This window comes from Streptomyces sp. NPDC102360, from assembly GCF_044766085.1.
Taxonomy (GTDB): Bacteria; Actinomycetota; Actinomycetes; order Streptomycetales; family Streptomycetaceae; genus Streptomyces.
Genome location: NZ_JBIWLG010000002.1, coordinates 976,846 through 1,034,516 on the forward strand (window position 1 = coordinate 976,846; position 57,671 = coordinate 1,034,516).

Genomic DNA, 57,671 nt, shown 5'->3' on the forward strand with positions numbered 1-57,671 from the left:
CGCACGTGACGTCGGCAGGCACCACCCGGGAGGTCCCCATGCCCGAACTGCGTGTCGTGGCCGTCTCTAACGACGGCACACGGCTGGTGCTGAAGGCTGCGGACAGCACGGAGTACACGCTGCCGATCGACGAGCGCCTCCGGGCCGCCGTACGTGGCGACCGTCCGCGCCTCGGCCAGATCGAGATCGAGGTGGAGAGCCACCTCCGCCCGCGCGACATTCAGGCGCGTATACGGGCAGGCGCGACCGCTGAAGAGGTCGCGCAGTTCGCCGGCATCCCGGTCGACCGGGTGCGCCGTTTCGAGGGCCCCGTGCTCGCGGAGCGCGCGTTCATGGCCGAGCGCGCCAGAAAGACCCCCGTGCGCCGCCCCGGCGAGAACGCCGGACCCCAACTGGGCGAGGCGGTGCAGGAGCGGCTCGTGCTGCGCGGCGCCGACAAGGACTCGGTCCAGTGGGACTCCTGGCGCCGGGACGACGGCACCTGGGAGGTCCTGCTCGTCTACCGGGTCGCGGCCGAACCGCACTCGGCGAGCTGGACGTACGACCCGCCCCGCAGGCTGGTCCAGGCCGTGGACGACGAGGCGCGCTCACTGATCGGCGAGTCCGACGACATCGGCACGCCCGAACCCACGTTCCCGTTCGTGCCGCGCATCGCCCGGCTGCCCAGGGACCGCCCCCTCGACCGCGCCCTGGACCGGCAGCTCGAGCGGCCCGCGCCGCCCATGGAGCCGGAGCCCGAGGAGACCGAGCTGCCGGCGATCACCTCGTCCGCCCCAGCGGAGCGCGACTCGCTGACCAGCCTCCTGGAGGCCGTGCCCAGCTACCGCGGCGACCTCGCGGTGCCCGAGCGTCCCGCCGTGGCCCCCGAGCCGCCGCAGGAGGAGTCCGAGCCGCCCGCGGCCGCCGAGGTGGAGGAGCCGGCGGCGCCCGCGGCGTCCGCCGGGGCCGGATCGGCGTACGCGGACATCCTGATGCCTCGCGCCGTCGCCGGCCATCGTGACCGCCTCACCGGCACCACCGACCGCCAGGCGGAGGCCGACGGCGTACGCCCCGGCCGCCGCGCAGCAGTGCCGAGTTGGGACGAGATCGTCTTCGGTACGCGCCGCAAGAAGCAGGAGTAGCCACTTCTTGCATCACGGGCTCTTGCACCACGAGTAGCAAGCTCTTGTACGTAGAGGGGGCCCGCGCCGTTCAGTCGGCGCGGGCCCCCTCTACGTAGGTACGGCTACTGCGGATCCGGTCCCGTAGCCACCGGGCGCGCCTCGTCGGCGGACCACTGGGACCAGGAGCCGACGTACAGCTGGGCGTCGATGCCCGCCACGGCGAGCGCCAGGATCTCGTGCGCGGCCGAGACACCTGAGCCGCAGTAGACGCCGACCTGGCCCGGATCACCGTTCGCGCCAAGGGACTTGAAGCGCTCCGCGAGCTCGGCGGCCGGACGGAAGCGCCCGTCGTCACCGACGTTCTCCGTGGTCGGGGCGGACACGGCGCCGGGGATGTGGCCGCCCACGCGGTCGATGGGCTCCACGTCACCGCGGTAGCGCTCGGCGGCGCGAGCGTCCAGAAGCAGGCCGGAGCGGGCCAGGGCCGCGGCTGCGTCCGCGTCGAGCAGTCCGGTGGCACCGGGTGCAGGCTCGAAGCTGCCCGGCTGCGGCGCTGGAGCCTTGGTCTCCAGAGGCCCGTCCCAGGCGTCAAGCCCGCCGTCGAGTACCCGCACGGACGGGTGACCCGTCCAGCGCAACAGCCACCAGGCGCGCGCAGCGGCCCAGCCCTGACCGCCGTCGTATACAACGACATCGCGGTCCGCGGAGACGCCGGCCGCGCGCATCGCCGCGCCGAATACGGACACCTCGGGCAAGGGGTGCCGACCGTCGCCGGGGTCCGCGTGACCAGCGAGTTCCGTGTCGAGATCGACGTAGACCGCGCCCGGGACATGGCCCGCCGCGTACTCGGCACGGCCGTCGAACGCGGGCGCCCCCGCGGACGTGGCGAGGCTGAGCCGCCAGCGGACGTCGAGCAGCACAGGGGGCCGTTCACCCGTCAACTCGCTCGCGAGTTCGGATGCGGAGATGATGGCATTCATGGGTCCATCCTTGCTCACGCTCTGGCCTGCGCGCTCCTGGTCGTATAGCGTGCTCGATCGACTACCGAGCGTATTTTGACCGGACGTGGCTGGGCCGTGGCACCGAAACGTATGCGAAACACCGTTTCTGGCATCCTCCACGGGGAGTCCGATGGTTTCGGCGCGGCCGAAGAGCGTCGCACGGCACCGAGTGCCACTATCGGCACGGGCGCCACCTGGCATACGGGCGCCGCCTGACACTGGGATCCGAGCCGCGGGCCCCGAGGGTTCCGTTCCGAGGAGAGAGTGACGATGACCGAGGCAGCAGCCCGGCGCGCACCGGGCACCCCTTGCTGGGTGAGCCTGATGGTGCACGGCATGGCCGCGACCCAGGAGTTCTACGGGGCGCTGTTCGGCTGGGAGTTCAGGCCCGGCCCACAACAGCTCGGCCCGTACGCGAGGGCGCTCCTCAACGGCAAGGAGGTCGCCGGGATCGGCCAGCTGCCGCCCGACCGCCAGCTGCCGATCGCCTGGACCCCCTACATGGCCTCGGACGACGTGGACGCGACGGCCGAGACCGTACGGCACTGCGGCGGCACGGTGGGCGTGGGCCCGCTGGACGCCGGGGAAGCCGGCCGGATGGCGATCGGCTCCGACCCCGCGGGCGCGGTGTTCGGGATCTGGCAGGCCGCTGAGCACGGGGGGTCGGCGGTGACCGGGGTGCCGGGCGCGATGGCGTGGAACGAGCTGGTGACGCGGGAGACCGCGAGCGTCGCGAAGTTCTACCAGGCGGTCTTCGGATACACCGAAGAGGCCGTCGTCTCCGCCGACTTCGACTTCCTGACGCTGCACCTGGCGGACCGCCCCGTGGCCTCCGTGCACGGCGTCGGCCACGCCCTGCCCCGCGACCAGGGTCCGCATTGGATGACGTACTTCACGGTCGACGATGTGGACGAGGCCGTGGAACGCGTCGCCGACCTGGGTGGCCACGTGGTGTCCGCCGCCCGCGAGGGCTCGCACGGGCGGGTGGCCACGGTGGCGGATCCGGAGGGCGCGGAGTTCTCGGTCGTGGCGTCGCCGACCGCCTAGGCGGGGCGTTTCCCGGGACGTGCGTCCCCCGGGGCGTGAACTATCCCAGGGCCTGCGCTTCCCGGGCGTGAGCTTCCCAGGGCCTACGCTTCCCGGGGCCCGCGTTTCGCTCAGGCCGACCCGACCGGCAGCACGTCCGGGGAGAGCGCCGCCGCGTGCGCCGTGGCGCTCGTCATCCGCCGCCGATGGTGCCGTCGGCACAGCACCTCGTAGCCGATCTCGTCCGCCATGTGGTTCACGTCGCCGACGACGACCTGGGCGCCTTCGACGACCATCGCGCCGTTGACCGTGCGGGCGTTGTGCGTGGCGCGGGCGCCGCACCAGCACAGCGCCTCCACCTGCAACACCTCTACGCGGTCGGCCAGTTCGACCAGACGTTGCGAGCCGGGGAACAACTTGGAGCGGAAGTCGGTCGTGATGCCGAAGGCGAAGACGTCCAGTTCCAGCTCGTCGACGACGCGGGCGAGCTGGTCGATCTGCTCCGGCGCGAGGAACTGCGCCTCGTCCGCGATCAGGTAGTCCACCCTGCCGCCGTGCGAGAGATGGTCGACCACGTACGCGTAGACATCCAGGTCGTCCGCGACCTCCACGGCGTCCGTGACCAGCCCGAGGCGCGAGGAGAGCTTGCCCTCCCCCGCCCGGTCGTCGCGGGTGAAGATGAGGCCCTGGAGGCCGCGCGCCGAGCGGTTGTGCTCGATCTGCAGAGCGAGGGTCGACTTCCCACAGTCCATCGTTCCGGAGAAGAACACCAGCTCGGACATGGGGAGTTGAGCACCTTTCGCGTGACGTGAGGGGGTTGCCGAAGTGGCCGGTGAGGCCAGTGTGCCCGGTGTGGTCAGGACCGCACTTCCAACAGCGGTACGAGCTGCTCCGCCGGCGTCATCGAGCCGTGGTTGCCGACCATCAGGGATTCCTTCGGCTCGCTTCTCGAGGCGATGAGGAGCACGTCGTCACGGGCCGCGGCGATGACGTCGCCGAGTCGGTCGTACACACGTTGATCAACCTGTGGACCGAACCAGCCGGCCGCGATGGCCTCGTCGCGCGAGGCGATCCAGAACTGCTCGCCGAGCACCTCGCGCCACACCGTGAGCACGTCGCCCGCAGCGCCCGGCACCGCGTACACATGGCGGGCGCGGCCCTCGCCGCCCAACAGGGCGACGCCCGCGCCCAGTTCCCAGTCGTCGTCGAAGTCGATGCGGGACTGCTCGTCGAAGGCGATGTCGACCATGCCGTGGTCCGCGGTGACGTACAGGGCGCTGCGCGGCGGCAGTTGCTCGGCGAGGCGCTGCGCGAGGCGGTCGACGTACATGAGCTGGCCGCGCCAGGGGTCGGAGTCCACGCCGAAGCGGTGCCCCTTGCCGTCGACCTCGCTGTAGTACGTGTAGACGAGCGACCGGTCCCCCGCGGCCAGTTGCTCGGCGGCCAGGTCCATGCGGTCCTCGCCGGAGAGGCGGCCGTGGAACGTGCCGCCGCTGAGGGCGATCTTGGTGAGGGGAGTCGACTCGAAGTGCGGCGCGGATACCTGTGCCGTGTGAACGCCCGACTCGTGGGCGCGCTGGAAGATCGTGGGGTACGGCTGCCAGGTCCTCGGCTTCGTCCAGGGGTTCCAGCGGAGCTGGTTCATCAGCTCGCCGGTGTCCGGGTTGCGCACGGTGTAACCGGGCAGGCCGTGCGCGCCGGGAGGAAGGCCGGTGCCCACGGAAGCGAGAGAGGTCGCGGTGGTCGCCGGGTAGCCCGCGGTGATGGGGCGGCCGGTGCCGCCGCGCGAGGACGATATGAGCGAACTGAGGAACGGGGCCTCGTCCGGGTGCGCCCTGAGCTGCTCCCATCCCAGGCCGTCGATCAGGAACACGCAGGCGCGGTCGACCGGCTGCAGCTCGGGGATGCCGACGGTACAGCCGGGCACGCCCAGGTGGGCGCCGATGGTGGGCAGCAGATCCGCGAGGGATCCGGTGCCGTACGCCGGGACGGGAGCGGAGTGGACGGGCAGCGGCTCTACATCGTCCCAGGCGGCCTGCGTCATCGGCGGCCCGCGTCCGCGATGGCCTCGGAGAGGGACTGGGCGAAGGTGAGTGCCTGGCGCACGGTCTCCGGGCCGTCCCCGGCCTCGCTGACGCGCAGGCTCAGGTCGTCCGCGGTCGTACTGCCCGTGTATCCGTGGTCCGCCTCGCAGTTGGGGTCGCCGCAGGTCGCCAGCTCCATGTCGATGCGGGACACGGCGCCCCAGCCGATGGTGAGGACGACCTCGCGGGGCAGCGACCCAGGGACGTACTTCTCCGGATTGGCGACGACGCGGCTGAGCACGACCGACGAGATCCGGCCGATCTGCACGGACTCCGTCGACGTCGTCGCGTACGACGTCGGGGACGTGCTGTCGGCCGCCTGCTCGTCGGTGTGGCTGACGATGAAGCGGCTGTCGGTCAGGACCAGGACGGTGACATGACGGCGGACCTCGTTCGCATCGAACGTGGTCTCCTGGTGCACCAGATACGACGAGATCGGCTCGCCGCCGACCGAGGCCTCCACCGCCTCGGCCACAAGAGCCGGGTAGTAGCCGCTGCGCTCGATCGCCGCTCGCAGCCCTTGGGTCGTCGTACTGGTCTTGGCCATGGGGTCCATCCTAAGGCCCGTGAAGAGACTGCCGATGCCCCTGTGGATAACTCTCCGTGAGGGCTCCGTGCGGGGTGGCTGCGAGGTGGTTCAGTACGCGGCGGGCAGGGTGCGCGGGCCGAGGTCGTCGCGGGCGGGCGGCGGCGCGAGCCGGACGGAGGCGCCGAGGACCGTCAGGCCGCGCTCCGCCACGACGACGGGTTCGAGGGCGACGCCGACGACTTCGGGGTGGTCGTCGACGAGGCGCGACACCCGCTGCAGCAGCTCTTCGAGCGCGGGCGTGTCGACCGGTGCCGCGCCGCGCCAGCCGAACAGGATCGGGGATGTCTTGATGGACCGCACGATCGCCTGCGCGTCCTTGTCGGTCACCGGGATCAAGCGGTGCGCGGTGTCACCGAGCAGCTCGGAGGCGGCTCCGGCGAGCCCGAAGGAGAGCACGGCGCCCGCGGCCGGGTCTATGACGGCGCGTACGACGGTGTCGACTCCGCGCGGTGCCATCGCCTGCACGACCGGCCGCAGTTCGGCGGGCTTGCCGAGCCGCTGGGTCAGGTCCTCGTAGGCGCGCCGCAGCTCTCCCTCACCGGCCAGGTCCAGGCGTACGCCGCCGAGGTCGGGGCGGTGCCGCAGGTGCGGGGCCGTCGTCTTCAGGGCCACCGGGTAGCCGAGCGCGCGTGCCGCCGCCGCGGCCTCGTCCGGGCCGGGCGCGGGCAGCGTGCCGCGTACGTCGATGCCGTAGCGGGACAGCAGGGCGCGGGCGTCCTCCGGGGCGAGGTCGGAGCCTCGCGGGTCGCCCTCCTCGGCGAGCAGTTCCGTGATGAGCTCGGCGGCCCCCTGCTCGTCGACGGCGTCGTACTCGGGCACCTTGCCGGGTGCGGCCGCGTCGCGTCGCCACTGGGCGTACTTGGCCACTTGGGAGAGCGCGCGGACGGCGCGCTCGGCGGCCGGGTAGGCGGGGATGAGGCGCGGGGCGGTCGCCGCCTCCGCGGGAGGCGGCGGCTCCTCCGAGGCCGTTTCGTGGGTGGCTCGCTGCGGTGGCGTGTCGGGCGCGTTGGGCCCTGTACTGGCCGCGGCGGAGAGTGCTTCCGCGAGGCCACCGAGCTCGACGTGGACGACGAGTACCGGCTTCGTGGGCCCGGTGGCGGCGGCCGCACTCAGCGCGGCCGCGAGTTCCGCGTCCTCCGAGGGGCCCTCCCCCACAGCGGGGATCGCGGTGACCACGACGGCGTCCGTCTTCTCGTCGGCCAATGCCTGCTCCAGAGCGGCCCGGAAGTCGGCGGCGGACGCGGCCGTCGTCAGGTCCAGCGGCGGCTTGGGGCGCAGCCCTTCGGAGAGGCACACGTCGTACGTCAGGAGGCCGAGCGACTCCGAGTTGCCCAGGATGGCGACGCGTGGCCCCTCGGGCAGCGGCTGGCGGGCCAGCAGGAGGCCGGTGTCCACGAGTTCCGTGATCGTGTCGACCCGGATGACCCCCGCCTGGCGCAGCAGTGCGGACACGGTGGCGTACGGGAGGCGGGTGGCCCGCACCGCGTGTCCCGTCGGAGCGATGCCGCTGTGCCTGGCGCCCTGCACGACCACCAGGGGCTTGGCGGCGGCGGTGCGGCGGGCGAGGCGGGTGAACTTGCGGGGATTGCCGATCGATTCGAGGTACATCAGGGCGACGTCGGTGTCCGCGTCGTCGTACCAGTACTGCAGGACATCGTTCCCGGAGACGTCCGCGCGGTTGCCCGCTGAGACGAACGTGGAGACCCCGCTGGCCCCGGTGACGCCCCCGCCCCTGCGGTGCAGGCGGGACAGGAGCGCGATGCCGATGGCGCCGGACTGGGCGAACAGGCCGATGTGTCCGGGGCGCGGCATCTCGGGGGCGAGCGAGGCGTTGAGCCGTACCTCCGGTGAGGTGTTGACGATTCCGAAGGCGTTCGGACCGACGATGCGCATCCCGTAGCTGCGGGCCTGGCGGACCAGGGCACGCTGGCGCTCGCGGCCCTCCTCCCCGCTCTCGGCGTAGCCGGCGGAGACCACGACGAGGCCCTGCACGCCGCGCTCTCCGCACTCGGCGACGACCTCGGGGACGTCCGGGGCGGGCACGGCGACGACGGCCAGGTCGACCGGGGCGGCCGGGTCGATGTCGCGTACGGAGCGGTGGGCGGGCACGCCGTCGATCTCGGTGACGTCATGTTCGAACGCCTGGTTCACCGCGTACAGGCGCCCCGTGAAACCCGCGTCCTTCAGGTTGTCGAGAACGCTGCGGCCCACTCCTCCGGCCGCACGCCCCACGCCGATCACGGCGACTGAGCCGGGCGCGAGCAGGCGATGCACCGAGCGGGCCTCGGCGCGCTGCTCGCGCGCGTGCTGCACAGCGAGCGACGCCTCCGTGGGCTCGATATCGAACTCCAGGCGGACGACGCCGTCCTCGAAGCTGCGCTTCTGCGTGTATCCGGCGTCCCGGAACACCTTGATCATCTTGCTGTTGGCGGGCAGTACCTCGGCGGCGAACCGGCGGATGCCGCGCTCGCGGGCGACGGCCGCGATGTGCTCCAGGAGCGCCGATGCGACGCCTCGGCCCTGGTGGGCGTCCTGCACGAGGAAGGCGACCTCCGCCTCGTCGGCCGGGGAGGTCGCCGGCAGGCCCTGCGCGTTGATCCGGTCGTAGCGCACCGTGGCGATGAACTCGCCGCCCACCGTGACCGCGAGACCGACCCGGTCCACGTAGTCGTGATGGGTGAAGCGGTGCACGTCCTTGGCGGACAGTCGTGGGTAGGGCGCGAAGAAGCGGTAGTACTTCGACTCGTCCGAGACCTGCTCGTAGAAGCTGGTCAGATGCTCGGCGTCCGCGGTCGTGATGGGCCTGATCCGCGCGGTGCCGCCGTCGCGCAGCACTACGTCGGCCTCCCAGTGGGCGGGATACTCATGCCGGTCCGACGGGGTCTCCATGCCGCAAGAGTAGGGCCGGGCACTGACAGATGACGGCCTGTCGTACGGGTCGCGGCCCGTGCGTACGGAAGGCACCCTATGGAGGACCGAAGGGCCGTGCCGGCGAGGACCTGGGTCCGCGTCACGCACGCCTTACGATATGGAACACTGGTCTAGACAACCGTGAGACACCTGAAGGGCAGCATCACATGGCTGAGCGCCGCGTCAACGTCGGCTGGGCCGAGGGCCTCCACGCCCGCCCCGCTTCCATCTTCGTCCGCGCTGCCACGGCGGCCGGCGTTCCCGTGACGATCGCCAAGGCCGACGGCAACCCCGTCAACGCCGCCTCCATGCTGGCCGTGCTCGGCCTGGGCGCGCAGGGCGGCGAGGAGATCGTGCTGGCCTCCGACGCCGAGGGCGCGGACGCCGCGCTCGACCGTCTGGCGAAGCTGGTCGCCGAGGGGCTCGAGGAGCTTCCCGAGACCGTCTGACACAAAGGCAAAAGCAGTACGGCTGAGCCGCGCGCCCCGAAGAGGGACGCGCGGCTTTTTCGTTCACCATTGCGACACGAATTGGGCAACAGAGAATAGGAGGAACCAGGCAGCTGGAATTGATCCGCACCTCATTCGATTCATTCGCCGAATAGTGCACTTCTTTGTATACGGCGCTTTTGTTAAAGCTGGCGACCCACCGTGTTGACTGCATGTTGCGAAGTCCTCACGCGCTCGCCCGCGCGGGGCACGCGCAGCCTGTGGGCGGCCGCCGCCCGCTCCGCATGCAGGACGGTCAGGGCGCGGGAACGCTCCGCGTCACCCCGCGCCACGGCGTCGACGATGGCGCCGTGCTCGGCCCAGGACTCGGCCGGCCGGGCCGGGCTCTCCACGGCGTACATCCAGGCAATCTTGTGGCGAAGCTGGGTGAGCAGGGTGATCAGGCCGGGGCTGCCGGAAGCCTGAGTAAGCGTCTCGTGGAACCAACTGCCGAGAGAGCGCAGATCCTCGCTCTGACCTCGCCTGGAGCGCTCCTGCCCCAGCCTGACCAGGCCGCGCAGCACCTTGAGGTGCGCCTCCGTGCGGCGCTGCGCGGCGCGGGCGGCCGCCATGGGTTCGAGCAGCGTGCGGATCTCCAGGAGATCGGCCGCCTCCCGCTCGGTGGGTTCGGCCACGCACGCGCCCGCGTGCCTGCGCGTGACGACGAACCCCTCCGCCTCCAGGGTGCGCAGCGCCTCACGGACGGGCACACGCGAGACCCCGTAGCGACGCGCGAGCAGTTCCTCGGTGAGCCTGCCACCGCGCTCGTACACGCCGGCGACGATGTCGTCGCGGATCGCTGTGCATACCGACTGTGCGGGAATGCGCATGACTCGACCTCCGCCTCAATGCCCGCGACACGCGGTCTATTGACGCCCGGTCGGGCGCGAATGACACGCGGCCGGAACGTTTACCCCGTGACTCTATTCCACCGGACTTGAATTTCCGACGAGAGAACTGAATCCGGGGATATTTTTTGGACACCGCGGACCCGCGCACACGAAAGCCCCGGCTCGATGAGCCGGGGCTTTCGTGGAGTGTGCCTGGCGGGTCAGACGTTCACACCGTGCTGTCGCAGGTACGCGACGGGGTCGATGTCCGAGCCGTAGTCGGGGCCGGTACGGGCCTCGAAGTGGAGGTGCGGGCCCGTGACGTTGCCGGTGGCTCCGGAGAGGCCGATCTGCTGACCGGGGGTGACGTCCTGGCCGACGGAGACGCCGATCGAGGACATGTGACCGTACTGGGTGTACGTACCGTCCTTCATCTTGATCACGACGTTGTTGCCGTACGCGCCACCCCAGCCGGCCTCGACGACGGTACCCATGCCGACCGCGTGCACCGAAGTGCCGCTGGAGGCGTGGAAGTCGATGCCGGTGTGGCTGCCGGAGGACCACAGTCCGCTGCCGGCCTGGTAGGCGGTGGAGACGTACGAGCCGGATATCGGCGACACGAAGCTGTTCAGGCGCTTGCGCTCGGCCTCGCGGGCGGCGCGCTCCTTGGCCTCGCGCTCCTTCTCGGCCTTCTCGGCGGCCCGCTTCTTGGCCTCCGCCTCGGCCTTGCGCTTGGCCTCCTCGGCCTTCTTCTTGGCCTCGGCCTCGGCCTTCGCCTTGGCGGCCGCCTTCTGCTGCGCGGTGGCCTGCGCGTCGATCTGCTCGGCCAGGGAGTCGCCGATGGCGACGGCCTGCGTGAGGCCGTCGTGCGGGACTGTCGCGGTGTCGGCGGCGAGCGCGGGGGCGGCGAGGCCACCCACCACGCCCGTCGTGGTGATGGCGGCGACGCCCGCGAACTGAGCGGTGGTACGCGTCAGGCGGCTGGGACGGCGGTGCTTCCCGGTGGCACGGGTGAACCCCATGAAGTGGCTGGTCCTTTCCTTCCTTCTCGCCTACCGGGTTAGCTGACGGGTTCGGAGCAGGAAGGTCTCCTACAGACTCCCTCCCCTACGGGAAGAGCGCCCGATTCACCCCAGGGACTTCGGTGGGTCCCCGGCTCCCCTGGCTCGCACCATGGGGACTCGGCGATGACTGTCCGGTGTCGCGGGCGCGACGTACGTCTGGCGAACAGCCGGACCGAACGCTAAGCGGGGCGTCTTTGAATCAACAAACAGAACCCGCCTTTTGTAGCGCACGCCACAGGGCAGACAGGCAACCTCTACGCCAATACGGACATTTGGGAACGTGTGGTGATTATGGATGATCGTGACCGACGCCACGAAGCCCCGGCGGCCAGTGACGGCGCCGGGGCTTCGTGGGGTGCCGCGGGAGACGAGCTCAGCCGGCGACCACAGTGACTTCGCCAATACCGAGCGCCTTCACCGGCTCCTCGATCTGCGCGGCGTCGCCCACCAGGATCGTGACCAGACGGTCCGCGGGGAACGCGCTCACGACGGCGGCCGTGGCCTCCACGGTGCCCGTAGCGGCCAACTGCCGGTACACCTGCGCCTGGAAGTCGTCCGGCAGGTGCTGCTCGACCTGGTCGGCGAGGGTGCTCGCGACGGCCCCCGCGGTCTCGAACTTCAGCGGGGCGACACCCACCAAGTTCTGTACGGCGGTGTCCCGTTCGGCATCCGTGAGCCCCTCGGCCGCCAGCGTGCGCAGGACCTTCCACAGGTCGTCGAGCGCGGGCCCGGTGTTCGGCGTGTCCACCGAGCCGCTGATGGCGAGCATCGCGGCGCCGCTGCCGTCGGGCGCGGAGCGCAGCACCTGGGCGAAGGACCGCACACCGTAGGTGTAGCCCTTCTCCTCGCGCAGGACGCGGTCCAGGCGCGACGTGAGGGTGCCGCCCAGGCAGTACGTGCCGAGGACCTGCGCGGCCCACACACGGTCGTGCTTGTCCGGTCCGACCCGGCCCATGAGCAACTGCGTCTGCACGGCGCCCGGGCGGTCCACGATGATCACGCGACCGGTGTCGTCGGCGACGACCGGCGGCACGGGGCGCGGCTCGGCGGTGTCACCCGTCCAGGCGCCGAGCGTGTCGGCGAGGAGGGCGTCCAGGTCGATGCCCGTCAGGTCGCCCACGACGACGGCCGTCGCGGTGGCGGGGCGTACGTGCCGGTCGTAGAAGGCGCGCACTGCCGCGGCGTCGATGGCCGAGACGGTCTCCTCGGTGCCCTGGCGCGGGCGCGACACGCGCGCGTCGGCCGGGAAGAGCTGCCTGGAGAGCTCCTTGGCGGCGCGCCGGGCCGGGTTGGCGCTCTCGTGCGGGATCTCGTCCAGGCGATTGCGGACGAGGCGCTCGATCTCGCTGTCGGTGAAGGCGGGGGCCCGCAGGGCGTCGGCCAGGAGGGCGAGCCCCTTGGACAGGCGGGAGGCCGGCACTTCGAGGGAGGCACGGACGCCGGGGTGGTCGGCGTGCGCGTCCATCGTGGCGCCGCAGCGCTCCAGCTCGGCGGCGAACTCCTCGGCGGAGTGCTTGTCGGTGCCTTCGTTGAAGGCCCGCGCCATGATCGTCGCGACGCCGTCGAGGCCCTTCGGTTCGGCGTCCAGCGGCGCGTCCAGGTGCACCTCCACGGCGATGACCTGCTGGCCGGGCCGGTGGCAGCGCAGCACCGTCAGTCCGTTGGGGAGCGCGCCGCGCTCCGGGGCCGGGAACGCCCAGGGCTTGGGCTCGCCCGCCTGCGGCCGGGGATGGAAGTCCATGTTCGCGAGCTGCTCGGTCACTGGCCCGCCTCCTCAGCGTTCTCGGCGTTCTCGGCGTTCTCGGCGTTCTCGGTGTCGGCGGGCGCGGTCGGCTCGTACACGAGGGACGCGCGGTTGTCGGGGCGCAGCCGCGCCTTGGCGATCTCCTGGACGTCCTCGGCGGTCACGTCCAGGACGCGCCCCACGGCGGTCAGGGCGAGCTGCGGGTCGCCGAACAGGACGGCGTAGCGGCACAGCTCGTCCGCGCGCCCCGCGACCGTGCCCAGGCGGTCCAGCCACTCGCGCTCCAACTGGGCCTGGGCGCGCTCCATTTCCTCGGGACTCGGGCCCTCTTCGGCGAACCGGGCGAGCTCCTCGTCGACGGCGGCCTCGATGACCGGCACCTCGACGTCTCCGGAGGTCTTCACGTCCAGCCAGCCCAGGGAGGGCGCTCCGGCGAGGCGCAGCAGACCGAAACCGGCCGCCACGGCGGTGCGGTCACGGCGTACGAGCCGGTTGTACAGCCGCGAGGACTCGCCGCCACCCAGAACGGTGAGGGCGAGGTCGGCGGCGTCGCACGCGCGCGTGCCGTCCTGCGGGAGCCGGTACGCCGACATCAGGGCGCGTGCCGGGACCTCCTCCTCGACGACCTCGCGCTGCTGCTCGCCGATGACCTCCGGGAGCGCGCCGTCGCGCGGGGCAGGCTTGCCGTCGTGGCCCGGGATGGAGCCGAAGTACCGCTCGACCCAGGCCAGCGTCCGCTCGGGGTCGATGTCGCCGACGATCGACAGCACCGCGTTGTTGGGCGCGTAGTAGGTGCGGAAGAAGTTCCGCGCGTCTTCAAGGGTGGCCGCGTCCAGGTCGGCCATGGAGCCGATGGGCGTGTGGTGGTAGGGGTGCCCCTCGGGGTACATGAGGGCGGTCAGCTTCTCGAACGCGGTGCCGTAGGGCACGTTGTCGTAGCGCTGGCGCCGCTCGTTCTTCACTACGTCCCGCTGGTTCTCCATCGACTCGTCGTCAAGGGCCGTCAGGAGCGAGCCCATGCGGTCGGCCTCCAGCCACAGCGCGAGCTCCAGCTGGTGGGCGGGCATGGTCTCGAAGTAGTTGGTGCGCTCGAAGCTCGTCGTACCGTTGAGCGAGCCGCCCGCGCCCTGGACGAACTCGAAGTGCCCGTTGCCGTGCACCTGCTTCGAGCCCTGGAACATCAGGTGCTCGAAGAGGTGAGCCAGGCCCGTACGGCCCTTGACCTCGTGGCGCGAGCCGACGTCGTACCAGAGGCAGACCGCCGCGACCGGGGTCAGATGATCCTCGGAGAGCACCACACGCAGGCCATTGGCCAGCCGGTGCTCGGTCGCTGTCAGGCCGCCGGAGCCGGCCTCGGCGGTGGCCGTGTGACCCATGGGCATGTACGTCCCTTCGATCGCGGTGCAACGCGAATACGCGGTGAGCTCTGGACTGCGGCAAGTCCTGGAACACTGAACTGCTGCAAGTGCTGCCACTGTATGCAAGCGTGCTGGCACCTGGCGAAGTTCCCGCCGGGGCTACGCCGTGAGCGAGCAGACGGCCCTCTCGGGGCCGCGCGACACCCGGTACTGAAGGGCCGCGAGCGGCGTTGTCAGTGCGGCGGTCCACAATGGTCCGCGACAGTTCCCGTTCATGTAACCGTTCTTGTAGGTGAAGGAGCCGCAGCCGCGATGGCCCGCCGCAGCACGAAGACCCCGCCGCCCGACGACTTCGAGGAGAAGATCCTCGACGTCGACGTGGTCGACGAAATGCAGGGCTCCTACCTGGAGTACGCGTACTCGGTCATCTACTCACGCGCCCTGCCCGACGCCCGGGACGGGATGAAGCCCGTCCACCGTCGGATCGTCTACCAGATGAACGAGATGGGCCTGCGCCCCGAGCGCGGCTACGTGAAGTGCGCCCGCGTCGTCGGCGAGGTCATGGGTAAGTTGCACCCCCATGGCGACTCGTCGATCTACGACGCACTGGTGCGCCTCGCCCAGCCGTTCTCCATGCGCGTCCCGCTGGTGGACGGGCACGGGAACTTCGGCTCCCTGGGCAATGACGACCGCCCGGCCGCCATGCGGTACACGGAGTGCCGTCCGGACGCCGCCGCGAGCCTGATGACGGAGTCGATCGACGAGAACACGGTCGACTTCATCTCGAACTACGACGGCCAGGAGCAGGAGCCGCTCGTCCTCCCGGCCGCGTACCCGAACCTGCTGGTGAACGGCGCGTCGGGCATCGCGGTCGGCATGGCGACGAACATGGCGCCGCACAACCTGGGTGAAGTGATCGCCGCCGCGCGGCACTTGATCCGGCACCCGGGCGCCGACCTCGACACACTCATGAAGTTCGTTCCCGGGCCCGACCTGCCGACGGGCGGCCGGATCGTCGGCCTGTCCGGCATCAGGGACGCGTACGAGACCGGCCGCGGCACGTTCAAGATCCGCTCGACGGTCTCCGTGGAGAACGTGACGGCGCGCCGCAAGGGCCTCGTCGTCACCGAGCTGCCCTTCGCGGTCGGCCCCGAGAAGGTCATCACGAAGATCAAGGAACTGGTCGGTTCCAAGAAGCTCCAGGGCATCGCCGACGTGAAGGACCTCACGGACCGCGAGCACGGCCTGCGCCTGGTCATCGAGATCAAGAACGGCTTCGTGCCGGAGGCCGTCCTGGAGCAGCTCTTCAAGCTGACGGCCATGGAGGAATCCTTCGGCATCAACAACGTGGCGCTGGTGGACGGCCAGCCGCTCACCCTCGGCCTCAAGGAACTCCTCGAGGTCTACCTGGACCACCGCTTCGACGTGGTGCGCCGCCGCAGCGAGTTCCGCCGCAGCAAGAAGCAGGACCGGCTCCACCTGGTGGAGGGTCTCCTCGTCGCCCTGGTGGACATCGACGAGGTCATCCGCATCATCCGGGACAGCGACAACAGCGCGCAGGCCAAGGAACGCCTGATCGAGCGCTTCTCGCTGAGCGAGATCCAGACGCAGTACATCCTGGACACGCCGCTGCGCCGCCTCACCAAGTTCGACCGCATCGAGCTGGACGCGGAGCGCGACAAGCTCAACGGCGAGATCGACGAGCTGACCGGCATCCTCGAGTCCGACTCCGAGCTGCGCAAGCTGGTCTCTTCCGAACTGGCCGCCGTGGCGAAGAAGTTCGGTGACGACCGGCGCACGGTGCTCCTGGAGTCGGCCGGCGCCCCGGTGTCGGCGGTTCCGCTCCAAGTCGCCGACGACCCGTGCCGCGTGCTGCTCTCCTCGACCGGGCTGCTTGCCCGTACGGCGAACGGCGATCCCTTCACCGAAGGTGAAGGCACCAAGCGTACGAAGCACGACGTGATCGTCTCCTCGATCCCCGCGACGGCTCGCGGCGAGATCGGCGTCGTCACGTCCGAAGGGCGCCTGCTGCGCCTGAACGTGGTCGACCTGCCGCAGCTCCCGGACTCGGCCGCCGCGCCGAACCTCTCCGGAGGCGCCCCGGTCGCCGAGTTCCTCTCCTCCCTGGAGGCGGACGAGACGGTCGTGTGTCTCATGACCCTTGACGAGTCCTCGCCCGGCCTGGCGATCGGCACCGAACAGGGAATCGTGAAACGCGTGGTTCCCGACTATCCGTCCCACAAGGAGGAGCTGGAGGTCATCACCCTCAAGGAGGGTGACCGCATCGTCGGCGCCGCGGAGCTGCGCACCGGTGAGGAAGACCTGGTCTTCATCACGGACGACGCACAGCTGCTGCGCTTCCAGGCCTCCATCGTGCGCCCGCAGGGCCGCGCGGCGGGCGGCATGTCCGGCGTGAAGCTGGCGACGGGCGCGAAGGTCATCTCGTTCACCGCGATCGACCCTGCCGTCGACGCGGTGGTGTTCACCGTGGCCGGATCGCGCGGCACGCTGGACGACTCGGTACAGACGACGGCCAAGCTCACGCCGTTCGACCAGTACCCGAGGAAGGGGCGTGCCACGGGCGGCGTGCGCTGCCAGCGCTTCCTGAAGGGCGAGGACTGCCTGAGCCTGGCCTGGGCCGGCCCGGCACCCGCGCGTGCGGCGCAGAAGAACGGCACGCCGGCCGAGCTGCCCGAGATGGACCCGCGCCGCGACGGTTCGGGCTTGTCCCTGCCGAAGACGGTGGCGGCGACGGCGGGACCGGTCTAGGGCGCGTAGTCCGCGACTTCCTCCGCCTCGCCCTTGTCCTGCACGTAGCGGAGAACGCCCCACATGGCCTGCTCGTCGGCGGCATGTGGGGCGTCGCTCGTGGCGACGCTCTTTGCGGCATCCAGCTGCTTACCGAGGGCGCTCGCGTCGATGCCGGATCCGATCAGTACGAGTTGCGTGAGGCGCTCCTCGCCGCTCGGCCACGGCTCCGGGTAGAACCTCAGAAAGCGCCCCACGGCGTGCACGGCGTACCGGTTGCCCGGGTCGCCCGCACCGAAGTCGACATATCCCTTGATTCGGTAGAGCCCCTCGGGCCGACCGTCGAGGAACGCGATCAGCCGGCGGGGGTCCATGGGCACGTCGGAGCTGAACGCGACGCTGTCGTAGGCGGCGTGCAGATGCCCGTCGTGCGCCGCGTGGTCGTCATGGCCGGCGTGCTCGTCACGCCTGTGCAGATCATCGAAGGACAGTTGCCCGATCCGCTCCTCGGTGGGGCGGCAGTCGAAGAGCAGCGCCGGGTCGATGCGCCCGTACGACGCGGACACCACGGCGGCCCGGCCGGCCGAGGCCCGCACGGCGCCCAGGACCCGCTCACGCTCGTCCGGGCCGACACGGTCACCCTTGTTCACCACGACCAGGTCCGCGATCCCCAGGTGCCGGTCCACTTCAGGGTGCTTCTCGCGGGTGGCGTCGAACTCGGCGGTGTCGACGACCTCGATCAACCCTCCGTACACGATCCGCGGGTTGTCACTGGCCAGCACCATACGTACGAGTTCTTGAGGCTCCGCGATGCCACTCGCCTCGATCACGATGACGTCAATGGCATGCACGTCATTGACGGGCCGAGTCAACTTATCGAGATACACGTCAAGTTCGCTGGCATCCACCGCGCAGCACAGGCAGCCGTTGCCGAGCGCGACCGTCGAGTCGCCCAACTGTCCGGCGACCGCCATCGCGTCGATCTCGATCGACCCGAAGTCATTGACGATCGCCCCGATCCGGGTGCCCCCGCTGCGGTGCAGCAGATGATTGAGCAACGTGGTCTTCCCCGACCCCAGAAAGCCGGCAAGGACGACGACGGGGATCTGCTGCGGGCTGGCCTTGCTCAACTCGACCTCTCTCACACCGACCCGCACGGCGCGGCATGCGCCGCAGCGCACGCCGGTTCAGGGGCCGGCTCTCGTACGAAGAATGAATGCCACCCCAGGATACGAGCGGGTAGAAAGGCCGCGAAGTGAACGATTGCTAACGGCGCCCGCTGGGCACACGTTGGACATGGCGCCGGTTTTCGCGAACTGAGCATCCACCCGTGCGCCTCCTCTCCGCCTCCCGCCGATCAGAGCCGCTCGGCACCCTGGGAGTCGGCAAGCGCGCCGCCCACCGCCGCCGGTCTCCGTCTCCGTCGCCCCGCATCCGACGACCGGCGCACGGTCGCCTGAATCGGGGGTTGACATGACCACACAGAGTCAAGGGATATGCCGGACGGTAGTCGCCGCTGCCGTGGGCGGACTCGCGGGTGGCACCGCGACACATCTGTGGCATCGCTTCGGCCCGGATACGAAGTGGGCCTCGCAGGAGCGCCGCCGGCTGGCCCGCGCACATCAGCAGCGCATGCACTGGGAGTTGCTGAGCAAGGCGATCGATGACCCGGCCCTGGCGGTCGTGATCGACAACTACGGCCTGGATCTCACCCCGCAGAAGCGGCGCCAGTTCATGTACGCCAACCTCTGGTACGTCAACGCCTTCCACAACTACGAGTCCGGCCTGCACGACCAGCGCGAACTGTTCGGCATCCTTCGGGAGCTGTTCCAGAGCCCATACATGCGCGAATACTGGGAGGCCACGCGCCCCCACCGCGCTTCCCTGGACCCCTCGTCCAGCGAGGCAGAGATCGGCCGCATGGCAGAGGCGCTGTTCCACGAGATCGAGGCCGCCGCGGACACGGACGAGTGGTGGGTCGTCGGCGAGCCACCGTTGGACTGACGGGATTCCCCCGAAGCGGTGAAGTTGCGCAATAACTCCCCGTGGTGGGCGGCGAATCGGTATTCTGACGCCTCATTGCGCGCACTAGCGCCGCGACGCCACATCGGCCCGAGAAGAAACCCGGTTCCCTTGAAGATCGAACGCCGCATCGGGGTGCCCCCGAGCGCACGCGGAAGCAGTTCCGGCGCCACCTGCCCCGACGTCTTCGAACTCAGCGATGGGAACTTCGCCGTGATCGGGACCGAGGCCACCGCGGACCTCAGGCACGAACTCCCCTCGGACGCCGGGGTCGCCGACTACGAGCGCATCGTCATCGTGAACCGGGAGACACTCGTGCGCGCCAAGGGAGACATCCCGGACAACTGACGGCCGTCGGCGGCTTCCGCCACGGCCGCGCCTGAGGCCCGGCAGCAGCGTCCGCCGGGCCTTTGTCACACCCCTCACACGACAAGCGGCACCGCCACCGGCGCCCCCACCCCCACATACCGCGCCGCCGGCCGGATGATTTTCGAGTCTTCCGCCTGTTCAAGGATGTTGGCGCTCCAGCCGACGACCCGGGCCGCCGCGAACGTCGGTGTGAACATGGTGCGCGGCAGTCCGCACAGCTCCATGACCACGCCCGCGTAGAACTCCACGTTCGTGTGCAGTTCACGGCCCGGCTTCAGCTCCGCGAGGATCGCCTCCACCTGCCGCTCGACCTGGACCGCGAAATCCACCAGCGGGCCGCCGAACCGCTCCGCGATTCCGCGCAGCATGCGCGAGCGCGGATCCTCCGTACGGTAGACGGGGTGACCGAAGCCCATGATCCGCTCACCCGCGAGCACCCGCTCCCGGATCCAGGAGTCGATGCGGTCCGGTGTACCGATCGCGTCCAGGGTGTCGAGCGCGCGGCTGGGCGCCCCGCCGTGCAGCGGCCCGGACAATGCCCCGACCGCCCCGACCAGAGAGGCCGCGACATCGGCCCCGGTCGACGCGATGACACGGCCCGTGAACGTTGACGCATTGAATCCGTGATCAATGGTTGAGATCAGGTATTGCTCGATGGCTCGCGCATGTGCGGGGTCGGGCTCCGAACCCGTCAACATGTACAGGTAGTTGGCCGCGTACGAGAGATCCTCGCGCGGCTCCACGGGCTCGAGCCCCTCACCGAGCCGGTGCAGTGCGGTGAGCATCGTGGGGACCACGGCCGTGGCCGCCACCGCATCCGCGCGGCGCCGGTCCGGGGCGATGTCGTACACGGGCCGAAGGCCCCGGGAGGCACCGAACAGCGAGAGCGCCGTCCGCAGCCCGGCGAGCGGCCCCGAGACCGCACCGGCCCGGGCGATCGCCGGCAACGCGGCCCGCACGTCCTCCGGCAGCCCACGCTGCCCGGCGGTCTCCTGCGCGAAGGCCGCGGACCGCTCGGCGTCGGGCAATTCCCCGTGGAGCATCAGATGCCACACGTCCTCGAAGCCGCGGGTCTCCGCGAGCTCGACGGCGGAGTACTGGCGGTAGTGGTAAAAGCCCTCACGCCCCCTGACGTCCCCGAGTTCGGTGTCGGTGACGACAACACCGGCGAGCCCGCGCGGTACCTCGACGGCCGTGGCGGCCGTACTCCCGTTGATCGGCATGTTTCCTCCCTGGACTTGATTTGACTGTCCATGCTTGACTCAATAACTGTCAATATTGATTGAATCAATGCAAGGCGATCCGGATACGGTGACGCGCATGAGGGATCAAGAACCTGCACCGATGCAGCAGGCCCGCCGTCTGACCACCAAGGAGACCGCCGAACTGCTCGGCGTGAAGCCCGAGACGGTGTACGCGTACGTGAGCCGCGGGCAGCTCAGCAGCAGACGCGGGGAGAGCACACGCGGCAGCACCTTCGACGCCGCCGAGGTCGAGGCGCTCGCCCGCCGCAACAGGCGGGACACCACCGCTGGTTCGAGCCCCGGCGAGCTGTCGGTGCGCACGCGGATCACCCTCATCGACGACGACCGGTACTTCTTCCGAGGGGTCGACGCGGTACAGCTCGCGGCCCGCCACTCGTACGAGGAGGTCGCGGAGTGGCTGTGGACGGGCACGCTGCGCCCCGGCGCCCGGTTCACCGCCCCCAAGGAATCGTTCTCCGCGGCCCGCAAGGCCATGGCCGCGCTGCCCGAACTCAGCAGCCCCATCGACCGGTTGCGAGTGGCGGCCGTCGCCGCGGCGACGGCGGATCCGCTGCGCTACGACCTGTCCGAGGCCTCCGTGCTCGGCGCCGCCCGGTCCCTCATCCCCACCCTCGCAGCCGCGCTGCCCCTCGTACGGACGACGTACGTGGACGGCGCTCCGATCGCCCAGCGCCTGTGGGGGCGGTTGACCTACAGGGAGCCCGACGAGGCGTCGCTGCGCGTCCTGGACATGGCTCTCGCCCTGTTGGTCGACCACGACTTGGCGGCCTCGACGCTCGCCGTACGCGTCGCCGCGTCCGCGCGGGCGCACACCTACGCCGCTGTCTCGGCGGGCCTGGGCGTCCTGGAGGGACCGCTGCACGGGGCGGCGAGCGGCATCGCCCACCGGATGCTGCTGGACGTCCTCGACCGGGGCAGCGCGGGCTCCGTGGTCGCCGACGAGCTGCGTTCGGGCCGCCGTGTGCCGGGCCTCGGCCACCGCCTTTACCAGGGAGAGGACCCACGCGCACAGGCGTTGTTCGCGGCGCTGGAGGAACTGCCCGAGGCGCGCCCCGCGCTCGCCGCTGCCCGCGACGTCGTGGCGACCAGCGCCCGCCACACGGACCTGCACGCCAATGTGGACCTGGCCCTCGCCGCCTTCACCTCCTCGTTCGGGATGCCGGCGGAAGCAGGCGAGACGATCTTCGCCGTCGCACGCACGGCGGGCTGGATCGCTCATGCCTTGGAGGAGTACGGCGAGCGGCCTCTCCGTATGCGGCCGACGGGACACTACGTAGGCATGCGCCCGCCGCAGCCCCTGCCATCCGCTTCCGCGGCGGAGTGACCGGGCGGGCAAGGTCGGGATCGCCGCTGTGCAGACGTGCTCAGGCCGGAAGCGGCGGGGGAGATCCGCGCCACAAGGTCTTCGACCAGGGCCGACGGGCCCGTACCGTTCTGAGCCATGAGCTCGACTTCCCCTGCCCGCCGCCTGCGCTTCGGCCTCCCCAAACGGGTGTTCGCCCAGGTGCTGCTGATGCAGGTGGCGATCGCCGCGGGAGTGGCGGTGCTGGCGACGGGGCTCTTCCTGGCGCCGCTGAGCGACCAGCTCGACGACCAGGCGATGCGCCGGGCCCTGGCCATCGCGCAGACTACAGCGGCGGAGCCTCGGATCGCCGAGGAACTGCGTTCCTCACGGCCGAGCCCGGACGGTCCCGTGCAGGCCGCGGCGGAGCGGATCCGCCGGGCCAGCGGCGCCGAGTACGTCGTGATTCTGAACCGGGAGGGCGTCCGCTGGTCGCACACCGATCGCGCCCGGATCGGGCACGTCGTGTCGACGGACCCCAGCGCGGCGCTGGCGGGCCGCGCGGTCATGGAGATCGACGACGGGACGCTCGGCCGCTCCGCGCGCGGCAAAGTCCCCCTCAGGGCCCCGGACGGGGCCATCGTGGGCGCCGTCTCGGTCGGCATCGAGTACGACAGCGTCCGCGCGCGGCTCATCCACGCCATCCCGGGCCTGTTCGCGTACGCGGGAGGGGCCCTGGCCGTCGGAGCGCTCGCCGCGTACCTGATCTCGCGGAGGGTCCAGCGGCAGACCCGGGACCTGGCCTTCTCGGACATCTCTGCGCTCCTGGCCGAGCGCGAGGCCATGCTGCACGGCATTCGGGAGGGCGTCGTGGCGCTGGACCGCGGCGGGCGGATACGCCTGCTCAACGACGAGGCGCAGCGGCTGCTCGGAGTGGACGCGAAGGTGATCGGACAGCCGCTGGACGAGGCGCTCGGGGCGGGGCGTACGACGGATGTGCTCGCGGGGCACGTCTCCGGTACCGACCTGCTCACCGTCCGCGGACAGCGCGTCCTGGTCGCGAACCGGATGCCCACCGATGACGGGGGCGCGGTCGCCACACTGCGCGACCGCACCGAGCTGGAGCAGCTGGGCCGCGAACTCGACTCCACACGCGGCCTGATCGACGCCCTGCGCGCGCAGGACCACGAACACGCGAACCGCATGCATACGTTGTTGGGCCTTCTGGAACTGGAGATGTACGAGGAGGCCGTGGACTTCGTCGGCGAGGTGGCGGGGGCGCGCCGGGTGACCGCGGAGCAGATCACCGAGCGGATCGAGGACCCGCTGCTCTCGGCCCTGATGGTGGGCAAGGCGACCGTGGCAGCGGAGCGCGGTGTCGCGTTCGGCATCTCCGGGGACACCTGGCTGCCGGACCGCCTCGTCGACCCGCGCGGCCTCGTCACGATCGTCGGCAACCTGGTGGACAACGCCCTGGACGCGGCCGCCGGTTCGGGGCAGCACGCGCGCGTGGAGGTGGTTCTGCGAGCCGAAGGCCGTAGTGCGGTCCTACGGGTGCGCGATTCGGGGCCGGGCGTCCCCGCCGACCAGCGGGAGACCGTCTTCGTGGAAGGCTGGTCCACCAAGGAGCCACCAGCGCACGGCAAGCGCGGCATCGGGCTCGCCCTGGTGCGCAGATTCGCCGAGCGGCAGGGCGGCGCCGCCGAGGTGACCCGGTCGCCGCTCGGGGGCGCCGAATTCGTCGTCGTCCTGCCGGAGGCCCTCACCGTGGACGTGCCGGACGTGACCGAGGAGGCCCGATGATCGACGTACTGGTCGTGGACGACGACGTCCGCGTGGCCGACGTCAACGCCGCCTACGTGGCGAAGGTTCCCGGCTTCCGTGTCGCGGCGACCGCGCACAACGCGGCGGAGGCACTCGAGCGGATCGAGGAGCTCCATGTCGATCTGGTGCTGCTCGACCACTACCTGCCGGACCGGACGGGCCTGGCGCTCGCCCGGACGATCCGCGAACGCGGCCACCAGATCGACGTGATCATGGTGACCGCGGCGCGCGACGTGGGGACCGTACAGGCCGCGATGCGCCACGGGGCGCTGCAGTACCTGGTCAAGCCGTTCTCGTTCGCGGGTCTGCGGGGCAAGTTGGAGGCGTACGCGACCCTGCGGCGCACCCTCGATGGCGGCGGCGAGGCGGAGCAGGCGGAGGTCGACCAGATCTTCGGCGCGCTCTCCGCCGGGCCCGCGCCCGAGCTGCCCAAGGGGCACTCGACCACCACCGCCGAGCTGGTCCGCCGGGCGATGATGACCGCCGAAGGCCCGCTCTCGGCACAGGAATTGGCCGACGTCACCGGGCTGAGCCGGCAGACCGCCCAGCGCTACCTCAAACTCCTGGAGCGGACCGGGCGGGTACGGCTGAGCCTCAAGTACGGCGACACGGGGCGGCCCGAGCACCGCTACGAGTGGGCCGCCAGCCGCTGACCGCCTCGGCGGCCTCTCCGCAGGGGCGTGTCAGACCGCCCCTGCGCCCGTGAGCGCCCGCACTTCGGTCTCCGCGTGCTTGGCCTCGTCCGGCTCATCGGGAGAGGTCACGGTGCCCAGCCAGCCCGCGAGGAAGCCGAGCGGAATCGAGACGAGCCCGGGGTTCTCCAAGGGGAAGTACTGGAAGTCCACACCGGGGAACAACGACGTGGGGCTCCCGGAGACCACCGGGGACAGCAGTACGAGCACCAGCGCGGGCACCAGGCCGCCGTACACCGACCACACAGCGCCCCGCGTGGTGAAGCCACGCCAGAACAGCGAGTAGAGCAGTACGGGCAGATTGGCCGACGCGGCGACCGCGAACGCGAGCCCGACCAGGAACGCCACGTTCAGGTCCCGCGCGAGCAGCCCGAGGCCGATCGCGAGCACGCCGACACCGGCCGCGGCGATCCGCGCCACCGCGACCTCACTCCACTGCCTGCCGCCGGGCCTTCCGTCGGGGCCGCCTCTACGGAGCGAGGCGTACAGGTCGTGCGCCACGGAGGCCGAGGACGCCAGCGTGATCCCGGCGACGACGGCGAGGATCGTGGCGAAGGCGACCGCGGCCACGATCGCGAACAGCACCGTGCCACCCGTGGAGTCCGCGCCGCCTCCCAGGTCGAGGGCGAGCAGCGGTACCGCCGTGTTCCCCGCGGCATTCGAGCCCCGTACGGCATCGGGGCCCACAAGGGCCGCGGCGCCGAACCCGAGCACGATCGTCATCAGATAGAAGCTGCCGATGAGCCCGATGGACCACACGACCGAGCGGCGCGCGGCCCGCGCGGTCGGCACGGTGTAGAAGCGCGACAGGATGTGCGGAAGGCCCGCTGTGCCGAGCACCAGCGCGAGGCCCAGGCTGATGAAGTCGAAGCGAGCGGTCCAGCTTCCTCCGTACTTCAGACCGGGCACGAGGAAGTCCGAGCCGTGCCCGCTGCGTGCGGCGGCGGTGCGCAGGAGCTGGTCGAAGTCACCGTGGAAGCGCGCCAGTACGAGCACCGTCAGCACGATCGCCCCGCCCATGAGCAGGACGGCCTTCACGATCTGGATCCACGTGGTGGCCCGCATCCCTCCCAGCGACACATAGATGACCATGAGCGCGCCCACGCCGACGACGGTCCAGGCCTGCGCGGCGCCACTCGCCTTCCCCAGCAGCAGCGCGACCAGACTTCCCGCACCCACCATCTGCGCCACCAGATACAGAACGGACACGGTGACCGAGGAAGTTCCCGCGGCGATGCGCACCGGCCGCTCCCGCATCCGGGCCGCGACGACGTCGGCGAGCGTGAACCGGCCGCAGTTGCGCACCAGTTCGGCCACGAGGAAGAGGACCACGAGCCAGGCCACGAGGAAGCCGACCGAGTAGAGCAGCCCGTCGTAGCCGAACAGCGCGATCAGTCCGGAGATACCGAGGAAGGACGCGGCCGACATGTAGTCGCCCGCGATGGCGAATCCGTTCTCCATGGGCGAGAACAGCCGGCCGCCCGCGTAGAACTCCTCCGCCGAACCGTGTCGCTTGCGGCTCGCCCAGGTCGTGATGGCGAGCGTGACCGCCACGAACGCGCTGAACAGGACCAACGCCAGAGTCTGGTGCGCCCCGGTCACAGCCGGCCGCCCTCGCCAAGCGCGGAACCGTCCACGCGCGCGTGCTCGACGATGCCGCGCGTCATTTCCTGTGTGTCCCAGCGCAGTTCGAGCGCCGCGCGATCGCGGCGCAGCCGCGCGTGGCGCGCGTACAGCCACGTCAGCAGGAACGTGCTGGCGAACTGGCCGAGGCCCGCCACCATCGCCACGTTCACGGCGCCCGCGACCGGTTGGGCCATCAGGCCGGGCGCCGTCGTGGCGGCCACGACGTACGCGACGTACCAGGCGAGGAAGAGCGCGACGGCCGGAACGACGAACCGCCGGTAGCGCCTGCGCACTTCCTGGAACGCCGCGCTGCGCTGCACCTCCAGGTAAACCCCTGCCGCGCTCCGCTCGGACGGCGCGGACTGGGCAGGCACGGCGGCCGACATCGCGCCCGGACCGCGCCACTCACCCCAATCCGAGTCCGGCTCGTCGTACCAGGGATCGCCGCTGCCTCTCGTGGCAACGGCCCTGGGCCGCGCGGCCGCGCGCCCGTCGTGCTTGTCCACCGAACTCTCCTTGTCCGCGGCCTACTGCGGCCGCGGACCAAGGATGGACAGACCGGGAAGATCCCGGACGCTCTCCGCAGACCCTTCACCCCATTAGGTGATGGACGTTCCCGGCGGCTTCGCGAGTCCGTGGCGATACGCGTAACGGACGGCCTGGGCACGGTCCTTGAGCCCGGTCTTCGCGAACAGGTTGTTGATGTGGGTCTTCACCGTCGCCGTGGAGACATGCAGCGCCCGGGCGATCTCCTGGTTCGTCAGACCGTCGGCGATCAGCACCAGGACCTCGGCCTCCCGCGAAGTGAGGCCGTCGGGCGGCTCGATGGGATCAGGCACGGTGACCTCGGGCTGCGACAATCTCTCCAGGAGCCGCCGCTGAATCCTCGGCGAGAGACCCGCGTCACCGGACAGCACGTCCTCCACCGCTCTGACGATCTCGTCCCCGTCGGCATCCTTCGTGAGATAGCCGCGCGCTCCCGCCCTGAGCGCCGGGAAGAGCGACTCGTCGTCGGCGTACGTGGTCAGGATGACGACCTGGGTGCCCGGGTACTCCTGCCGGATCCGTCTGGTCGCCTCCGCTCCGTCGCAGCGCGGCATGCGCAGGTCCATCAGGACGACGTCCGGCGACAGTTCGGCCACGAGCGCGACCGCCTCGTCACCGTCTCCCCCGGAGCCGACGACCTCAATCCCGGGCAGCAGCCCGAGCAGCATCACGATGCCTTCGCGCACCACCGTCTGGTCATCGACCACCACCACGCGGGCCGGCGGCCTCCCCGCGCGAGCCCCCGCCTCGGTCCCGCTCATACGGGAACCTTCAACTTGACCATGAAACCCTCCTCGTACGGCCCCACCTCGAGCGTGCCGCCCATCAACTCGGCGCGCTCCTTCATCCCCAACAGACCGTAACCGCCACCACTGACAGTGAGCTCCTCGTGCGGCCGGGACGCTCCCGAGTCCCGTACTTCCAGGGCCACTTCGCCCGGCCAGTACTCCAAGCGGATGTCCGTCCTCGCACCCGGCGCGTGTTTGCGGACGTTCGTCAGCGCCTCCTGCGCGACCCTGCGTACGGTCTGGGACGCCTCGACGGGCAAGGGCCTGCGCCCGCCTTCCACCGTGAGTGTCGCCCCGTCCGATGCCGCGACCAGTTCCCGCAGGAAGTCCTCCAGCGGTGTCATCTCGCCCCGCAGCGCAGACAGGGCCTGCCGGGTCTCGTCGAGCCCGTCGCGGGCCATGCCGCGCGCCGCCACGACACGCTCGAGGATCTGGTCCCGGTCCGCCCCGCGCTCGATGAGGAGCCTGGCCGCCTCCAGATGCACGAGTTGCGCGGAGAGGCTGTGTGCGAGGACGTCGTGGATCTCGCGCGCGATGCGCGACCGCTCGGCGAGCGCCGCCGACTCGGCCTCGGCGGTACGCGCGGCACGCTCCTGCTCCAGAGCCCGCTGCGCGCTCCCCCGCGCCTCGGCGTCCAGGCGCAGCACGTACCCGGAGAGGCAGAGGCCGATGGCGACGACGGCGGTGGTCAGCCAGGCGTCGTTGTTGACCACCGCGAACCCGGTGAGTGCCACCGCGGTGGCGGGCACGCACGCGCCGAGGGGCAGCCGCTCCAGCGCCGAGACCGCGCAGCCGCACCACAGCACGATGGCCGGCCCGACGAATCCGGCCCACTGAGCCAGGACAGCGACCGCCACCAGAAACGCGAGCAGTCCGAGCGAGGGCCACAGTCGGTGGTCGAGGGTGGTGCGGAAAAAGGCCCAGGCTGCCGCCGCGCAAGTGATCAGCAGCACGGGGGCGAGGATCAGTGCCCAGCCGCTGACGTCGCGCTGCGTGACGGCGGTCCACACCAGGACCGCGACCACGACCAGCCGCACCGCGCGGGCAAGCATGAGCCGGGCGCGGGTGACGCCCTCGCGGGAGAGCGCCTCCCGGGAGGGCCATTCCGTCCAGTTTCCGCCGATCACCTACGGTCCTCCCACGCCGGCCGGGCGACAGGGCCAACGTACGCCGAGCGCTCCCGATCGGCCCGCAGCATCAGCAGGCCGGAACGGACCAGGAGTGAGACGGCGAAGCCGAGCATCAGGCCGGAGCTGCCGAGGTGGATGCCCAGCGCCAGACCGATGCCTGCCACGCACGCGCGGGCCGCGACACCACCGAGCCAGGCGCCTGCCGTCGCGACGGTGCCCTTGGTCCACACGTCGCCCCGCTCGTCCGTCCAGACGCGGGTCGTGAACGCCCACCCGACGCCTATGCCCACGCTCACCAGTATCTCGACGGCTAGCAGTACGGCTGAGCCCGTCACATGGTGGGGATCTGTCACCCCACCGTCCTTCACCGCGACGACCGCGAGGATCGCCGGCAGGAGCCACCACTTCCGGTCGCCGGACAGGCGCTCCGTCCTGAACTGGCGCACCAGGACGAGCGCGAGGACGGCGACAATCACCAAGACGGTGGGGAGCCCGGACATGACTGCCTCCGTGGAGCGGTCGGGAGCGAAGTGGTTCAACGCCTTCGACGCTACGGAAACCAGCAGGTCAGGGGATCGGGCCCCGGGTGGATCGCGGGTGGATCATGCGGCTCCACCCGTGGGTGGAGCCGCATGATGTGGACCGCGTGGCAGGGGAGGCGCTCGGCACGTCCCCCGGCCTCGTCGCTACATGTCGATGCGCGACCGGTCGAGGGTCGAGGCGGAGCTGCTGATGAACTCCTTGCGGGGCGCCACGTCATTGCCCATCAGCAGGTCGAAGACGTGCTCCGCCGCCTCCAGCTCACCGATGTTGATCCGGCGCAGCGTGCGGTGGCGCGGGTCCATCGTGGTCTCCGCGAGCTGGTCGGCGTCCATCTCGCCGAGGCCCTTGTACCGCTGGATCGAGTCCTTGTACCGCACTCCCTTGCGCTGGAGCTCGAGCAGCGTCTCGCGCAGCTCTCGGTCCGAGTACGTGTAGATGTACTTGTCCTGGCCCTTCTTCGGCTGGACCAGCTCGATGCGGTGCAGGGGCGGTACGGCGGCGAAGACACGGCCGGCCTCGATCATCGGCCGCATGTAGCGCTGGAACAGCGTCAGCAGCAACGTACGGATGTGCGCGCCGTCGACGTCGGCGTCGACGAGCAGGATGATCTTGCCGTAGCGCGCCGCGTCGATGTCGAAGGTCCGGCCGGACCCAGCTCCTATGACCTGGATGATGGCGCCGCACTCCACGTTCTTCAGCATGTCCGTCACGGACGACTTCTGAACGTTGAGGATCTTGCCGCGGATCGGCAGCAGGGCCTGGAACTCGGAGTTCCGGGCGAGCTTGGCGGTGCCGAGCGCGGAGTCGCCCTCGACGATGAACAGCTCGCTGCGCTCCACGTCGTCGCTGCGGCAGTCCGCGAGCTTGGCAGGGAGGGACGAGGACTCCAGGGCCGTCTTACGGCGCTGCGCGTCCTTGTGCTGTCGCGCGGCGATGCGGGTACGTGCCGCGGCGACGGCCTTCTCCATGACGGCGCGGGCCTGCGACTTGGCATCGCGCTTGGTGGACGACAGGAACGCCTTGAGCTCCTTGGCCACGACATTCGCGACGATCCTGTTGGCCGCCGAGGTGCCGAGGACCTCCTTGGTCTGACCCTCGAACTGCGGCTCGGCCAGACGCACCGTGACGACGGCCGTGAGGCCCTCCAGGGCGTCGTCCTTGACGACGTCGTCCTCTGCCACGCGCAGCACCTTCTGGGCGCGCAGCACCTCGTTCATCGTCTTCGTGAGCGAGCGCTCGAAACCCGCCACATGAGTACCGCCCTTGGGCGTGGCGATGATGTTCACGAACGACTTGATGCTCGTGTCGTACCCGGTGCCCCAGCGCAGCGCGATGTCGACACCGAGCTCTCGCTGGACCTCGGTCGGCGTCATCTGGCCGTGCTCGTCGAGCACGGGGACGGTCTCCTTGAAGGTTCCCTGCCCGGTGAAGCGGAGGACGTCGCAGACCGGCCTGTCCTGCGCCAGGTACTCGCAGAACTCGCTGATGCCGCCGTCGAAACGGAAGGACTCCTCACCCTTGCTGCCGCCCTCGCCGAGACCGAACTCGTCACGGACGACGATGGTCAGCCCCGGCACCAGGAATGCGGTCTGCCGTGCGCGCTGGTGCAGGTCCCCCAGGGAGAGCTTGGCGTCCTTCAGGAAGATCTGGCGATCCGCCCAGTAGCGGACGCGGGTGCCGCGGCGCGCCTTCGGGACCTTCTTGACCTTGCTCAGTCGTGCCGAGGGGTCGAACGACGCGTCGGGTCCGGGCTTGGCGAAGGCGCCAGGGACACCGCGCCGGAAGCTGATGGCGTGCGTGTGCCCGCCCAGGTCAACCTCGACGTCGAGGCGCGCCGACAGCGCGTTCACCACGGAGGCGCCCACGCCGTGCAGACCGCCGGAGGCCGCGTACGCGCCGCCTCCGAACTTGCCGCCCGCATGGAGCTTGGTCATGACGACTTCGACTCCGGAGAGGCCTGTCTTGGGCTCGACGTCCACGGGGATGCCGCGGCCGTTGTCCCGCACCTCTACGGAGGCGTCGTCGTGCAGGATCACCTCGATGCGGTCGCAGTAGCCACCGAGGGCCTCGTCGACGGAGTTGTCGATGATCTCCCAGAGGCAGTGCATCAGGCCGCGACTGTCGGTCGAGCCGATGTACATGCCCGGACGCTTGCGTACGGCTTCGAGCCCCTCAAGGACGAGCAGGTGCCGCGCGGTGTAGTTGGAACCGTCCCGGTCTGCTCCAGTCAGCAGCGCTGTGGACGGCACGGACGTATCGGCGGTCACGCGGTTCGCTCCTCGCTGAATTTCAGATGGGCCCCTCCCGGAGGAAGGGCCGGCGTCGGTCGCCGTTCAGAGGGTACCGAGGCCTGGTAGAGCCTTTGTCACGCCACCCTCACCTCAGCCCAGACTAGTCCAGAGTCGCATGAATGTTCGATCCCTCGATGGAGTGACGCCCACATCACGTTCCCTTCCAGGCATGAACCATTTAGGCTCCGGGCACGTCCTCATGAACAAACCGGCAACCAGCCGGGGGAGGACCGACCTGACAGAACGCGCGAACCCGTAAGACGTTAGAGACGCAATACGGCTCATTCGCCGCCACCCGGCGACAGCCAGCCGGTCTCGGAGAAATTTTTCGAGGAAAAGCCGCGAGCGGGAACGTTTTCGGCCTGGTTGGATGTTGACCCTGGTACGACAGCTCGTCGAGCTAGAGAAGAGGCGACGTGACTACTGTTCTGACCCCCGCGACCCCCCTGACGGCCGCTGACCGCTGTGACCGTTGCGGCGCCCAGGCATATCTGCGCGTCGTTCTGATCAGCGGTGGTGAACTGCTCTTCTGCGCCCACCACGGTCGCAAGTTCGAGCCGGAACTCAAGAAGATCGCCGCTGAGATACAGGACGAGACGGAGCGGCTCACCGCCGATCCGGCAAGCGCCGAGACCGAGGAACGCTGACGCCTCGCACACACGACGAGCCAGCTCCGGCATCAGGCCGGTGATCGGGCGGCTACCCCTGACCCCAGGGGTAGCCGCCCGTCCTCGTGTCCGTACGACGCCTCAGGCGTGCCCCTGGAGGACCCGCAGCGCCTCCGAGGCGCGGGTGTAGACGCCCGGGCTGCCGGCGCGCCCGCACCCGCTCCCCCACGACACGAGACCGATCAGCCGGCCCTTGGCGACCAGCGGCCCGCCGCTGTCCCCCTGGCAGGCGTCCTTGCCGCCGGCGGACTCGCCCGCGCAGAGCATCGACGAGGCTTTGTACGTCCCGTCCGTGCCGCCCGGCGGATACGCCCGCCTGCACTCGGCGTCGGCAAGCACGCGCACCCGCGCGGCATGCAACGTACGCGCGTAGTCGCCCGCCCCCGTCGTGTCGCCCCACCCGTAGACGGACGCGCCGGTGCCGGCCCGGTACGCCGGGTCGCCCTCGCCCGCCATCGGGAGCACGTATCCCTCGGGTAGCCGTGCGTCGAGTGTGAGGACCGCCACATCGCCGGCATTCGTCCGGGCGTCGTACGCCGGATTGATCCGTTCGCTGCGCACGGACACCTCGTCACCGCCGGATGCCTCGAGATCGCCGCGGCCGACGATCACCTTGAGGTCCCGCACCCGATCGCGCGGCACTCCGAGCACGTCCTCACTCAGGCAGTGCGCCGCGGTGAGGACCGTCGACCGTCCGACGACCACTCCCCCGCAGAACTGACCCGCGCGGGCTCCGCCGAACCGGTCACGGCTTGCTAGCGCCACCGTCCAGGGGCTCTTGGCGGCGTCGACCTGGCGGCCTCCTACGACTCCCTCGTCGGCGGTCGCGGGCTGGGGGGAAGCCAACGGCAGTACCGCCGTCGCGGCCAGCATGGCCAGTGGAGCGGTCAGTACTCTCGCGAAAGAGCGACGCATACGGTCTCCTCACTCAGGGTTGCAACGGCCCACCCAGAGTCATTCAGCACGACACGCCGCGCACTGCGAGGATCCGCCCACAATCGCCGACGACGAAGGCCCGGCACATTCCCGCGAACGGGAAGTGCCGGGCCTCCTGAGAGCCGTACAGCGCCTGTGACTAGTCGAGGTAGTCGCGCAGGACCTGCGAGCGCGACGGGTGGCGCAGCTTCGACATCGTCTTGGACTCGATCTGGCGGATGCGCTCACGCGTCACGCCGTAGACCTTGCCGATCTCGTCGAGGGTCTTCGGCTGACCGTCGGTGAGACCGAAGCGCATGGAGACGACGCCCGCCTCACGCTCGGACAGGGTGTCGAGCACGGAGTGCAGCTGCTCCTGGAGGAGCGTGAAGCTGACCGCGTCGGCCGGTACGACGGCCTCGGAGTCCTCGATGAGGTCACCGAACTCGCTGTCGCCGTCCTCGCCCAGCGGGGTGTGCAGGGAGATGGGCTCACGGCCGTACTTCTGGACCTCGATGACCTTCTCGGGGGTCATGTCGAGTTCCTTGGCCAGCTCCTCCGGGGTGGGCTCGCGGCCCAGGTCCTGGAGCATCTGGCGCTGCACGCGCGCGAGCTTGTTGATGACCTCGACCATGTGCACCGGGATACGGATGGTGCGGGCCTGGTCGGCCATGGCGCGGGTGATCGCCTGACGGATCCACCAGGTGGCGTACGTGGAGAACTTGTAGCCCTTGGTGTAGTCGAACTTCTCGACCGCGCGGATGAGACCGAGGTTGCCCTCCTGGATGAGGTCCAGGAAGAGCATGCCGCGGCCGGTGTAGCGCTTGGCCAGGGAGACCACCAGTCGGAGGTTGGCCTCCAGGAGGTGGTTCTTGGCGCGGCGGCCGTCCTCGGCGATGATCTCCAGCTCGCGCTTGAGCTTGGGAGCGAGCTTGTCGGCGTTCGCCAGCTTGTCCTCCGCGAACAGGCCGGCCTCGATGCGCTTGGCGAGCTCGACCTCCTGCTCCGCGTTGAGCAGCGGGACCTTGCCGATCTGCTTCAGGTAGTCCTTGACCGGGTCGGCGGTAGCACCGGCGGCGGCTACCTGCTGGGCCGGCGCGTCATCCTCGTCGTCGTCGGACAGGACGAAGCCCTGCCCCTCCTTCTCCTCGGCAGGCTCGCCCTCGCCGGCCTTGCCGGCAGCGGGGGTAGCCTCCTCGGTCGCCTCGTCCTCAAGAAGGTCATCGTCCTTCTTGGCGGCGGTCTTCTTCGCGGTCGCCTTCTTGGCGACCGTCTTCTTGGCAGCGGCCTTCTTGGCCGGCGCCTTCTTCGCCACAGCCTTCTTGTCCGACTCGGCCTCCTCGTCGACGGCCTCGACGACCGGCGGCTCGGGAGTGGTGGCGGCGGCGACCTTCTTGGCGGTGACCGTCTTGGCCGCGACGGTCTTGGTCGCGGTGCGCTTGACCGGACTCTTGGCTGCGACGCTGCTCTTTCGGGGACGCTTGGGCTCAGCGGCACTGACCATCAGCGTCACACCCTCTTCCTCGAGGATCTGGTTGAGGCTGCGCAGAACGTTCTTCCACTGAGTGGCCGGAATCTGGTCGGCTTCGAAGGCACGGCGCACGTCGTCGCCGGCGATCTGGCCATCAGCCTTTCCCCGCTCAATGAGCGCCATGACAGAGACGGATTCGGCGATCTCCGGCGGGAGCGTACGGGATGTGCTGGCCGACACGAACAACCTCTCGGAACGTTGGAAAACGGCTTCCGGCCCCGTCCTGTGTGGACCGGAGCCGACGACCGCCGGCTTGGGGATGGGCCGACGGCGCGGGCAGGAGCCTGGGAGATGGACAGCGCCACAAGCGGCTGCTGTATTCCCTCCTCGGCTGTCACCTCTTAGGTCATCGCGCTACCCCGAAGAGCGTTACGCCCAATCTGCGTGGTCCGAGTCACACCACGTTATCGGTCAAAGACTGACTGATACGGACAGAACAGGCCATGCGGCTGAACTCGTCCGGGCACGTAACGACCTCGAAGAACGGATCCCCTACAGGAGAACAGGCCTTCCGCCTACGCCTCGAGTCGCCGGATGGCGCCCTCCTACACATGCTCCGCATCCACGTCGCACATGCGGCACCGTCCGGCGACACATGGTTCGCCCTCCCTCGCCCTGCCGCGCCCCTGGTGCGGTCAGTGCTCGCGGGGAGCCGGCACCACGCGCTCCACCTCGGGGTGGACGGTGAGCAGCTGCCGCATGGCCGCTTCGGCGCCCGCGCCATCGCCCGCGGCGAGCGCGTCGACGATGCGCGCGTGGTGCACGACAACCGCCTCGTTCGGACGGTCGCAGCCGATGACCGGCCCGCCGGAGACGTGCAGGGCGGCGGACACGATGCCGGAGAGGTGCTCGAGCATCCTGTTGCCCGCGAGCTGGATGAGCAGCGAGTGGAACTCCGCGTCGGCGCGCGAGAACGTGATCGAGTCTCCCTGACCGAGCGCGTGCCGCATGATCTCCACCATGTCGGCAAGCCGCTGCTGCACGTCCTCCCTGCCGTGCCCCGCGGCGAGCCGCGCGGCGAGCGGCTCGATCGTCCACCGCAGCTCACTCAGCTCGCGCCGCTGGTCGTCGCGCTGCGGTCCGAAGGCGCGCCATTCGATGATGTCCGGGTCTAGCAGGTTCCAGTCACTGACCGGTCGCACGCGCGTGCCGACGTTCGGCCGGGCGCTGACGAGGCCCTTGGCCTCCAATACGCGCAGGGACTCGCGGACGACGGTGCGGGAGACCTCGAATCGCTGGCCGATCTCCTCCGGAACCAGCGGGCGGTCGGCGCCGAGATCGCCGGAGACGATCATCTGCCCGAGCTGCTGGACGAGTTGGCCGTGCAGGCCGCGCCCCCGGCTGCCCCCGGCACGTCGGCCCACCCGGCCGAGATCCGGATCCGGGCTCTCCCATGCAGGGCCGCCGACGCGCCCGGCGGTCGACTCCATGTAGGGGTAGCGGTCGAGTTCGCCCGGTCCTGCGAGGCCGGAGTCGGCGGAGCGGGCGGCGGTCATCATGGTGTGCGCAAGGGTACTCACGGAATCTGTTGTCGGCGCCGCCCCCAACTCCCTTGAGGTCTTTGGTGAAAAGCACACGAAAGGGTGATCTCCCTCCTCGCTGCACTTGACGCCTTATCGGAAAGAAATGGGCGTTCCGCGGGGAGTTGTGCTCAGCGAGGCACCGGAAGGCGTCGGCCGGTCGTCAGCGCACCCGAGAACGCAGCGCTGTGAGCAGATATGCGCAGAGCAGAGCACCCAGCGACAACATCAGCGCGCCACCCACGGGTTGAGTGATCATCCGCATTCCGGCAGCGGCGAACCGCTCGATCCCGAACGGCCAGTCCACCAGGGCAAGATCACGCAAGCGTCCGGGAAGTCCCGCCGCCGTTCGCACAGATGGTCCCTCCAAGGCCTTCTGTACGAGCGGCACGATGATGATCGGCACGGCCACCACGGCGGCCAGTCCCGCCGCCGTGGACCGGAACAGACCGGACGCGAGGACACCGGCCCAGGAGCACCCGACGACCAGGGCGAGCCAACTCACGCTCAGGGAGAGCCACTCGGCGGGAACTTGTGTGAGCTCCGATCCGTATACGAGGTGGAGCAGCGCGGCATCACCGGCGACGGTGAGCACGCCCAGGAGGAGGGCGGCCGCCGCGCCGACGAGCAGCTTCGCGGCGAGAAGTCCCAGGCGGCGAGGAACGGTTCCGCGGTCGGCGGCGAGTGCGGGGTGGCGGAACTCCTCACCGAAGGCGAAGGCGCCGAGCAGCCCTGCGCCCAGGGCGGCAGGCGGCAAGGGAAGTACCTGCGGCCAGGCGGCGATCAAACGAGGCTGCGGCGTGTGTCCGGCACGTGCGAGCAGCACGGAAAGGAGCGCGGAGACGGCGAGAACGAGTGCGGCGGTGACATGACCGGTGGCGATGCCGGTCGCGCGACGCAGTTCGTAGCGCACCGGACGCAGCGGGCCGCGAGCGGTACGCACGGTGATCGGTGGCGGCAGCATCGGCAGCGCGGCGGATGTCTCGCGCACGGGTTCGGCTTCAGGTGCACGGCCGTTCGAGGCTGCGCGACGCTGTGCCACCGGGGGCGGCGCGGCATCGGCGAGTGGCACGAACGTGCTGGCGGGGGTGAGGGCGTTGAGGGGCGTGACCGCCGCGGAGGTATGCGTACGGTTGTCGGCCCCGGCCCCGGTGCCGGTCGGAGCGTGGGCTCCCGCGTCGGCATCGCCACTGTTGGTGTCCGATTGGCCTTCGGTGACGACGGACGCCGCCGCCGAAGGGCCCGCGTCGCCGATCTCGTCGGCGAGTTGGTGCACGAGGACGCCGTGCCGGAACGCGATGTCCCCCACGTCCGCGCAGGTGCTGCCGTACACCGACAGCCGGCTACCGTCCTCCGTGACGACTTCGACCGAGCGCTTGGCCGCGCGCGCCTCCTTCGCCAGGAGGACGCCGAACCTCGCAGCGTGCGGGCTGCGGACCGCGACCCGGGGCCGCAGCCGGGTCCGGGCGAAGTCGGCGACATCCTGGTCCGCCACCACCCTGCCGGCGTCGAGCGTGACGACGCGGTCGGCGACCCGGGCCGCCTCTTTGGCGTCCCTGGTGGTAAACAGGACCGTGCCACCGAGTGCGGCATACGACCTCAGGGTGCCGTGCAGCCACCTGCCCTCCCGGGCGGAGAGACCGCCCGCGGGGTCATCGAGCACCAGCGTGTGCGGATCGGCGAGCAGCGCGCAGGCCAGCCCGAGCCGTCGGTCCATGCCGCGCGACAGGGAGCCCAGGCGTTCCTCTCGCAGGCTCACGAGGCCCACCACTTCAAGTACTTCGTCCGCGCGTCGCACAGACACGCCGGCCGCGGAGCAGAGCATGCGCAGGTGCCCCCGGACGGTTCGGGCCGGATGTCCCGGCACGTCGCCGAGCAGCACGCCGACTTCCCGCGCGGGGTGCGCGATCCGGTGCAGCGGGCGGCCTCTGAAGTAGGTGACGCCACGGCCTTGTTGGAGTTCGAGCATCAGGCGTACGGCTGTCGTCTTGCCCGACCGCCGTGCGCCCAACAGGGCGGTGACACGGCCGGCGCACGCGTCGAAGGACACGTCGTCGACCGCGGGCGGGCTCCCCTTGCGTGCGTTACTCGTCAGTCCGGTGGCCTGGATCATCGCTTCTCTCGCAGGATGGGCGACCGCTCGGCGGCCGGGACCCGCCCGCCGGCAGGGCGACGGGAAGACCCCTTGGGTACTCCAGCAAGATAACGCGATATTTAGCACTTTTCGGGCATCGCGCTGACGTGAGTGCCCACGATTCCAGGCCTCTTCCGGTGTCACGGCGCCCCACCGGGCGCCGCCCGCACCGCGCGTGAGGCGGCTGCCTCACCAACGAATCGATCAGGCTTCCGGCCGGAGCATCGGCGGGTTGAGGAGCGTGGCCCCACCGGCCCGGAAGAGCTGGGCCGGCCGACCGCCCTGACGCGTGGTGGTGCCGCCGGTCGGCACCAGGAATCCCGGGGTGCCCGTCACCTTGCGGTGAAAGTTGCGCGGGTCGAGGGCGACACCCCACACGGCTTCGTAGACGCGGCGCAGCTCGCCGACGGTGAACTCGGGCGGGCAGAACGCCGTCGCGAGCGAGGAGTACTCGATCTTGGATCGCGCCCGCTCCACGCCATCCGCCAGGATCTGCGCATGGTCAAAGGCCAACGGTGCTGCCTGCTCGTCCTCGCGCCCGTAGCCGCCGTGCTTCAGCAGCGCCTCCACGGGAGCCCACCGCGCGCTGTGCGCGTCGCCGCCGGGGCGCGGCGCGGGCAGGTCAGGGGCGAGCGCGAGGTGGGCGACGCTGACCACGCGCATCCGGGGGTCCCGCTTCGGGTCGCCGTATGTGGCCAGCTGCTCCAGGTGCGCCCCGTTGTCCTGCGCCGGCGCCATCGGGTCGTGGGCGCACAGCCCCGTCTCCTCGATCAGCTCGCGCGCGGCTGCCGCCGTCAGGTCCTCGTCGTCCCGTACGAACCCGCCGGGCAAAGCCCAACGCCCTTGAAACGGCGGTTCACCACGGCGTACCGCCAGCGCACACAGTGCGTGACGACGCACGGTCAGCACGACCAGATCGACGGTGACAGCGAAGGGCGGAAAGGCCGACGGGTCGTAGGGCGACATGGAACGATCATAGTCGTCTGCCTGACGATAAACACTCCCTTCGCTCTCCTGCTCCACCCCGTATCGGGCGGCGCACGGTGGTTCCGGTCCGCCCGGGTCCCCGCGCGTCACACCCCCAACTGCAGTTCGTCCGCCGCCTCCTCCACCATGGCGACACCGAGCCTGCTGACGCGTACGGAGAACGCCTGCCCGGCGACCCGCAGCCCGCTCAGCCCGATCTCGCCCAGCGGGGCACTTCGCATCGGCGACAGCGTCACCGTCCCGGCCGGTACGTCGGGGCGGACGCCCACGAGGGTCGCCAGGAGATGCACTCCGGCCGCCGCCGACACGGCAGCGGGTCTGCACGCGGCGGGGTGTGGCAGCGGAATGCCTCCCTCGACCCGCTGCAGCCCTGCGTACATCTCGGGCAACCTGCAGTCGAAGGCGTCGGCCGCGTCGAGGACGCCCCTGATCAGGGACGCCGCCTCCTTCTCATAACCGGCGGCAGCCAGGCCCGCGACGGCGACAGCGGTCTCGTGCACCCGCACCGCCCCCGAGCGGTGCCCGAACGGGTTGTACGACGCCTCCTTCACCCCCAGGCTTCTGAGCCCCCATCCGGAGTCGAGCGCCGGCCCGCCGAACAGTCTCGCGAGGTGCTCGGTCCGCACCTTGTCCAACAGGCCCGGCGCCCGCCCACCCCCGCCGAGCATCCCGGTGTCCAGAAGGTGGGCGGCGCCGCTGCCCAGCCCTGCCGATCTGCGCCCGTCCGCCGTACGCGCGGCCGCCGGTCGACCCCCGCCGCGGTCCTCGACCCAGAAGTCCCCCTGGAAGCACCGCCGCAGTTCCTCGGCCCACTGGCGCAGCTCACCGCCGCCGGGTCTGGCATGAGCGTCCAGCAGGTCGGCGCCGAGCAGCGCGGCCCGGTGGGCATGCGCCTGGGTCTCGCACCGCTGATGGCCTCCCGGTCCGAGGTCCGGGATGTAGAGGGATTCGCGGGCGGCGGTCCGCAACCACTGCAGACAGCGCTCGGCAGTCGGCAGCAACTCCACCACCTCGGGCCGGCCCAGACCCCAGCGTCTGGCCTCGGCGAGCAGCACCGGAAACAAGAGAGTGGCCTCGACCCCTGTGCAACTGGGCGGCAGTTGCCCACCCGTCTGCCGCCGCGGGCCCGGCAACTTTCCGAACGTCACTCCCGGCTCGCGGAGCTGCGTACGGGCCAGGGCTCGTAGCGTGCCAAGGGCGAGCCCGGTCCCCAGGGGCAAGGCCATCCTGGCGGCCGCCAGCGCCTCGGCAGGAGCCGGACCGCAGCGCCATGGAGCACCCGCGGCCGCGCAGACGTCCGACGGATGCCCGGGATCACGTACCAGGAGCGCCTGCAGGTCGGCGATGCCGGCACGCAGGATCGGGCCCACGCGCGGGTCGTCCCCCTGTGCCGTGGCCGGGGCGAACGGCCGGATCGCACCGTTCCCCGCAGCTCTGCCGGCACCCTCGTCGGTTGCCCGTACCCACAGCCGCACCGTGTGTCTGCCGCCCGGCGGAAGCTCGACCTCCCAGCGCAGCAGGCCCGCGGACGCCAGGGCATCCATCGGCGGAGGCGTCACCGTGACCAGGACGGCCGGCCCGCCGCCGGTCGGCGACGACCAGCGCAGTCCGGAGCCGTGCACCGTGGCGGGCAGTTCTCGCCCGCTGCTCCCGACCGCCACCGCGCCGATCTCGGCGAGGTCGGTGCCCAGCGCCACTTCGAGCGGCAGCCGCAGCGTTCGCTGCGCGGAACTGCGCAGCGTGATGTCCTCCGTGCCCTCCGCACGCCGGATCCGCTCGACGACCACGTCCGGGTCGGGCCCGGTATCCGAGGCCACCCGCAGGGTGGCCGTGAAGCAAGCCTGGTCCGCGGAGATCATGCGGGACTGCACGGCGAGCGGTGCCAGTCCCGCCACTCGAATCTGGCAGCGCGACAACAGGCGTCTGCCCCGGTGGTAGAAGCCTTCAAGCCCTTGCCCCGTCAACTGGCCCTGACTCGAAGAGATCGCGAGGCCGGGCAGCGCGACACAGATCAACGCCTGGTGAACCGGCGCGAGTTCCGTGCTCCGCCGCGGCACACGGGCCGGTCCCGTCGAAGGCGCCCGGAGACCGGGGTGGCCCGGCGGCGTACGTGGTCGTCCTTGCGCAGGCTCGGGCGGAACGTCATCGGGGACGCGATGCGCGGCAGGTGCATCCGTCGCCTTCGGCGCCCCATGGACCGCCAGGTGGTCGCGGGACTCACCATCGTCACGCACCGTGGCTGCGTACCGCGGCGAAGCGTTGGATGTCATCTTCGCTTCCCTCCCCCTGCGGGTACGGCACGCCGCCGACCTGCCCCGCACCTCGGCGGCGCGACCCGGCCGCCGCCACCGCTCACCCAGATGAACGGGGCACGCCCACTCCAAGTAACGCCACAGGGCCGCGAAGCGAGAAGGCGGACCCGCGTAGCGGCCGACCCTCATCCGTCGCCCCTGCTCCGCCGACGCCTGGGTCGGCGGAGCTCCGTCGGCCGCCGGGGTGCACGCGTGCCCGCCCGCGCAGGGCGCGTCCCGGCTCCGGGCCGCCGCTCGCCCCGCCGACGCAGGGCAGCTTCCAGGCCACGGGTGGCACGGGACATCCCTGGATCAGCGGCACCTCCGGGGACGGCCACCGCGGAGGGTCGTCCGTCGACTCCGGCAGCACTCGCGCAGTCGTCCTCGAGCGCCCCGGACGGTGTGTCCGATGCCGAGTCCGGATCCTGATCCGTCCGCCTCACCCGCAGGGAGCGCCGCAACGGCTCGGGGTCGAGCCCGTCGGCCCGTGCTTCGTTGAGCAAGCGGGCGAACGTGTAGCGCGGGTCGGCACCGAGGGCCATCTCCAATGCCTGGTCCGCCTCAACGGTGTCGCCGAGCGACCAGGCCACCCAACCCACGAGTGCCAGGGGCGCGGCGGCGTACTCCCCGTAGGGCCCAACGCACCGGCGGGCCAGCGCCCGCCACAGGCGCAGAGCATGGGCGGCCTCCTCGCCCTCCATCCACTCCGCCGCCCGGTCTCTGGTCAGCCGGTCCTGGAGACCGAGAATCAGCGACGCGGCCTCATCGTGTGCCAGCAGTTCGTCATCCTTGAGGTCGGCCGCGAGCGCGTCGAACGCTCCCGGCGCGTCCGCGAGGCGCCGCATGACCAGGCGGGCCAGGTCCAGCGTCGCCGCCTCCACCTCCTTGCGAGGTGTCCCGGCGAAGATCCTCGGCACGAGGTCCATCGCCGCCGCGTCGAGGGCGCGCGTCTGATCCTTGACGAGCGCTGTCTCCAGGACGGCCAGGCGCGCCTTCATCCGCCCCAGCGACCCCCGTACCTGAATGCCCGCGAAGGCAGCCGTGGCCGCCATCACCGAAGTGCCGTCGGTCGCGATCACATTGCCCTCCACCGGGCAGCACTCGGCGCGTGCACAGCAGTAGGACCAGTACCTGCCTTCCGAGAGGCACAGCGCTTCCGTGACCGGCACGTCGAGGCCACCGCACTCCGTGCGCAACAACTGGGCCAGCGGCCTGAGCCGTTGCATGATCCGCCGCCCCGCGTCGGGGCCCGGATTCGGGGCGTCCTGGCAGAGGAACGCGACGACGCTGTCGGGGTGGCCGTCCCTGCGCTCGCATTCGCCGATCAGGCACTGGGCCATCTGTCGCGCCACGGCCTGCCAGTCCTCGGTGCGCTCGGGAATGCCCAGGCGCACACGACCGCCGAAACGCCCTTTGTGCAGGGCGACCAGAACGATGCTGTCGTCGGGCCGGAACCCGAGCAAGTACGGGAGCGCCTCGGCGAGTTCGCCTGCCGTGCGGAGGGTGATCCTTGCTTCGCCGACCAGCCCGGCCGGCTCGCTGTGATTCGTCATGCGCCGACCATGCACCGGAATACAACACTCCGGTTTGCCCTGTGGATAACCCTGGCCAGGGACACGTCAGAAGTTGTCCACAGCTGGCGGGCTCGTTCGCGTGATGTCAGTGCCATCGGGTTGCATGGGGGCATGAGCAACGAAGAGCTGCGGACAGCCGCCGATACCGTTCTCGCCCGTCTCGTCGGCGATCCGAGCGGCGAGGCCAGATTGCGCGAGGACCAGTGGCGCGCCATCGAGGCCCTGGTCGCGGACCATCGGCGAGCCCTCGTCGTGCAGCGCACCGGCTGGGGCAAGTCCGCGGTGTACTTCGTCGCGACCGCGCTGATCCGGCACCGCGGCGGCGGCCCGACCGTGATCGTCTCCCCGCTGCTCGCGCTCATGCGCAACCAGGTGGAGGCGGCGGAGCGTGCGGGCATCCGCGCCCGCACCATCAACTCGTCGAACACCGAGGAGTGGGACACCGTGCGGGCCGACGTGGCGGCCGGCGAAGTCGACGTGCTCCTGGTCAGCCCGGAGCGGCTCAACAACCCCGACTTCCGGGACAACGTACTGCCCCAACTCGCCGCGGCCACGGGCCTGCTCGTGGTCGACGAAGCCCACTGCATCTCGGACTGGGGGCACGACTTCCGCCCCGACTACCGTCGCCTGCGCACGATGCTGGCCGAGCTCCCGCAGGGCGTCCCCGTCCTGGCGACGACAGCTACGGCCAACGCGCGCGTGACGGCGGACGTTGCCGAACAACTCGGCACCGGGTCCGGTTCTGACGCCCTGGTGCTGCGCGGCCCGCTCGACCGGGAGAGCCTCAGCCTCGGCGTCCTACAGCTGCCGGACGCCGCACACCGTTTGGCCTGGCTCGCCGACCATCTGGACGACCTTCCGGGCTCCGGGATCATCTATACCCTCACCGTCGCCGCGGCCGAGGAGGTCACGGCCTATCTGCGACAGTGCGGCCACACCGTGTCCTCGTACACGGGGAAGACGGAGAACGCTGATCGGCAGCAAGCCGAGGAGGACCTCCTGGCGAACCGCGTGAAGGCGCTGATCGCCACGTCGGCGCTCGGCATGGGCTTCGACAAGCCCGACCTCGGGTTCGTCGTCCACCTGGGCTCCCCCTCCTCGCCGATCGCCTACTACCAGCAGGTGGGCCGCGCCGGGCGCGGAGTCGACCACGCGGAGGTGCTGCTGCTGCCCGGCAAGGAGGACGAGGCGATCTGGCGCTACTTCGCCTCGCTCGCCTTCCCTCCGGAGGAGCAGGTGCGGCGCACGCTGGACGTGCTCGGGCAGTCCGACAGGCCGCTCTCCCTGCCCGCCCTCGAACCGCTGGTGGAGCTGCGCCGATCGCGTCTGGAGACCATGCTCAAGGTCCTCGACGTGGACGGCGCGGTGCACCGGGTGAAGGGCGGCTGGATCGCCACGGGGCAGCCCTGGATCTACGACACCGAGCGCTACGCGTGGGTGGCCAAGCAACGCGAGGCCGAGCAACAGGCAATGCGGGACTACGCGACGACGGACGGCTGCCGGATGGAGTTCCTGCGCCGTCAGCTCGATGACGAAGAGGCGGCCCCGTGCGGCCGCTGCGACAACTGCGCGCCGCCGCGGTTCTCCGACTCCGTCTCGCCCGCAGCACTGAACTCGGCGCGCGGTGAACTCGGGCGCCCCGGCGTCGAGGTGGAGCCCAGAAAGATGTGGCCCACCGGGCTCGCGGCCGTCGGCATCGACCTCAAGGGCCGTATCCCCGCGGGTGAGCAGGCCGGGACCGGGCGGGCGCTCGGCCGTCTGTCGGACATCGGCTGGGGGAACCGTCTGCGCCCCATGTTCGCGCCGCAGGCCCCGGACGGACCGGTGCCGGACGACGTTGCGGGAGCCGTCGTCGACGTGCTCGCCGACTGGGCCAAGGGGCCGGGCGGCTGGGCATCCGGTTCCGCCGACGCCGCGCCGCGCCCCGTGGGCGTGGTGACGATGGCGTCCCACACTCGCCCGCAGCTCATCCAGTCCTTGGGCGCAGGCATCGCGCAGGTCGGCCGCATGCCGCTGCTGGGCAGCCTCTCGTACGCGCCGGACAGCGACACCGCACACATCCCGCGCAGCAACAGCGCACAGCGGCTGCGCGCCCTCGACGGCACGTTGACGCTCCCGCCCGAGCTGTCCGAGGCGCTCGCGCGCGCGGGTGGCCCGGTTCTGCTCGTCGACGATTACACGGAGACCGGCTGGACGCTGGCGATGGCCGCACGGCTGCTGCGTCGGGCGGGCGCCGAGGGGGTGTTGCCACTGGTCCTGGCGGTACAGGGGTGAGGAACGCGTAGCGATCCAACCTTTGGGCAGGGATATTGGCGACGCATCGTCAGATACAGGAACGCGGTCCCAATTGCTCGTTGCCGTCTGCCACTGCGACGGGAAGAATTGGAACTGCTCCCCGCACGGCTCCCCGTTATCCGGTGGATGGTAGAGCTGTGTCGCGGTGCGCTCCCCAGTCCGACCCCGCCCTCAGTGTGGGCGTGTAGCCGAAGGGAGGACCGTGGCCTTTGGATTCGCTCCGTCCTCGGCGGTATCGATGTCCGCGTCCTTGATGCGCACCGAGAGGTCCGCCGATTCCGTCAACCGACCGACAAGGCTGCTCGAGCCCGCGGAGTGGGCCGCGGCCGGCATCCCGCTGCTGCGCAATCCGCGCGAGGTGGTCAGCGGACTGCATTCCCGCCACCGGCCGATCCCACAGACCGTCGTCATAGCCGTGCTCGACCCCGACGAGCGACTGCGGGCCAGCGCCTCGTTCGTGCGCCGCGAGAGCGCCGCCGACGGCTGGACGTTCCGCAACGCGCTGCTGTCCCAGCTACGCCGGGTGATCCCGCACGACCTGCGCCGCCGCACGCCGGTACGCACCGCGGTGATGCTGTACTGCCGCGAGGGGGACACCCGTTGGACGGAGGAGGACGGGGCCTGGATGTGGGGACTGCGTGACGCGTGCACGCTGCACGGCCTGCGCTGCGGCGCGTACATCACGATGACGCGGGACGGCTGGCAGGTACTCGGAGAGGGCAGGGCCGGTCGGCGCCCGAGCGTGGGCTCCGTGGCCGAGGCCCTGGGTTCCGGGGAGCCGTCGGCGCCGCGCACCGGCGGTGCCGCGACGGAAGCGCTCCGCCGCGCCGCGGCGCGCTGAACGGCACGGCGGCCATCGCGCGCCCGCCTGCCGGACTCCCCGGACACCGCTTCGCGGTGCGGGCAGTCGGCAAGCGGCGCGTCAGACCCCGGCGCCCAACAGCGAGTTGATGCGCTCCGGGTCGCCGCACACGATGAGCAGCGCACCGGCCCGGCCGAGCGCGACCGGCAGCGCTGTGGTGGCCACCTCGTCGGCTCCGCCGTTCACGGCGACGACGACCACCGGACGGGACGCGGCGCGCCCCAGGGCGGAGGCGTCGGCGTAGAACACGTCGTCACGCGCCTCGTGCTGCGCCCAGTAGGAGTCCTCACCGAAGGACAGCTCGTGGGCCGCCCACGGGTGCGGGTCGCCGGTGGTGACCACCAGGACGTCGCCGGGCGCACGGCCCGAGTCGAGCAGCATGTCCAGAGCCTCCTCCGCGGCGTCCAGCGCGCCCTCGACCGAGGCCGGGATGAGCTGGATCTGTGGCTGGGAGGCCGAAGTCGGCGTAGCGGCAGGGGCGTTCGGCCCCGGCTTGTGGACACCCGCCGACTCGCGCGGGGTTCGCTGCGCGGGCGGCATGGGCCTGGAGGGACCCGGACGTCCGGGTCGCGGTGGCGCCGCGGGACGCGGGCCGGGTACGGGGCGGGGGGTCGACGCGGTACGGCCGCTGGCGGGCGTGGCGCGGGGACCCTGGGCACTCTCGGGAATCTGAGGCTCCTCGGGACTGAGAGGCATGAGCTGATATCTATCAAAACGCAGGTGCGGCTCGCGTCAACGGGTGGCACGTCAGTGCGAGCGCGGCGGTCAGAAGTCGAAGCCGAGCTGGCCCTCGATCTCTGGAACGCCGACGTCCGCCCAACTGCGGGCCTTCTTGAGGTGCCGCCACTGGGGCAGCGCATCAAGATACGCCCACGAAAGCCGGTGGTACGGGGTGGGCCCCCGTTCCTCCAACGCGGCGCGATGCACCGGCGACGGGTATCCGGCGTTCGCCGCAAACCCGAAGTCTGCATGGTCGATGCCCAGTTCGGCCATCATTTTGTCGCGGCGGACCTTGGCGATCACCGACGCCGCTGCGACGGCAATACAGGAACGGTCCCCCTTGATCACGGTACGAACCTGCCAGGGAGCACCCAGGTAGTCGTGCTTCCCATCGAGGATGACCGCGTCCGGCCTCACCGGCAGGCCCTCGAGGGCGCGCACGGCGGCGAGCCGGAGGGCTGCGGTCATCCCCAGGGCATCGATCTCCTCGTGCGAGGCGTGCCCGAGGGCATGCCCGGACACCCAGCTCTCCAGCTCGACCGCGAGGGTCTCGCGGCGCTTGGGGCTGATCAGCTTGGAGTCGGTGAGGCCCTCCGGCGGACGGCGCAGCCCGGTGACGGCAGCGCAGACGGTGACCGGACCGGCCCAGGCACCGCGACCGACCTCATCGACACCGGCAATGATCTTGGCACCGGTAGTGGCGCGCAGTGAGCGCTCGACGGTGTGGGTGGGTGCTTCGTACGGCATGGCGGCAAACAGCGTACGCCGCCCGGGTACCGTCGCGACACCCGGCTCGCCTCAACGTGCCTGCCGACGCAACAGCGGGACCATCACGTGGTCGATCATCTCCACCAGATCCCCCTCTCCCCATTCACTTCCGCACACCTTCGAGCGGTACATCATCAGCGCCGGAATCACGTCACACACGCTGGACTCGTCGACATCCGGGCGCACCTCCCCCCGCTCAACACCACGACGGACGACCTCCTTGATCAACTCGACGCTGGGCTCGATCACACCTTCGGCGATCACACTGTGGAAGCGCTCGGCGGTGAGCGTGTCGCATTCGTGAAGGACTGAGCGCAGCGCGTAGCCGGGCCGGGAGTACATGGCCGCCCGCAATCGGCGACACAGCTCCAGCAGGTCCTCCCGTACGCTTCCGCACTCCGGCGCCGAGTCCAGCGCGGGAAGCCCTGCCTGGAGCGCGTCGACGACGAGGTCCTCCTTGGAGGGCCAGCGCCGATACACCGCGGCCTTGCCGGTCTGCGCGCCGGCGGCGACGCCCTCCATCGTGAGGCCGTTCCAGCCGACCGTACTGAGTTGATCCAACGCCGCTTCCAGAATGGCCCGTTCGAGCACGGGGCCACGCCTGCGAAGCGCGGAGGCCGCCTGAGCGGGGTCGGCCGTCCGACGTGAACTAACCATCATCATCTCTCCGTTGAGCCGTCCGAGAGCGGTTCGGACGCGCGGCAGCGAGCTCAGCACACACCCACGTGCACTGATGGGGAGCCACCACCGAGCATCTCAGGCTTCAGCCCTTCCTTTCGACGGGTCGACGGCAAGGTTCCGCCGACACGTTCACAACTCCCGTAAAGAACGCTTGTGTTCACTATGGCGGGCACACTACGATCCCACGCAGGGAACGCGACCGTTCCCTAATCATGCCCATGGGGGATCGCTCGTGACACAGGATCAGATCCAGGCACATCCGGCTCCACCCAGCAAACCCCGCGCCACCGCGCGCCCACCCCGACCCGGCATCGCGCTGGCAGTGATCGCCGCATGCCAACTGATGGTCGTGCTCGACGCCACCATCGTGAACATCGCCCTGCCTCACATGCAGACGGCGCTGGGCTTCTCCACCAACAACCTGACCTGGGTGATCAACGCCTACGCGCTCACCTTTGGTGGACTGCTGCTCCTGGGCGGCCGGGCCGGCGACCTTCTCGGGCGCCGCCGCATGTTCATCACTGGTATCGCCCTGTTCAGCTTCGCATCGCTCTTGGGCGGATTCGCCCAGGAGCCTTGGCAGTTACTCGCGGCCCGCGCACTTCAGGGCGTCGGTGGCGCGATCGCGTCACCCACCTCGCTGGCGCTCATCGCCACCACGTTCCCCGAAGGGCCCGAGCGGAACCGGGCGTTCGGGGTCTTCGCCTCCGTCTCCGCCGGTGGCGGCGCCGTCGGGCTGCTCGCAGGAGGCATGCTCACCGACTGGCTGGACTGGCGCTGGGTGTTGTTCGTCAACGTACCCATAGGCGTACTCATCGCCCTCCTCGCCCCTCGCTACATCAAGGAGTCGCAGCGCCACCCCGGCCGGTTCGATCTGCCGGGCGCCTTCACCTCGACCCTCGGCATGGCCGCCCTCGTGTACGGATTCATCCGAGCCGCCTCCGAAGGCTGGAGCGACGGCCTCGCCATCGCATCCTTCGGTGCGGCCGTGGTCCTGCTCATCGCCTTCGTCGCCATCGAGAGGCGCACCAGCCAACCGATCACACCCCTGAAACTGTTCAGGGACCGCAACCGGTCCGGCACCTACGCGATGATGCTGAGCCTCGCCGCAGCGATGTTCGGCATGTTCTTCTTCATCGTGCTCTTCGTGCAGAACGTGCTGCACTACACCCCGGTCAAGGCCGGCCTCGCCTTCCTCCCGGTGACCGCGGCCATCGTGCTCGGTGCGGGGATCGCCACGAACCTGCTGCCCCGGCTCGGCCCCAAACCCTTCATGACCGTGGGCTGTCTGCTGACCGCCACAGGTATGGGCTGGCTGACACTCATCGACCCCGGCAGCTCCTACCTCAGCGGCATTCTCGGCCCGATGCTCCTGTTCGGCTTCGGCATGGGCCTGAACTTCGTCACGCTGACCCTGACAGCGGTCTCCGGCATAGCCGACAGCGAGTCCGGTGCGGCGTCAGGCATGCTCAACACCACACAGCAGGTCGGCGGCGCCCTCGGCCTGTCGGTCCTCACCACGATCTTCAGCAGCGCCAGCGCGAGCGAGGCCAAGAAGCAGATCCCGAAGTTCCTCGCGGAAGGCTCACCGGAGCAGAAGGCCGAGTTCGCCAGGACCCACCGACTGCCCGCGCCATGGAACGACTCGGTGCTCGCCCACGGCATCAGCAATGCCTTCATAGCGGCCGCGTCGCTGGCCGTGGCCGCGGCGCTGATCGCCCTGTTCGTCATCCAGGTACGCAAGAGCGACATCGATGCACTGAGCGGGAAATCCGGGGTCTCGGCCTGAGGAGCACTCCCCCGGACCTGCTCTGCGCCTAAGCGGTCGGCGCCCAGGCCGGCAGTGGCTCGGTCCGCCCGAGCCACTCGGCCGAGGGCGCCCCGTCCGCGCCGGAGGCGACGATGCCGCCCACGATCGCGCAGGTCGTGTCCATGTCGCCGCCGACCTGGGCCGTGCTCCAGAAGGCACCCTCGAAGTCACCGAGGCCTCGCGCCGCCGACCAGATGGCGAACGGCACGGTGTCGTGCGCGGTCGTCCTCCGGCCGCAGCCGAGCACGGCCGCCACCGTGGACGGGTCTCCGTAGTCGAGCATGTCCTTGGCGCGGCGCAAGCCGGCGCCCACCGCGCTGCGCGGGACGAGCGAGATCACTCCGTCCAGGAGGTCCTGCGGCGCGGGAGGCCCCGCGGCATCGGCCACCAGAGCGGCCGCGGCCGCCACCGCCATCGAACCCACGACGGCCTCCCGATGCTGGTGCGTCGGGTAGGCCGAGATCTCGGCCTGATGCGTGGCCTGCTCGGGGTCGTCGGCGTAATAGGCGCCGAGCGGAGCGATCCGCATCGCCGCGCCGTTCCCCCACGACCCCCGCCCGTTGAAGAGCGCGGAGGCCAGGGTCCGCCAGTCGTCACCCTCCCGGATCTGCTGCAGCAGCCGGTTCACGGCAGGGCCGTACCCGCGGTCGACGTTCTGGCGCTCAGCGAACGATCGCGCCAGTTCGTCCTGGTCCACGCGCTCGTGAGCGGCCAGGACGGACACCACTGAGGCGGCCATCTCGGTGTCGTCGGTCCACTGCCATGTGCCGTCCGGCAGTGCGCCGGCCTTGAGCAGCGGATAGTTCGCGGGAACGAAGAATTGTGATCCCAGCGCGTCTCCCACGGAGAGGCCGCGCAGGCTGGACAGGGCGCGGTTCAAGCGCCCGTCGGGTGAGGAGTCAGCGGTCATCGCATCGACACTCTATCCGGTGACTCCGTACGATTCCGGTTCGCACCAGCGGTCAAAGGGGCGGTCCATTGTGTACTTTCCGTTCTCCCCGAGAACGAGCAATCGCGTCTCCGCGTTCCCAGGGTTCGACAGCGACTCGAAATCCGCGACGGACCAGTGGAACCAGCGCATGCAGAACAGCCGCATGGTCAGCCCATGGGTCACGAGCAGGACGTTCGGCGGATGGTCCGGGTCCTCGAAGCTGCGGTGCAGACTCTCCAGGAAAGCGCCCACCCGGTCATACACGTCCGCCCCTGACTCTCCCTGGGCGAACCGGTAGAAGAAGTGCCCATAGGCGTCTCGATACGCCTTCTGCAGCCGTACGTCCTCGCGGTCCTGCCAGTTCCCCCAGTCCTGCTCCCTGAGCCTGGGTTCTTCTCGGATGCGTACGAGATCGGGGTCGAGGCGGAAGGCGCGGAAGGTCTCATGGGTGCGCCGGTACGGCGAGACGTACACGCTCACCCGCTCGCGTCCGAAGAGCCGCCGGAGGTCCTCGCCGGTGGTCTCGGCCTGGCTCCACCCCTTGTCGGTGAGCGTCAGGGCGTGATCGGGCTCGCGCTCGTAGATGGTGTCGTCGGCGTTGCCTTCGGATTCGCCGTGCCGGACAAGAACGATGCGCCGCGGTCGTGCCATGAACACGACCCTAGATCGCCGGGCGGGTTCGAGCACCCGTGCGGGCTCCGCGGCGGAGGTCATGTGGATCACAACGGCCGAGCGACGGGCACGCGCGCGTGGTCACGCGCTCAGACCGTCCAGGTCGACTCCAGTTCCACGATGTCCCCGGTGATGGCCACGATGTCGACATCCGTCTGGGCGCGCACCGAAAGCCTCTCCACCCGGTCGACCTGGTACTTGCCGTGCTCGGCCGCCGAACGCCACATGGAGAGGACCAGGAACTCGTCTCCTGGGGCGTCACCGAACAGCCCCCGGACCATGCCTGGCGAGCCGGCCATCGCCGGGTTCCACACCTTCTGCTGCATCAACGTGTAGTGCTCGGCCCGATCGGCGCGCACCGTGCAGTGCGCCACCCGCACCACGTCCGCGTCCGTGAACCGCGGCTCGAACCCGGTCTTCACATCGAAGCGATGGTCGAAGAGCTTTGCCTGGATGTTCTTGTACGTTCCCGACTGCGCGGCCGCGAGCCGGTCGTGGGAGCGCGCCATGAAGGAGTCGTAGAAGGCACGGCTCTCCCAGAAGCCGAAGACATGGGCCACATCGGGCCGTTGCCTGCTCCAGCCTCCACCTTGACCTCGGAATCCCGGCTCTCCCAGAAGCCCCGCCCATTTCCGCTGTCCCCGCTCGAAACCCCGACGATCCACCACAGTGCAACGAATCCACTTGACCAGCACCGCGCCATCGTACGGCGCGCCGGCCACCTGCCGCGGCGGTCCCGAACCCACGGTCGAGCCGCCTCTCCGGGGATGGGCGTGTTGTTGTCAGTGGGACCACGTAGCGTATCCGTAGTACTCAACATCGCACCGAGGAGGGGGAGTTCGGTGAGCAGCCTCCGCAAGGGGATCGAGAAGATCGAGATCGGCCTGAAGTGGGACCCGAGCCCGATGGGCTCGCCTCCCCACGACCTGGACCTGATCGCCGCGGCGTACACGGAGGACGACCCGCACGGCAGCCCCGCGTACATCGTCCATTTCGACAGCCGTTCGCCGGACGGGACCATCACGCTCAACCGGGACAGCAGGACCGGACAGGGCTTCGGTTTCGACGAGGTCATGACGCTCGAACTGGAGCGACTCGCGTCCTCGTACGCGCGCGTGGTCGTGGGAGTGGCCATCCAGCAGGACGAGCAGGAGCCCGGCCGCGCCAAGGTCTTCGCTGACATCCCGAACACGGCAGTACGTATAAGAGAGGGCTACACCGACCTGTCGCTGCACGACTTCTCGGTGGTCTCCGGCGCCTCTGCGACCACGGTCGCGGAGTTCACCCGGGGCACCGACGGGGAGTGGGTGTTCCACGAGGCGGTGCGGGGCTTCGACAACGGCGATCTGAACGCGTTCGCCGCGGCGATGGGCGCTCTGTAAGCACATCCGGCGGGCCCACGGCGGATCCGGGTGCCTACGCCAAAGGGCGGCGGAACCATGATGGTTCCGCCGCCCCTCAGTTCAGGCGTTCAGCCGGATCGGGCGTTCAGCCGGATCAGCTGCAGCCGCTGGTCGAACCGCAGCCCTCGCAGATGTAGCAGGAGCCGGCCCGCTGCATCTTCGTACCGCAGGAGAAGCAGAGCGGGGCGTCGGCCTGGATGCCCAGCTGCATCTCGACGAGCTCGGCGCTGGTGTGCGCCTGCTGCGGCACCGACTGCGCGGTGACGTCCCCGGCCTTCGGCGTCTCGACGGCCTTCAGATCCTGGGCGCGGGGCGCCGACTGAGCCAGGGCCTCGACGTCGACCTCGGGGTCGTCGATGGACGGCTCGTACGAACCCGTCTCCAGGTGACGCTGGCGCTCCTCGGCGGAGTGGATGCCGAGCGCGGAGCGCGTCTCGAAGGGCAGGAAGTCGAGCGCCAGGCGGCGGAAGATGTAGTCGACGATCGACTGCGCGATCCGCACGTCCGGGTCGTCCGTCATGCCGGCCGGCTCGAAGCGCATGTTGGTGAACTTCGAGACGTAGGTCTCCAGCGGCACGCCGTACTGAAGGCCGACCGAAACGGCGATGGAGAAGGCATCCATCATGCCCGCGAGGGTGGAGCCCTGCTTGGACATCTTCAGGAAGACCTCGCCGAGACCGTCGTCCGGGTAGGAGTTGGCGGTCATGTAGCCCTCGGCGCCACCCACCGTGAAGGAGGTGGTGATGCCGGGACGGCCCTTCGGCAGACGCTTGCGGACCGGGCGGTACTCGACGACCTTCTCGACGGCCTCGCGGATCGTCGCCTCGGTCTTCTCGGTGACCTCGGTCTTCTCCTGCTCCTTCTTCTTGGCGGAGAGGGGCTGACCGACCTTGCAGTTGTCGCGGTAGATGGCGAGCGCCTTGACGCCCAGCTTCCAGGCCTCGAAGTAGACCTCCTCAACATCCTCGACGGTCGCCGTCTCCGGCAGGTTGACCGTCTTGGAGAGCGCGCCGGAGATCCACGGCTGGATGGCCGCCATCATGCGGACGTGGCCCATCGCGGAGATGGAACGCTCACCCATGGCGCAGTCGAACACCTCGTAGTGCTCGGGCTTGAGGCTCGGGGCGTCGATCACATTGCCGTACTCGGCGATGTGGGCGACGACCGCCTCGATCTGCTCCTCCTGGTAACCCAGGCGGCGCAGGGCCTGCGGCACGGTGCCGTTGACGATCTGCATCGAGCCGCCACCGACCAGCTTCTTGAACTTGACCAGGGCGAGGTCGGGCTCGAGACCGGTGGTGTCGCAGGACATCGCGAGACCGATGGTGCCGGTCGGGGCGATAACCGACGCCTGGGCGTTGCGGAAACCGTTCTTCTCGCCGAGGCGGATGACGTCCTGCCAGGCCTCCGTGGCAGCGGCCCAGATCGGGGTGTCCAGGTCGTCCATGCGGACGGCCGCGGTGTTGGCGTCGGCGTGCTGCTTCATGACGCGCTGGTGCGGCGTGGCGTTCTTCGCGTAGCCCTCGTACGCGCCGACGACCGCGGCGAGCTCGGCCGAGCGCTTGTAGGACGTACCCGTCATCAGCGAGCTGATCGCGCCGGCGAGGGCGCGGCCACCGTCCGAGTCGTAGGCGTGGCCGGTCGCCATGAGCAGGGCGCCCAGGTTCGCGTAGCCGATGCCGAGCTGACGGAAGGCGCGGGTGTTCTCGCCGATCTTCTGCGTCGGGAAGTCCGCGAAGCAGATGGAGATGTCCATCGCGGTGATGACCAGCTCGACGATCTTCGAGAAACGCTCGACGTCGAAGGACTGGTGGCCCTTGCCGTCGTCCTTCAGGAACTTCATCAGGTTCAGCGAGGCGAGGTTGCAGGACGTGTTGTCCAGGTGCATGTACTCGCTGCACGGGTTCGAGCCGTTGATACGGCCGGACTCCGGGCACGTGTGCCAGTGGTTGATGGTGTCGTCGTACTGGATGCCGGGGTCGGCACAGGCCCAGGCGGCCTCGGCCATCTTACGGAAGAGGGACTTGGCCTCGACCTCTTCGATGACCTCGCCGTCCATGCGGCCACGCAGGCCGAACTTCGAGCCGGACTCGACGGCCTTCATGAACTCGTCGTTCACACGGACCGAGTTGTTGGCGTTCTGGTACTGGACGGACGTGATGTCGTCGCCGCCCAGGTCCATGTCGAAGCCCGCGTCGCGCAGGGCGCGAACCTTCTCCTCCTCCTTCACCTTGGTCTCGATGAAGCCCTCGATGTCGGGGTGGTCGACGTCGAGGATGACCATCTTGGCCGCGCGGCGCGTGGCGCCACCCGACTTGATCGTTCCTGCAGAGGCGTCGGCACCGCGCATGAAGGAGACGGGACCCGAGGCGTTACCGCCGGAGGAGAGCAGCTCCTTGGAGGAGCGGATGCGGGAGAGGTTCAGGCCGGCGCCGGAGCCGCCCTTGAAGATCATGCCCTCTTCCTTGTACCAGTCGAGGATCGACTCCATGGAGTCGTCGACGGACAGGATGAAGCAGGCGGAGACCTGCTGGGGCTGGGGCGTACCGACGTTGAACCACACCGGCGAGTTGAAGCTGAAGATCTGGTGCAGGAGGGCGTAGGCCAGCTCGTGCTCGAAGATCTCGGCGTCGGCGGGCGAGGCGAAGTACTTGTGGTCCTCGCCGGCCTTCCGGTACGTCTTCACGATGCGGTCGATGAGCTGCTTGAGGCTCACCTCGCGCTGCGGGGTGCCGACGGCGCCCCGGAAGTACTTGCTGGTGACGATGTTGACCGCGTTCACCGACCAGAACTCGGGGAACTCGACGCCACGCTGCTCAAAGTTGACCGAGCCGTCGCGCCAGTTGGTCATGACGACGTCACGATGCGCCCATTCCACCTCGTCGTACGGGTGCACGCCGGGGGTGGTGTGGACGCGCTCGACACGCAGACCCTTGTTGGCCTTGGCTCCCTTGGCTCGGGAGCCTCGTGCCGGGCCGCTCGCCGTCTCTGTCATGCCGCCTCCCATATACCGGGCTAAAACGCCCTAAAGTGCCCGGATCTTCCCGTGCACGGTGTCTGTCTTGTGTTGCGGCCGCCGCTTTTGCCGCCCGCAACAGGTCTTGGGGTCGCCGCCGCCCGGTCCGTGGCCGTCAGTCGGCGGCGTGGGCGGGCACGGGGACTTCTACAGTCCCTCCGGGCCCGCACTCGCTCTGTGTGCGCTCTTCGCCCGCGCCGTCCGTTTCGGCGCCGGGCGTTTGTTCCCTCAGTTCCGCGATGGCCGACTCGAAGTCCTCCAGCGAGTTGAACGCCCGGTACACGGACGCGAACCGCAGGTAGGCGACGAGGTCCAGCTGCTGAAGCGGGCCGAGTATGGCCAGGCCCACGTCGTGTGTGGTCAGTTCGGCGCTTCCGGTGGCGCGCACCGCCTCCTCGACCCGCTGGCCGAGCTGGGCGAGGGCGTCCTCCGTGACCGGACGGCCCTGACACGCCTTGCGTACGCCGTTGATGACCTTGGTACGGCTGAAGGGTTCGGTCACCCCGCTCCGCTTCACGACCATCAGTGAGCACGTCTCCACCGTCGTGAAACGACGGGAGCAGTCCGGACACTGACGGCGCCGGCGAATCGACGTGCCGTCGTCGGTGGTGCGGCTGTCGACGACACGACTATCGGGATGCCTACAGAAGGGGCAGTGCATGAACTCCCAACCCTCCTTCACGGCACGACTCGATGGCCACGAGAGGCTGATTCACGCCTCTCGAAGCAGTCCCAAGCATAGGCGATGACCACGACCAAGATGGACCGGGGACCACAACTTCTGGGCTGCGGATCCAATCCAACCACTACATCTGGGGTTCGGTCGCATTTTGGTGCCCTAGCGCGTGTCGGGCGTGTCGCGTACGCGGAACGCGTCGCACCAGCGACGGCGGGGCCGCGCGGGGCTCAAATCCGTACCGGCACGACACAAGAAAGATCGAGGGCGGTGCCTGGTCGACGGAGAGGCGAGTGGCAGACTGGGGGACCCACGGGCCGAACCTCGACTCCAGCGAAGAAGCGTACCGGATTGAGCTGAATTGCCGCTCCGCTTCGAGGTCGCCTTACACCCAGGTGCATGATCACGACAAGCAATCGACGGTTTTTCACTCGAACGTGTGTTTGGCGCAACCTTTCGAAAGGAACTACCGTTGGCTAGCTAGGGAGACATTCTCGAGAGGGGCCTACCGACGTGACCACGACCGCAGACAGTGCCACCATCACTGCCCAGGGCCGCGCCCAGGGCCGACTCGAGCCGGTGCATGCCATGAATGACACAGCCATGAGTCAGGAGGGCCCCAAGCCGGGGCGCTCCCTGCCCGGCCGGCCCCCAGGGATCCGCGCGGACAGCTCGGGGCTCACGGATCGGCAGCGCCGCGTCATCGAGGTCATCCGTGACTCGGTGCAGCGTCGGGGATACCCGCCGTCCATGCGGGAGATCGGCCAGGCGGTCGGCCTGTCCAGCACGTCGTCGGTCGCGCACCAGCTGATGGCACTCGAGCGCAAGGGCTTCCTGCGCCGTGACCCGCACCGCCCGCGCGCGTACGAGGTCCGTGGCTCGGACCAGCCCAGC

Annotated in this window: 47 protein-coding genes and 1 riboswitch (1 of these 48 running past the window's edge); of the genes, 15 read left to right on the plus strand and 32 right to left on the minus strand. The window is 70.0% G+C overall.

Annotation, left to right across the window (positions count from 1 at the left end; translation table 11 throughout):
* The first annotated feature begins 38 nt into the window (after positions 1-38).
* Positions 39-1,121 (plus strand): septation protein SepH, encoded by a 1,083-nt coding sequence (gene sepH, locus ACIRHA_RS13765; protein ID WP_403844175.1) that lies wholly within the window; start codon positions 39-41, stop codon positions 1,119-1,121.
* A 104-nt stretch (positions 1,122-1,225) separates the two neighbouring features.
* On the opposite strand, the gene ACIRHA_RS13770 is transcribed toward sepH, so the two are convergent.
* Positions 1,226-2,083: a sulfurtransferase gene (locus ACIRHA_RS13770; RefSeq protein WP_403844177.1), complete on the minus strand. Its 858-nt coding sequence runs from the start codon at positions 2,081-2,083 to the stop codon at positions 1,226-1,228.
* 291 nt (positions 2,084-2,374) lie between these two features.
* On the opposite strand from ACIRHA_RS13770, the gene ACIRHA_RS13775 reads away from it, so the two are divergent.
* Positions 2,375-3,151, plus strand: a complete 777-nt coding sequence (locus ACIRHA_RS13775; RefSeq protein ID WP_403844180.1) for a VOC family protein — start codon at positions 2,375-2,377, stop codon at positions 3,149-3,151.
* A gap of 110 nt (positions 3,152-3,261) precedes the next feature.
* On the opposite strand, the gene ACIRHA_RS13780 is transcribed toward ACIRHA_RS13775, so the two are convergent.
* The 4 genes from ACIRHA_RS13780 to ACIRHA_RS13795 form a co-directional block, all read right to left on the minus strand.
* A complete protein-coding gene (locus tag ACIRHA_RS13780) occupies positions 3,262-3,912 on the minus strand; it encodes a thymidine kinase (protein WP_403844182.1) in 651 nt (216 codons plus the stop codon).
* Between the two features lie 74 nt (positions 3,913-3,986).
* Positions 3,987-5,174: an alkaline phosphatase family protein gene (locus ACIRHA_RS13785; protein ID WP_403844185.1), complete on the minus strand. Its 1,188-nt coding sequence runs from the start codon at positions 5,172-5,174 to the stop codon at positions 3,987-3,989.
* The gene (locus ACIRHA_RS13790) at positions 5,171-5,761 is read right to left on the minus strand and encodes a DUF5998 family protein (RefSeq protein ID WP_403844187.1); all 591 of its coding nucleotides are present in this window, start codon (positions 5,759-5,761) and stop codon (positions 5,171-5,173) included. Before ACIRHA_RS13790 ends, ACIRHA_RS13785 begins: the two co-directional genes overlap by 4 nt.
* A gap of 90 nt (positions 5,762-5,851) precedes the next feature.
* Positions 5,852-8,692 (minus strand): GNAT family N-acetyltransferase, encoded by a 2,841-nt coding sequence (locus tag ACIRHA_RS13795; RefSeq protein ID WP_403844189.1) that lies wholly within the window; start codon positions 8,690-8,692, stop codon positions 5,852-5,854.
* 188 nt (positions 8,693-8,880) lie between these two features.
* Between ACIRHA_RS13795 and ACIRHA_RS13800 the strand changes: the two genes are divergently transcribed.
* On the plus strand, positions 8,881-9,162 hold the full coding sequence (locus ACIRHA_RS13800; protein WP_030021209.1) for an HPr family phosphocarrier protein: 282 nt from the start codon (positions 8,881-8,883) through the stop codon (positions 9,160-9,162).
* A 182-nt stretch (positions 9,163-9,344) separates the two neighbouring features.
* Here ACIRHA_RS13800 and ACIRHA_RS13805 read toward each other — a convergent pair whose 3' ends face one another.
* The 4 genes from ACIRHA_RS13805 to ACIRHA_RS13820 form a co-directional block, all read right to left on the minus strand.
* The gene (locus tag ACIRHA_RS13805) at positions 9,345-10,031 is read right to left on the minus strand and encodes a GntR family transcriptional regulator (protein WP_403844191.1); all 687 of its coding nucleotides are present in this window, start codon (positions 10,029-10,031) and stop codon (positions 9,345-9,347) included.
* A gap of 221 nt (positions 10,032-10,252) precedes the next feature.
* Complete coding sequence (locus ACIRHA_RS13810; RefSeq protein ID WP_403844193.1) at positions 10,253-11,053, minus strand: M23 family metallopeptidase; 801 nt, start codon at positions 11,051-11,053, stop codon at positions 10,253-10,255.
* 12 nt (positions 11,054-11,065) lie between these two features.
* Positions 11,066-11,228, minus strand: a riboswitch (cyclic di-AMP (ydaO/yuaA leader).
* A 240-nt stretch (positions 11,229-11,468) separates the two neighbouring features.
* Positions 11,469-12,836: a M16 family metallopeptidase gene (locus ACIRHA_RS13815; RefSeq protein WP_403844498.1), complete on the minus strand. Its 1,368-nt coding sequence runs from the start codon at positions 12,834-12,836 to the stop codon at positions 11,469-11,471.
* 17 nt (positions 12,837-12,853) lie between these two features.
* Positions 12,854-14,215, minus strand: a complete 1,362-nt coding sequence (locus tag ACIRHA_RS13820) for a M16 family metallopeptidase (protein ID WP_403844500.1) — start codon at positions 14,213-14,215, stop codon at positions 12,854-12,856.
* A gap of 294 nt (positions 14,216-14,509) precedes the next feature.
* On the opposite strand from ACIRHA_RS13820, the gene ACIRHA_RS13825 reads away from it, so the two are divergent.
* The gene (locus ACIRHA_RS13825) at positions 14,510-16,966 is read left to right on the plus strand and encodes a DNA topoisomerase (ATP-hydrolyzing) subunit A (protein ID WP_403844196.1); all 2,457 of its coding nucleotides are present in this window, start codon (positions 14,510-14,512) and stop codon (positions 16,964-16,966) included.
* Here ACIRHA_RS13825 and ACIRHA_RS13830 read toward each other — a convergent pair.
* Positions 16,963-18,075: a CobW family GTP-binding protein gene (locus tag ACIRHA_RS13830; RefSeq protein WP_403844198.1), complete on the minus strand. Its 1,113-nt coding sequence runs from the start codon at positions 18,073-18,075 to the stop codon at positions 16,963-16,965. The two genes, ACIRHA_RS13825 and ACIRHA_RS13830, sit on opposite strands and share 4 nt — an antisense overlap.
* Positions 18,076-18,418: 343 nt before the next feature.
* Here ACIRHA_RS13830 and ACIRHA_RS13835 point away from each other — a divergent pair, with 343 nt between their 5' ends.
* Positions 18,419-18,949 (plus strand): DUF6082 family protein, encoded by a 531-nt coding sequence (locus tag ACIRHA_RS13835; RefSeq protein ID WP_403844201.1) that lies wholly within the window; start codon positions 18,419-18,421, stop codon positions 18,947-18,949.
* 129 nt (positions 18,950-19,078) lie between these two features.
* Positions 19,079-19,315: a hypothetical protein gene (locus tag ACIRHA_RS13840; protein WP_403844203.1), complete on the plus strand. Its 237-nt coding sequence runs from the start codon at positions 19,079-19,081 to the stop codon at positions 19,313-19,315.
* A 74-nt stretch (positions 19,316-19,389) separates the two neighbouring features.
* Here the strand turns inward: ACIRHA_RS13840 and ACIRHA_RS13845 are convergent, their stop codons facing one another.
* A complete protein-coding gene (locus ACIRHA_RS13845; protein WP_403844206.1) occupies positions 19,390-20,559 on the minus strand; it encodes a citrate synthase/methylcitrate synthase in 1,170 nt (389 codons plus the stop codon).
* Positions 20,560-20,656: 97 nt separating this feature from the next.
* Between ACIRHA_RS13845 and ACIRHA_RS13850 the strand changes: the two genes are divergently transcribed.
* The 3 genes from ACIRHA_RS13850 to ACIRHA_RS13860 all read left to right on the plus strand — a co-directional run bounded on the left by ACIRHA_RS13850 (position 20,657) and on the right by ACIRHA_RS13860 (position 24,360).
* Positions 20,657-21,925, plus strand: a complete 1,269-nt coding sequence (locus ACIRHA_RS13850; RefSeq protein ID WP_403844208.1) for a citrate synthase family protein — start codon at positions 20,657-20,659, stop codon at positions 21,923-21,925.
* Between the two features lie 117 nt (positions 21,926-22,042).
* The gene (locus ACIRHA_RS13855; protein ID WP_403844211.1) at positions 22,043-23,686 is read left to right on the plus strand and encodes an ATP-binding protein; all 1,644 of its coding nucleotides are present in this window, start codon (positions 22,043-22,045) and stop codon (positions 23,684-23,686) included.
* Positions 23,683-24,360, plus strand: a complete 678-nt coding sequence (locus ACIRHA_RS13860; RefSeq protein WP_403844214.1) for a response regulator — start codon at positions 23,683-23,685, stop codon at positions 24,358-24,360. The genes ACIRHA_RS13855 and ACIRHA_RS13860 overlap by 4 nt, the downstream gene beginning before the upstream one ends.
* 30 nt (positions 24,361-24,390) lie before the next feature.
* Here ACIRHA_RS13860 and ACIRHA_RS13865 read toward each other — a convergent pair whose 3' ends face one another.
* The 6 genes from ACIRHA_RS13865 to ACIRHA_RS13890 all read right to left on the minus strand — a co-directional run bounded on the left by ACIRHA_RS13865 (position 24,391) and on the right by ACIRHA_RS13890 (position 31,299).
* Positions 24,391-26,001, minus strand: a complete 1,611-nt coding sequence (locus ACIRHA_RS13865; protein WP_403844216.1) for a cation acetate symporter — start codon at positions 25,999-26,001, stop codon at positions 24,391-24,393.
* A complete protein-coding gene (locus tag ACIRHA_RS13870; protein WP_403844218.1) occupies positions 25,998-26,531 on the minus strand; it encodes a DUF485 domain-containing protein in 534 nt (177 codons plus the stop codon). The genes ACIRHA_RS13865 and ACIRHA_RS13870 overlap by 4 nt, the downstream gene beginning before the upstream one ends.
* 93 nt (positions 26,532-26,624) lie before the next feature.
* Positions 26,625-27,332: a response regulator gene (locus tag ACIRHA_RS13875; RefSeq protein WP_403844221.1), complete on the minus strand. Its 708-nt coding sequence runs from the start codon at positions 27,330-27,332 to the stop codon at positions 26,625-26,627.
* Positions 27,329-28,411 (minus strand): sensor histidine kinase, encoded by a 1,083-nt coding sequence (locus ACIRHA_RS13880; protein WP_403844503.1) that lies wholly within the window; start codon positions 28,409-28,411, stop codon positions 27,329-27,331. The genes ACIRHA_RS13875 and ACIRHA_RS13880 overlap by 4 nt, the downstream gene beginning before the upstream one ends.
* Positions 28,412-28,482: 71 nt before the next feature.
* On the minus strand, positions 28,483-28,989 hold the full coding sequence (locus ACIRHA_RS13885) for a DUF1453 domain-containing protein (RefSeq protein ID WP_403844223.1): 507 nt from the start codon (positions 28,987-28,989) through the stop codon (positions 28,483-28,485).
* A gap of 186 nt (positions 28,990-29,175) precedes the next feature.
* On the minus strand, positions 29,176-31,299 hold the full coding sequence (locus ACIRHA_RS13890; RefSeq protein WP_403844226.1) for a type IIA DNA topoisomerase subunit B: 2,124 nt from the start codon (positions 31,297-31,299) through the stop codon (positions 29,176-29,178).
* 440 nt (positions 31,300-31,739) lie between these two features.
* On the opposite strand from ACIRHA_RS13890, the gene ACIRHA_RS13895 reads away from it, so the two are divergent.
* Positions 31,740-31,970 (plus strand): hypothetical protein, encoded by a 231-nt coding sequence (locus ACIRHA_RS13895; protein ID WP_266714963.1) that lies wholly within the window; start codon positions 31,740-31,742, stop codon positions 31,968-31,970.
* Positions 31,971-32,072: 102 nt separating this feature from the next.
* On the opposite strand, the gene ACIRHA_RS13900 is transcribed toward ACIRHA_RS13895, so the two are convergent.
* The 7 genes from ACIRHA_RS13900 to ACIRHA_RS13930 form a co-directional block, all read right to left on the minus strand.
* Positions 32,073-32,906 carry a S1 family peptidase gene (locus ACIRHA_RS13900; RefSeq protein WP_403844229.1) on the minus strand — a complete coding sequence of 278 codons (834 nt, stop codon included), beginning with the start codon at positions 32,904-32,906 and terminating at the stop codon, positions 32,073-32,075.
* 160 nt (positions 32,907-33,066) lie between these two features.
* Positions 33,067-34,623 (minus strand): RNA polymerase sigma factor, encoded by a 1,557-nt coding sequence (locus ACIRHA_RS13905; RefSeq protein ID WP_403844232.1) that lies wholly within the window; start codon positions 34,621-34,623, stop codon positions 33,067-33,069.
* A gap of 449 nt (positions 34,624-35,072) precedes the next feature.
* The gene (locus ACIRHA_RS13910; RefSeq protein ID WP_403844234.1) at positions 35,073-35,957 is read right to left on the minus strand and encodes a FadR/GntR family transcriptional regulator; all 885 of its coding nucleotides are present in this window, start codon (positions 35,955-35,957) and stop codon (positions 35,073-35,075) included.
* A gap of 163 nt (positions 35,958-36,120) precedes the next feature.
* Entirely contained in the window at positions 36,121-38,070 is a 1,950-nt protein-coding gene (locus tag ACIRHA_RS13915) for an ATP-binding cassette domain-containing protein (protein WP_403844236.1), read from the minus strand.
* 225 nt (positions 38,071-38,295) lie between these two features.
* Positions 38,296-39,057, minus strand: coding sequence for an NUDIX domain-containing protein (locus tag ACIRHA_RS13920; protein ID WP_266714958.1), 762 nt, complete (start codon positions 39,055-39,057; stop codon positions 38,296-38,298).
* Positions 39,058-39,164: 107 nt separating this feature from the next.
* Positions 39,165-41,135, minus strand: coding sequence for a glycogen debranching N-terminal domain-containing protein (locus ACIRHA_RS13925; protein WP_403844238.1), 1,971 nt, complete (start codon positions 41,133-41,135; stop codon positions 39,165-39,167).
* A 380-nt stretch (positions 41,136-41,515) separates the two neighbouring features.
* Positions 41,516-42,922, minus strand: a complete 1,407-nt coding sequence (locus ACIRHA_RS13930) for a DUF4192 domain-containing protein (protein ID WP_403844240.1) — start codon at positions 42,920-42,922, stop codon at positions 41,516-41,518.
* Positions 42,923-43,054: 132 nt separating this feature from the next.
* Between ACIRHA_RS13930 and ACIRHA_RS13935 the strand changes: the two genes are divergently transcribed.
* Both ACIRHA_RS13935 and ACIRHA_RS13940 read left to right on the plus strand, forming a co-directional pair.
* Positions 43,055-45,217, plus strand: a complete 2,163-nt coding sequence (locus ACIRHA_RS13935) for a RecQ family ATP-dependent DNA helicase (RefSeq protein WP_403844242.1) — start codon at positions 43,055-43,057, stop codon at positions 45,215-45,217.
* Between the two features lie 223 nt (positions 45,218-45,440).
* Complete coding sequence (locus ACIRHA_RS13940; RefSeq protein WP_403844245.1) at positions 45,441-46,079, plus strand: hypothetical protein; 639 nt, start codon at positions 45,441-45,443, stop codon at positions 46,077-46,079.
* An 81-nt stretch (positions 46,080-46,160) separates the two neighbouring features.
* On the opposite strand, the gene ACIRHA_RS13945 is transcribed toward ACIRHA_RS13940, so the two are convergent.
* The 3 genes from ACIRHA_RS13945 to ACIRHA_RS13955 form a co-directional block, all read right to left on the minus strand.
* Positions 46,161-46,796, minus strand: coding sequence for a hypothetical protein (locus ACIRHA_RS13945; RefSeq protein ID WP_403844247.1), 636 nt, complete (start codon positions 46,794-46,796; stop codon positions 46,161-46,163).
* Between the two features lie 69 nt (positions 46,797-46,865).
* Positions 46,866-47,567, minus strand: a complete 702-nt coding sequence (locus ACIRHA_RS13950; protein ID WP_327656698.1) for a ribonuclease HII — start codon at positions 47,565-47,567, stop codon at positions 46,866-46,868.
* 51 nt (positions 47,568-47,618) lie between these two features.
* Positions 47,619-48,245: a TetR/AcrR family transcriptional regulator gene (locus ACIRHA_RS13955; protein ID WP_403844506.1), complete on the minus strand. Its 627-nt coding sequence runs from the start codon at positions 48,243-48,245 to the stop codon at positions 47,619-47,621.
* 256 nt (positions 48,246-48,501) lie between these two features.
* Between ACIRHA_RS13955 and ACIRHA_RS13960 the strand changes: the two genes are divergently transcribed.
* Positions 48,502-50,058 carry an MFS transporter gene (locus ACIRHA_RS13960; RefSeq protein ID WP_403844250.1) on the plus strand — a complete coding sequence of 519 codons (1,557 nt, stop codon included), beginning with the start codon at positions 48,502-48,504 and terminating at the stop codon, positions 50,056-50,058.
* Between the two features lie 28 nt (positions 50,059-50,086).
* Here ACIRHA_RS13960 and ACIRHA_RS13965 read toward each other — a convergent pair whose 3' ends face one another.
* From ACIRHA_RS13965 to ACIRHA_RS13975, 3 genes are all read right to left on the minus strand, one after another.
* Positions 50,087-50,989, minus strand: a complete 903-nt coding sequence (locus ACIRHA_RS13965) for an ADP-ribosylglycohydrolase family protein (protein WP_403844252.1) — start codon at positions 50,987-50,989, stop codon at positions 50,087-50,089.
* Between the two features lie 12 nt (positions 50,990-51,001).
* On the minus strand, positions 51,002-51,661 hold the full coding sequence (locus tag ACIRHA_RS13970; protein WP_403844254.1) for a histidine phosphatase family protein: 660 nt from the start codon (positions 51,659-51,661) through the stop codon (positions 51,002-51,004).
* Between the two features lie 110 nt (positions 51,662-51,771).
* Positions 51,772-52,377: a YdbC family protein gene (locus ACIRHA_RS13975; protein WP_403844256.1), complete on the minus strand. Its 606-nt coding sequence runs from the start codon at positions 52,375-52,377 to the stop codon at positions 51,772-51,774.
* 147 nt (positions 52,378-52,524) lie between these two features.
* Between ACIRHA_RS13975 and ACIRHA_RS13980 the strand changes: the two genes are divergently transcribed.
* Entirely contained in the window at positions 52,525-53,064 is a 540-nt protein-coding gene (locus ACIRHA_RS13980; protein ID WP_403844259.1) for a TerD family protein, read from the plus strand.
* A 115-nt stretch (positions 53,065-53,179) separates the two neighbouring features.
* Here ACIRHA_RS13980 and ACIRHA_RS13985 read toward each other — a convergent pair whose 3' ends face one another.
* Together ACIRHA_RS13985 and nrdR are read right to left on the minus strand one after the other, a co-directional pair.
* A complete protein-coding gene (locus ACIRHA_RS13985) occupies positions 53,180-56,080 on the minus strand; it encodes a vitamin B12-dependent ribonucleotide reductase (protein ID WP_403844261.1) in 2,901 nt (966 codons plus the stop codon).
* A 136-nt stretch (positions 56,081-56,216) separates the two neighbouring features.
* Positions 56,217-56,762, minus strand: a complete 546-nt coding sequence (nrdR, locus tag ACIRHA_RS13990; protein WP_327661173.1) for a transcriptional regulator NrdR — start codon at positions 56,760-56,762, stop codon at positions 56,217-56,219.
* 528 nt (positions 56,763-57,290) lie between these two features.
* Here nrdR and lexA point away from each other — a divergent pair.
* On the plus strand, positions 57,291-57,671 hold the 5' end (the start) of the coding sequence (gene lexA / locus ACIRHA_RS13995) for a transcriptional repressor LexA (RefSeq protein ID WP_403844264.1). 405 nt of this gene lie beyond the right edge of the window; only the first 381 of its 786 coding nucleotides appear in the window; it begins with the start codon at positions 57,291-57,293; the stop codon falls past the right edge of the window.

What these genes read in the sequence shown, in the direction of transcription:
- ACIRHA_RS13935 (WP_403844242.1), top strand. Translation starts at nt 43,055, where the DNA reads ATGAGCAACGAAGAGCTGCGGACAGCCGCCGATACCGTTCTCGCCCGT.
- ACIRHA_RS13825 (WP_403844196.1), top strand. Translation starts at nt 14,510, where the DNA reads ATGGCCCGCCGCAGCACGAAGACCCCGCCGCCCGACGACTTCGAGGAG.
- ACIRHA_RS13950 (WP_327656698.1), bottom strand. Translation starts at nt 47,567, where the DNA reads ATGCCGTACGAAGCACCCACCCACACCGTCGAGCGCTCACTGCGCGCC.
- ACIRHA_RS13850 (WP_403844208.1), top strand. Translation starts at nt 20,657, where the DNA reads ATGAGGGATCAAGAACCTGCACCGATGCAGCAGGCCCGCCGTCTGACC.
- ACIRHA_RS13795 (WP_403844189.1), bottom strand. Translation starts at nt 8,692, where the DNA reads ATGGAGACCCCGTCGGACCGGCATGAGTATCCCGCCCACTGGGAGGCC.
- ACIRHA_RS13915 (WP_403844236.1), bottom strand. Translation starts at nt 38,070, where the DNA reads ATGATCCAGGCCACCGGACTGACGAGTAACGCACGCAAGGGGAGCCCG.
- ACIRHA_RS13860 (WP_403844214.1), top strand. Translation starts at nt 23,683, where the DNA reads ATGATCGACGTACTGGTCGTGGACGACGACGTCCGCGTGGCCGACGTC.
- ACIRHA_RS13775 (WP_403844180.1), top strand. Translation starts at nt 2,375, where the DNA reads ATGACCGAGGCAGCAGCCCGGCGCGCACCGGGCACCCCTTGCTGGGTG.
- ACIRHA_RS13920 (WP_266714958.1), bottom strand. Translation starts at nt 39,057, where the DNA reads ATGTCGCCCTACGACCCGTCGGCCTTTCCGCCCTTCGCTGTCACCGTC.
- ACIRHA_RS13885 (WP_403844223.1), bottom strand. Translation starts at nt 28,989, where the DNA reads ATGTCCGGGCTCCCCACCGTCTTGGTGATTGTCGCCGTCCTCGCGCTC.
- ACIRHA_RS13845 (WP_403844206.1), bottom strand. Translation starts at nt 20,559, where the DNA reads ATGCCGATCAACGGGAGTACGGCCGCCACGGCCGTCGAGGTACCGCGC.
- ACIRHA_RS13820 (WP_403844500.1), bottom strand. Translation starts at nt 14,215, where the DNA reads ATGGGTCACACGGCCACCGCCGAGGCCGGCTCCGGCGGCCTGACAGCG.
- ACIRHA_RS13945 (WP_403844247.1), bottom strand. Translation starts at nt 46,796, where the DNA reads ATGCCTCTCAGTCCCGAGGAGCCTCAGATTCCCGAGAGTGCCCAGGGT.
- ACIRHA_RS13855 (WP_403844211.1), top strand. Translation starts at nt 22,043, where the DNA reads ATGAGCTCGACTTCCCCTGCCCGCCGCCTGCGCTTCGGCCTCCCCAAA.
- ACIRHA_RS13785 (WP_403844185.1), bottom strand. Translation starts at nt 5,174, where the DNA reads ATGACGCAGGCCGCCTGGGACGATGTAGAGCCGCTGCCCGTCCACTCC.
- ACIRHA_RS13835 (WP_403844201.1), top strand. Translation starts at nt 18,419, where the DNA reads ATGACCACACAGAGTCAAGGGATATGCCGGACGGTAGTCGCCGCTGCC.
- ACIRHA_RS13985 (WP_403844261.1), bottom strand. Translation starts at nt 56,080, where the DNA reads ATGACAGAGACGGCGAGCGGCCCGGCACGAGGCTCCCGAGCCAAGGGA.
- ACIRHA_RS13965 (WP_403844252.1), bottom strand. Translation starts at nt 50,989, where the DNA reads ATGACCGCTGACTCCTCACCCGACGGGCGCTTGAACCGCGCCCTGTCC.
- sepH (WP_403844175.1), top strand. Translation starts at nt 39, where the DNA reads ATGCCCGAACTGCGTGTCGTGGCCGTCTCTAACGACGGCACACGGCTG.
- ACIRHA_RS13930 (WP_403844240.1), bottom strand. Translation starts at nt 42,922, where the DNA reads ATGACGAATCACAGCGAGCCGGCCGGGCTGGTCGGCGAAGCAAGGATC.
- ACIRHA_RS13805 (WP_403844191.1), bottom strand. Translation starts at nt 10,031, where the DNA reads ATGCGCATTCCCGCACAGTCGGTATGCACAGCGATCCGCGACGACATC.
- ACIRHA_RS13875 (WP_403844221.1), bottom strand. Translation starts at nt 27,332, where the DNA reads ATGAGCGGGACCGAGGCGGGGGCTCGCGCGGGGAGGCCGCCGGCCCGC.
- ACIRHA_RS13770 (WP_403844177.1), bottom strand. Translation starts at nt 2,083, where the DNA reads ATGAATGCCATCATCTCCGCATCCGAACTCGCGAGCGAGTTGACGGGT.
- ACIRHA_RS13810 (WP_403844193.1), bottom strand. Translation starts at nt 11,053, where the DNA reads ATGGGGTTCACCCGTGCCACCGGGAAGCACCGCCGTCCCAGCCGCCTG.
- ACIRHA_RS13880 (WP_403844503.1), bottom strand. Translation starts at nt 28,411, where the DNA reads ATGCTTGCCCGCGCGGTGCGGCTGGTCGTGGTCGCGGTCCTGGTGTGG.
- ACIRHA_RS13780 (WP_403844182.1), bottom strand. Translation starts at nt 3,912, where the DNA reads ATGTCCGAGCTGGTGTTCTTCTCCGGAACGATGGACTGTGGGAAGTCG.
- ACIRHA_RS13970 (WP_403844254.1), bottom strand. Translation starts at nt 51,661, where the DNA reads ATGGCACGACCGCGGCGCATCGTTCTTGTCCGGCACGGCGAATCCGAA.
- ACIRHA_RS13900 (WP_403844229.1), bottom strand. Translation starts at nt 32,906, where the DNA reads ATGCGTCGCTCTTTCGCGAGAGTACTGACCGCTCCACTGGCCATGCTG.
- ACIRHA_RS13790 (WP_403844187.1), bottom strand. Translation starts at nt 5,761, where the DNA reads ATGGCCAAGACCAGTACGACGACCCAAGGGCTGCGAGCGGCGATCGAG.
- nrdR (WP_327661173.1), bottom strand. Translation starts at nt 56,762, where the DNA reads ATGCACTGCCCCTTCTGTAGGCATCCCGATAGTCGTGTCGTCGACAGC.
- ACIRHA_RS13955 (WP_403844506.1), bottom strand. Translation starts at nt 48,245, where the DNA reads ATGGTTAGTTCACGTCGGACGGCCGACCCCGCTCAGGCGGCCTCCGCG.
- ACIRHA_RS13815 (WP_403844498.1), bottom strand. Translation starts at nt 12,836, where the DNA reads ATGGACTTCCATCCCCGGCCGCAGGCGGGCGAGCCCAAGCCCTGGGCG.
- ACIRHA_RS13800 (WP_030021209.1), top strand. Translation starts at nt 8,881, where the DNA reads ATGGCTGAGCGCCGCGTCAACGTCGGCTGGGCCGAGGGCCTCCACGCC.